Source organism: Pseudomonas sp. ML2-2023-6, from assembly GCF_037055265.1.
Taxonomy (GTDB): Bacteria; Pseudomonadota; Gammaproteobacteria; order Pseudomonadales; family Pseudomonadaceae; genus Aquipseudomonas; species Aquipseudomonas kulmbachensis.
The window spans coordinates 3,392,078-3,448,034 of the sequence record NZ_CP146347.1 but is presented as its reverse complement, the minus strand read 5'-3'; the positions used below and the strand labels follow the sequence as shown (position 1 = coordinate 3,448,034).

Genomic DNA, 55,957 nt, shown 5'->3' with positions numbered 1-55,957 from the left:
CCTCAACGCGTCCCGATCGCTGCGTATACTTTGGTTGCTTGAAGAAATTGGCGAGCCTTACACCCTGATCCGCTATCAGCGCGATCCGGTCACTCGTCTCGCACCGGCCTCGCTGAAAAACATTCATCCGCTGGGCAAGTCACCGGTGATTGAATTTGACGGGCAGGTGCTCGTTGAGTCAGGCGCCATTGTCGAATACCTGATCCGCCGGTTCGCGCCCCAGCTGGAGCCCGCGTTCAATTCACCGGATTATCTTCAGTACCTGCAATGGATTCACTTTGCGGAAAGTTCGGCGATGGTGCCGGTGCTACTCAAGCTATTTACCCAGTTTGAGATCAACGCCGGGACTCAATTGAAATTCCTCGACGGCTACACCCAGACCGAGTTTGAGAAGGTCCTGGGGTTTCTGGACAGTACGCTTGCGAACAGATCCTTTATCGTGGGGGATACATTGTCAGGGGCTGATTTCATGCTGGCTTTTGTCGCCATCACGGTGATCGAGCAGATGAGGGCAGGGGTGCAATATCCTCATGTGCAGGCTTACCTGCAACGTCTGGCTGGACTGGACAGCTGGAAGCGAGCATTAAAGCTGGAGAACTCGCCGCAAGCATAGTTGAGCCATACGCACCCCGGTGAGATGAGCTCCATAGCCTGGGTAGAATTGCCGCTAACAACGCGGCAATTTCCCGGTCAACTTATCTGTAGCGTTCAAGCCAGTGAGCGTAGGGCGCAGGGAGCGTCCAGGAAGCCTTTTCAACCCCCAACTCTTTGGCTGCAAAGTACGGCCAGTGCGGATCAGCCAAGTGAGCCCGGCCCACTGACACCAGGTCCAGCTGGCGAGATTCGATAGCGGCTTGTGCCAGTTGCGGAGTACCAAAGCCCCATGCAGAAGTCACCGGCAGGCCCGACTCGCGACGCACGCGCTCGGCGATAGGGCCCAGAAAGGCGGGACCCCAAGGAATATTGGTCTGCGCGATAGTGAAGCCTACACTGACGCTCAACAGGTCAAGCCCGCCGTCCTTGAAGCGCCGCGCCAATTCAATCGATTCAACCAGCGTTTGCTCATCACGCCCGTCATACTCGATCACCCCGAAACGAGCCGTCAGTGGCAGGTTCTCTGGCCAAACTTCACGCACGGCTGCCAACGTCTCAAGCAGGAACCGACTACGGTTTTCAAAGCTGCCGCCATACTCGTCGGTGCGCTGATTGGAGTGTTCCGAGAAGAAGCTTTGACCCAGATACCCGTGTGCGAAGTGCAGCTCGATCCATTCAAAACCGGCGTCACGGGCCCGGCGTGCAGCATCGACGAAGTCCTGGCGCACCCGGGCAATGTCTTCCAGGGTCATTTCCTGGGGGACTTTCGGCAGATTGCCGCCGAACGCGATGGGAGAGGGGGCGATGGTCTTCCAGCCATTTGGATTGCCATCCGCGATGTGATCATCGCCTTCCCAAGGACGGTTAGCGCTGGCCTTGCGTCCGGCATGGGCTATCTGAATGCCAGGCACAGAACCGGCAGCCTTGATCGCTTTTACCATGGGCACGAACGCCTGGGCATGGGCATCGCTCCAGATGCCGGCGCAGCCTGGCGTGATACGCCCTTCGGGAGATACGGCTGTTGCCTCGACTACAACCAGACCGGCGCCGCCCCTTGCCAAACTGGCCAGGTGGACCAAGTGCCAATCGTTGACCATGCCGTCATCGGCCATGTACTGACACATCGGCGGAATGGCGATACGGTTTCTTAAGGTGACGTCCTTCAACGTGTACGGTTCGAATAGTGCAGACATGTCATGGCTCCTGGAAAGTTTGTTTCGCTTGTTCGATAGTATTCGAAATATGGCATTCATTGAAAGCGTTCGTTATCATCGCCACATGCGCACCTTCAAACATCCAGTTCCATCCGATTTCATCCTCGAGCGTTTGCTTTACGCCCTGAGCGACCCTGTTCGTTTCGAGATTGTCCGGTATCTTGCGGGCGTCGCTGAAGCATCGTGCGGCGAGCTGGACGGCGGTCGCCCCAAGTCCAGCATGTCCCATCACTTTCGAGTCTTGCGCGACGCCGGGCTTGTTCACACGCGAAATATCGGTACTACGCACATGAACTCGCTGCGGTCGGAGGAGCTCAATCTGCGTTTCCCGGGCTTGCTGGATTGCATTCTTTCCCAGGCCTGAGTTACTGACGACGCATCATCAGCAGTGCAACGATGACAGCGAGTGCGGCGATCAGGGTGGCGATAATGCCGATCGAGCCCAGACCATAGTGACCGATGCCGACCCCACCAAGGATTGCGCCCAGGCCGATGCCGGCGTTGGCTGCCGATATATTCAGGGTCGCAGCCAAGGCCTGAGATTGCTCACCGGCCTGCATCACTCGCACCTGACACACCACGAATAGCGCGGTGTAACCGATACCCCACGCCACCAACGCAACGGTCAACCAAAGGTGATGAGGTGCAAGCGGTACGGCCGCCAGCATCCCGGCACCGGCCAGCACCAGAAACACCACCATGGCAGCCAGCGGTTTGCGGTCTACCATACTGCCGCCCAAGTGGTTACCAACCATGCCGATCGCGCCGAAGCCCATCAGCCACCAGCCCACCTGGCCAGCAGGAATGCCGCCGAGTCGTTCAAGGATGTCTGCAAGGTAGGTATAGGCGGTGAACAGAGCGGTAAAGCTCAGGACCGACAGCAGCAAGTGAGCCAGAAAACGTGGTTGGCGCAAGATTGCCGTCTGTTTCTGGTCAGGGTGCGATTTTTCGGTGACCGGCAGCTTTGGCATCACCAGATGCATCAGGATGCCAATCAGCAGGGAGACGGCTGCCAGGATCCAGAAGCTGCCGCGCCAGCCCACCGTGTCAGCTGCCAAGGTACCCAGCGGCACACCAAACACCAGTGCGGCGGTAATGCCCAAGTAAACGCGGCCTACAGCTTTACCCGACTGCCCAGGCCCTGCGAGTTGGCCTGCAGTCTCGCTGGCCGTGCCCCAGAAAACCGGTAACGCCAGGGCAGGGATAAATCGAGCCACAGCCAGCACCCAGATATTGCTGGACACCGCTGCCAGAACGTTGGATGCCGCGAACACCATGAGAATGATGGTGAACAGCTTTTTGCGCTCGACATGCGCCAGCCTGGCCGTGAGTACGGGCCCGAATAACATTACGGTAAAGGCAAACAGCGTAACGACCTGACCAGCCAGGGCGATAGAGATATTCAGGTCTCGTGACAGGGCTGGTAGCAGGCCGACGATCAGGAACTCGGTGGTCACGATAATAAAGGCTGCGACCGCCATAATCAGAATCTGAAGTCCTGAACGTGATGTTTCGGCAGGGGCCAATGTGGCACTTGCCGCAGATGAGGACTGCATGTCGCTTAACTCCAGAATAGGTTTTGATATAGCCTATTGGAGAAACTGAGCTTGATCTTTGCTGAATTCTACTGAGTGAGTGGAATTTAATTCATTAATTGGAGTGGTGATGTTTTCGTCTGAACGCCTTAAGGGTATTGATGTTTTTGTTATCGTTGCCGATCTGGGCAGCTTTACGGCGGCCGCTGGCCGCCTGAACCTGACCAACTCTGCCGTCAGCAAGAGCATTGCCCGACTCGAAGGGCGGCTCGGCACCCGTTTGTTTCAGCGCACCACGCGTCGCTTGTCACTGACCGACGCGGGAGAAACCTTCTACCGTACGTGTACGGCGGTGCTTTCGGATCTGGAAGAGGTTGAAATAGCGCTGACTTCGACCCAGACCGAACCTCAGGGCAAGGTGCGTATTGACCTGCCAGCTTCTTATGGAAGGCTTCATGTCCTGCCGCTAATTCTGGATTTCATGAAGCTGCACCCACGGCTGTCACCGCATGTGTCGTTCTCGGATCGGTACGTCGACCCGGTCCACGAAGGTATTGATATTGTTGTCAGGATCGGCGGCTCGGATGCGTGGCCTGCCTCTATAGGGCACCGGTTTTTCGGCACGCCGAAGCTGGTTTTTTGCGCATCACCCGATTATCTGCTCCGTTACGGGCAACCCCAGTCGGAGTCGGACCTGGATGCACACCTGTGCGTGGGTTATGGGCAGAACGACGGGATGGCGATCCCCTGGTATTTCAAAGGCCGTCAGCAGGGTGATAAGGAGCGCAGGATCATGCACCCCCATATTGCCGTGGGGGACGGTGAAGGAGAGGTGATGGCAGTATTGGCCGGGCTTGGCATCGCCCAACTGCCTACCTGGCTGGTGCAAGCGCATTTGAACACGGGAGCGCTGGTGGAGGTTTTGCCTCATCTGGCCACGGAAGGCCTTCCGATGAATTTGGTATGGCTAAAGAGCCGCGAAGCGCTGCCAAAAGTCAGTGCTTTAATCGAATATCTGGGGGCTAATCTGACTCCAGCAGGGCGTCGCTGAGAGAAAGAGCGGGTTTAAGGTTAAAGTGCTCGCTGATGTCTGTTCATAAGGACCTTGCACTCGATTCGCGTAGTCGCACCAAGCGGTTCCAGCAAACGAACAGGGCAAAAAAACGCAAAACAATCGATATTTGAAGAATGAATCGTCCGCTGTTTGTTTCTCTAGATGGGCCCAAAGGAACCGGCAAAACCACACTGTTGGAGGCCGTTACGAAAGCACTGAGGGCCGATAACAAAAAAGTGATCCGGCTTTGCGAGAAAAAAAGCGACCCCGGCAGGGCTGAAACGATGACCCTCGTTAACGCATTCGCCAGAAATCCCACCCGGGATTTAGAGTTAAGGGTGTGTGAACGCTTTGCTGATAGCCGTGCCTGGATTTCCCGGCACGTGCTTACTAAACAACCCCCCGATAGCATCATCCTGATCGATCGCTGGTATCCGTCTGATGCCGCTTTTCGCCGGATACTCCCGTTCGCAGAAATTCTGCAATTGAACATTGAACGAAATGTGCGAGTGCCCGACCTGCATGTCGGGGTTGTCACCGCACCTGAACTTTCATGGGCGAGGGCGGCAGCGCGGCGACGGGGGCTAAGCAGTACGGTGATCCATAAGCTGGAAGAACATGTCGCCTGTACCCAGGCGTTCGAGCAAGCGAGTGCAGATCACGGCTGGGTTGTATGCCGTAATGAAGGGACCATCGAAGACGCGACGATGCAGGTTGTTTCCGAGATTTACAGGGCCCTGCGTTGAGCCCCGGGAGTTGGCTTCCACGCGAGGTGTTTATCACGAGATTGGTCACGCGACACTAGCCTGGTTGCCTCAGCTGTTCTGTCTTCGCCCCCTCGCGGCACTTATATAAAGCTCTCCCGGAGTGACAATTTCAGGCTGTATCCGGATGGTTGAGCGTGCCCCGCTAAACTTTAAATAAACAGTTGTTTGATTTTCTAACCCCTCTGGCACGGTCCTCTCAGGATAGTCCTGAGGGTTTATTCTAGCTTGCATAGAGATCATACCATCATCACAGTATACAATTGGAAAGGGTCGTGTTAGAAATTTGCCTAAGCCATCGCTTGATCACGAGCCAGGCCTAAGGTCGGATCGCTGCTTTATAGCGACCATAATAAGAAATCACCTCATCACACCAGTCGTGACGCACTTCATGACCGTAGATGAGTCGGAGAAACGACATGTCCATTGTCTGCGCATCACTTAGCGCCGAAAAATCGGCCATCCGCAAAATATCGCTGCGCCTGGTGCCTTTTGTGGGCCTCATGTTCTTCATCAACTTTCTTGATCGCACGGCGATTTCTTTCGCCGGTCCTAATGGCATGACACAGGACTTGGGCCTGACCATTGCGCAGTTCGGGCTGGCATCCGGGATTTTCTTTATCGGTTATATCCTGCTGGAAATTCCGAGCAATCTCGCTTTGCACCGCTTCGGAGCCCGCAAGTGGCTGGCGCGGATCATGGTGTCCTGGGGAGTGGTGTCCTTGCTCTTCACCTGGGTTAGCAGTGTCGAAGGGTTGTACGGGCTGCGCTTGTTGCTCGGGATCGCCGAAGCTGGCTTCTTTCCCGGAGCCATCCTGTTCCTCAGCCTGTGGGTTCCTTCGCGCTACCGCAGCAAGATCCTCGCGCTGTTTTATCTGGCTCAGCCGTTGACAGTGGTCATTGGTGCGCCGCTGGCAGCCTGGTTGATCGGACATGACGGCCTGTTCGGACTGGCTGGCTGGCGCGTGATGTTTCTCGGCGTGTCACTGCCGGCGATTCTTGTCGGATTCATTGCCTGGTATTACCTGGTCGATCGTCCATCGGAAGCCAAATGGCTGAACGCTGAAGAGAAAGCCTGGTTGGTCGGTGAGCTTGAACGCGAGCATGGCGAGACTCAATCCAGTGCGGGCCATCCGGGTGTCGGACGCGCCATGCTTAATGGCCGGGTGTGGATGCTGTGCCTGATCTACTTCGGCTTCATCTACGGCCTCTACGCTTTGTCATTCTTTCTGCCGACTATCATTGGCGGCTTCCAGGCCCAGTTCGGCACCACTTTCACGGTGTTCGAAAAAGGCCTGATCACCGCGATTCCTTATTTGCCTGCCGCGGTCGCGCTGTATCTATGGTCGCGAGATGCCACCCGCAGAGGCTGTCGCACTTGGCACATTGCGCTACCGGCGCTGACCGGTGCCGTGAGTATCCCGCTCGCCCTGGCTATGGCTTCGCCGGCGGCCACGGTGGCGGTGGTAACGATTACCGCTTGTTCGATATTCGCTGCACTGCCGAACTTCTGGACCTTGCCAACTCGATTCCTCACCGGCGCTTCAGCGGCTGCCGCGGTGGCGTTGATCAATACAGTGGGCAACGTGGCAGGTTTTTCTGCTGGCTTCGTCACCGGAATGCTCAAGGAAAGTACTGGCGATTACACCGTGCCGATGTTCGTTGTCGGCGGGCTGATGCTGATGTCGGCCGTGCTTATGGTTGCTTTGGGCAGCGAGCGCCGGGCAGTTTCCGTGACGCCGCCCACCCCCACCCGTCAAGCGCTACAGGGAGAGTAAGTAATGACTCGTTTGTTTAATAAACCTTCGGCGTTTGCCAGCGAGCTGGTGCAAGGTTTCGTCGCGGTGCATGGCGATAAAGTTCGTCAGGTTCCCGGTGGCGTCGTACGTAGTACCCGCAGTGAGCCGGGCTCCGTGGCGGTGGTAATCGGCGGCGGTTCCGGTCATTACCCGGCCTTCGCCGGCCTGGTCGGCCAAGGCTTGGCTCATGCGGCGGTCATGGGCAATTTGTTTGCTTCACCGTCCGCGCAGCAGATCTACAACGTTGCGCGTGTTGCCCATAAGGGCGGCGGCGTGTTGCTGGGCTACGGCAACTACGCAGGTGACGTGCTGCACTTCGGTCTGGCCAGGGACCGTCTGCTGGCCGAGGGCATTCAGTGTGAAGTGATAGCCGTGACGGATGACATTTCCAGCGTCGGCAGCGACGAACTGCACAAGCGACGCGGTATCGCTGGCGATCTGGTGGTGTTCAAGGCCGCCTCGGCCGCGGCCGAAAGCGGATATGAGTTTTCTGAGGTGGTGCGCGTAGCGCGGCATGCGAATGCCCGAACCCGCTCACTGGGCGTGGCATTTGCGGGCTGTACGTTGCCGGGGGCGCAACACCCTTTGTTCGATGTGCCACCGGGAAAGATGGCTCTGGGCATGGGCATCCATGGCGAGCCAGGCATTGATGAGCGTCCGGTTCCCAGCGCTGATGAGCTGGCCGAATTGATGGTGGCGGCGTTGCTCAAGGACTTGCCCGAGGATATTGGCTCGGTAAATGGCCAGCGCGTGGCGGTGATCCTCAACGGTTTGGGCAGTGTGAAATACGAAGAGCTGTTCGTGGTGTACCGGTGCGTCTCTCAATTGTTGAGTGAGGCCGGCCTGCGTGTGGTCGAGCCAGAAGTCGGTGAGCTGGTGACCAGCTTTGACATGGCCGGTGTCTCACTGACGCTGTGCTGGCTGGACGAGGAACTCGAGCGATTCTGGTGCGCTCCGGTATCGACCCCGGCGTATCGAAAAGGCGCAGTGGTGTTGGCTGAAACCTTGGGCGAGTTGGCGTTTCAAGTGATCGAACCGGTGGTCATTCCGGCAGCCAGCGTCAAGTCCAGACGCTCCGCGCAGTGCGTGTTGCAGGCGCTGGAAATGGCCGAGCGCACCGTGCTGCAGCATGCCGATGAACTGGGACGGATCGATGCCATTGCGGGTGACGGTGACCACGGGATTGGCATGCAGCGCGGGGTGATGGCCGCCGTTGCCAGGGCGCGCGAGGTACAGGCACTCAAGTGTGGAGCAGGCACCTTGCTGCGTTTAGCCGCCGATGCCTGGGCTGACCAGGCGGGGGGCACATCCGGTGCCCTCTGGGGGGTGGCATTGACGGCATTGGGCACCACTCTTGGGGATCACCTGGATCCCGATACCGCGCTGGTTGCCGAAGGGGTTCGTCGGGCTAGCCAAGGGATAATGCATTTTGGCAAGGCACAGGTGGGCGACAAGACCATGGTCGATGTGCTGGTTCCATTCAGCCAGTCGCTGTGCGAATCAGCGCAGTCTGCACTGGAGCTCGGAGAGGCCTGGGGCATCGCCGCCAAAGTCGCGCAAAGAGCCGCTGCCGACACCGCTCAATTACGGCCGCGCATTGGCCGTGCACGGCCGCTCGCCGAGAAAAGCCTCGGCACACCCGACGCAGGTGCGGTTTCCCTTTCCCTGATTATCAATGCGATCGAGCCGTTGCTACGCGTCGGCCTTCGAGCTCCAAACCTTGCCGAGGAGACAGTCCATGGGTGAAAAATTACGCATTGTAATTGGTTGCGATGACGCCGGTTACGAATACAAGGAAGCCCTCAAGCGCGATCTGATGGCGAACCCGGCCGTAGCGTCGGTCGACGATATTGGCGTAGACAGCCAGAGCCATACGGCTTATCCGCTGATAGCAATAGAGGCAGCCGAAAAAGTCGCGGCAGGGCAGGCCGACCGAGCATTGCTGATTTGTGGTACTGGTCTGGGGGTGGCGATCGCCGCCAACAAAGTCCCAGGCATTCGTGCGGTAACCGCTCACGACAGTTTCTCGGTGGAGCGCGCGATCCTCAGCAACAACGCTCAGGTCCTGACATTCGGTCAACGGGTGATAGGCCTGGAACTGGCACGTCGCCTGCTCAAGGAGTGGCTGACCTATCGCTTTGACGAAAGCTCGGCATCCGCGCTCAAGGTCCAGACCCTGAATGACTATGAACGGGTCAGTGCGCGATGAATCGCCCGGCGGTAACACTCGGGGTCAGCCTGAAGATGTATTTCGGCTACCAGCGAACGCTGCAATGGTGTGCGGCGGTGGCCGAGCAGATCAAACAGCATCCTCAGGTGCGCAGTGGCGCGATTGAAGTGTTGGTGATCCCCAGTTTTCCGATGCTGGCGCCGGCGCTGGAGATTTTCCACGGCATCGCCAAGGTCGGCGCACAAGACGTATTTTGGGAGGACGAGGGGGCCTATACCGGCGAAGTCAGCCCGGCAGTGCTCAAGGAAATGGGTTGTAGCCTGGTGGAAATCGGGCATGCCGAGCGCCGGCGCTATTTCGCTGAAACATCCCGGAGCATTGCCGACAAGACGGCCGCAGCCTGGCGTAACGGTTTGACTCCGATGTTGTGTCTTGGGGAGGAGCACCACGGACGCGTCGAAGAGGCCGTTGAAGTGTGCCTGGAGCAGCTCGAGGCTTCATTGGCCAGTGCGGTGGATGCCGGGCTGCAAGGGGATTTGATTCTGGCGTATGAACCACAGTGGGCCATCGGTGCCAGCCAGCCAGCTTCTTTGGCCTACATCGGCGAGGTTTGCGCAGCTCTCGGCAAGCGGGTCGCCGAGAACGGGCTTGCCGGAACCCGGGTTATCTATGGCGGCAGCGCCGGGCCCGGCTTGCTGACCGCACTTGGCGGTAAGGTTGATGGGTTGTTCCTTGGCCGCTTTGCCCATGACCCGCTGAACTTCGCATCGATTCTCGAAGAAGCGGCGCGACAGTGCGCTGACACAGTCATCGCCAAGGAGGAGGGCAACGTATGGCAATCGGCTTGAGTACCTACTCGTTTTTCTGGCGTGCATCCGAGCGTGTGCCACGCCCCCTGGATCTGCCGATGATGCTGCAGCAGACCGCAGAGCTGGGCGCGGGGGTGTTCCAGATCTGTGATTACAAAGGTCTCGAAGCGCTCTCGCCGCGGGCCTTGCTTGAGCTCAAACACCAAGCAGATGACCTGGGCCTTATTCTCGAACTGGGTACGCGCGGGCTGGAAACCGCGCACTTACGGAAATATCTGGATATCGCCCGAACTCTTGATGTGCGCCTCCTGCGAAGCATGTTCAACAGCAACACGCACCAACCCACCCTTGACGAGGCCGTCTGGCTGTTGGAAACGGTGATGCCGAGCTTTGTCGAGCAGGACGTCAAGCTGGCATTGGAGACTTATGAGCAGGTGCCGACCAGCAGGATTATGCAGGCGATCGAACGTATCGACAGCCCTTGGTTAGGCATCTGTCTGGACCCTGGCAACTGTGTTGCAGCGCTCGAGCATCCCAAGGATGTGATCGACATGACCGCCAGCCGTGTGCTGAACCTGCACGTCAAGGACTTCAGCTTTTCCCGACGCGACGGTTGGGTGGGGTTCACCTTTGCTGGCTGCCCGATGGGGAAAGGCCTGCTGGATTACGACTACATGCGCGGCAAGGTCCAGCCCGACCACAAGCACATCAACCAGATCATCGAACACTGGCTTCCCTGGCAACTCGACGCGGCGTCTACCTGCGCCATGGAAGACCAATGGACGCGACACAACCTGAACTACCTGAATGCCAAGCAAAGCGAGGAATAACCCATGACATACGAACTGAAAAAAATTGCCATTGTGGGCGCCGGCGGGAAGATGGGCATGCGCATTTCCAACAACCTGCAGCACAGCCGTTACAACGTGGCGTACTGCGAAAACTCGCCCCGGGCGCGTGAACAAATCATCGCCGCCGGTCGTGAGCTGGCGGTCACCGATGAGGTGGTGGCTCACGCCGATGTGGTGATTCTTGCGGTGCCCGACGTGGCACTGGAAACTGTCTCCGGGTTTGTAGTGCCGCAGATGAAAAACGGTGCGATTCTGCTGACCCTCGACCCTGCTGCCTCTTACGCCGGGCTGCTGGCGCAGCGTGACGGCATTCACCAGGCAGTCGCTCACCCCTGTCACCCGTCTGTGTTTCTTGAGCGAACCACCAAGGAAGAGTACGCCGATGCTTTCGGTGGCAACGCAGCTATTCAAGATGTTTGCGCAGCTTTTGAGAGCGGTAACGACAAGCAGCGTTCAGAACTGGCCGAGATCATTGGCGTGATGTACGGCCCGGTGGGGGAGGTGCACTGGGTCACTGTCAAACAACTGGCCTATCTGGAACCGACGTTGGTGGAAACCGTGGCCTGCATGGTCGGCAGCTTCATGAAAGAAGCGCTGGATGAAACCATCAACCGCATCGGTGTGCCTGAAGCGGCAGCCAAGGCGATGCTTTACGGTCATATCCAGATTGCCCTGGCAGTGGCATTCCGCAGTACCAACCCGTTCTCCGATGCTTGCCTGATTGCTATCGACTATGGTCGTGAGCAAATCATCAAACCGGATTGGAAGAAAATTTTCGATGAGAAGGAGCTGGACCTGATCATTGCCCGCATGCTCAAGATCGATGCGGTGCGTAAAGCCGACGCTGCCTGATTCAAGCGCATACTCAGCGACGTTCAGCGCTCGGCGGTTAATACCCCGGGCGTTTTTTTTGACCGGACCGATATCAACAGAGGTATCTATGCAGGACTGCACACCATTGCGCGGGGCTTTGATTGGCTGTGGTTTTTTTGCCCTCAATCAACTGCGTGCCTGGCAGGCGCAGCAGGGCGTTGCGATCGTCGCGCTGTGTGACAGCGATCCCCGGCGGCTGACCGCTTTTGCCGAGTATCAGCCAGATGCAGCGCTGTTCACTGACGCGCAAATAATGCTCGATGAACTGCAACTTGATTTCGTTGACATTGCCACGCCCACTGTAGCCCATAAACCGCTGGTGTTGATGGCGGCGCAGGCCGGGCTTCAGGTGATCTGTCAGAAGCCCTTTGCGGCGACTCTGGAGGACGCCCGACTAATGATTGATGCCTGTGCAGAGCGTGGGGTGAGTTTGACCGTGCATGAAAATTTTCGCTGGCAAGCCGCCATCCGGGCGACCATCGAACAGCTGCGCACGGGCAGCATCGGCACGCCCTTTTTCGGACGTGTAAGTTTTCGCAGCGGCTTCGATGTGTATCGTTTACAGCCCTACCTGGCCAAGACCCCGCGTTTTATCATCGATGACTTGGGCGTGCACGTGCTCGATGTGGCCCGGGCATTATTTGGCGATGTCAGTCGCTTGACGTGTGAAACCCGGCGGGTGAACCCGGCAATCCTTGGCGAAGATGTCGCCACGGTGATGCTGGCCCATGATTCGGGGGTTACCAGCGTGGTGGATTTCAGCTACGCCACCCGGTTGCACAAGGACCCGTTTCCACAAACCTTGCTGGAGATCGATGGGGATGCTGGATCGTTACGGTTGCTGGCCGATTTTCGATTGCAGGTGCATGACATGCAGGGGGGGCTGAGGGAGGTTGATGTGTCCCCGCAGGTACCGGCCTGGAGCGAGGCGCCATGGTCGGCTATTCAGCAGAGTGTATTGAGTCTGCAGAACCAATGGCTGGACCATCAACGCGCAGGCACGGCATGCGAGACCAGCGGTACGGACAATTACAATACTCAGGCGCTGGTCGAGGCGGCTTACCAATCAGCTGAAACCGGCACCACCGTCAAACCCCGACGCTGGAAATGACGCCGTGAGCGCCGTGGGCGGGTAAACCTCACGGCGTATTCACATCGGCGACAGACGTTACTGCATACCGAAACCACCCTCGCGTACCTGATGGCTGTTGTCCTTGGACACCAGCACACAATCTACGGATTGTTTTTCCGGTTTGTCGGTTTTACCGGTCCGTAGATATTGGTCGGCCTGCTCCATGGCCATTGCTGCCATTTTTGTTGCTTGCTGCAAGCCGGTGGCGGCGATCGGACCTGCGCCAGCAATCTGCCGCACCACGTCGGGGTTGCCGTCGATACCGACCACAATCACCTTGTCGTTGCCCGCGTTTTTCAAGGCCGCGGCTGCGCCAAGGGCCATGGTGTCGTTGCCAGCAAGTACTCCCACAATGTTCGGGTTGGCCTGAATGATCGACTGCATCACGTTATAGCCCTGGGTCTGGTCCCAGTTGGCCGATTGTTGCGCGACCATCTTCATATCGGGAATCTGGTCCAGCACCCGATGAAAACCTTCGGAGCGCACGTGGGCGTTGACGTCGGAAGTGCGCCCGGTCAATTCGACGTACTCGCCTTTAAAACCGACCTGCTCGGCGAAAAACTCAGCCACGGAGGTTGCACACTGAGAGTTGTTGGAGACGATTTGTGCCGTTGCGATGCCATTGGCGTTGACTTCGCGGTCGATCAGAAAGGTAGGTATTCCTGCTTCTTTAGCCCGTTTCACCGCAGCGATGGACGAATCCGAGCCGGCATTGTCGAGGATGATGGCGCTGGCGTAATCACCGATCGCGGTCTGTACCAGGCGTAATTGAATGTCTGGGTCGTCCTGATGCACCAGTGCGTTGGTGCGGTAACCGAGCTTCTTGGCTGCGGCTTGTGCGGTGTCGGACTCGGCCTTGTAAAAGGCGTTGCTGTGCGACGGCGTGATAATCACGATCAAATGATCGGAAGGTTTGAATTCAACCGCCAGGGCACTGGTTGCATAAAGGGCCGTCGACAGTGCGGCCAGCGAGAACAGATGCTCAGAGAAGCTCTTTTTCATTGTTGTTGCCATCCCTTGAAAATCAAGCATTAGAGACTGTCGAACCCTGTGTTTCCTGGGCCTTGGCCTCGCGTTCGGCGCTGGATTTCTCGACGCGCCGCTGCAATTGGTCAACCACTACCGCCAGCACGATGACCGCACCTGTGATCACCGTTTGCCAGAAATCGGAAATACCCACCAGCACCATGCCGTTGCTCAGAACCCCAAGCACAAAGGCGCCAATAATGGTGCCGCCGATGGTGCCCACACCACCGAACAACGACGCTCCGCCAAGCACCACCACGGCGATAGCATTCAGTTCGTAAGACGTCGCAATTGCCGGGTTGGCGGCTCCCAGGCGTGAGGCGATGATCAGCCCGGCCAAGGCAGCACAGAATCCGGAAATAGCGTAGGTACCCAGCTTCACCCGATTGACACGAACGCCCGACAGTTCGGCTGCGCGCTCATTGCCGCCAATGGCGTACACCTGACGGCCGAACACTGTCTTGCGGCAGATATAGACTGCCACCAGCGTCAGGATGATCATCAGCCAGATGGACACCGGGACCGAGAGTATGCGTGCGGTTCCCAGCAGCAGAAAACCTGTGTTGTTGAGTTCGGCTTGCCCGCCCAGATCACCATAAGTTGCGCCTCCGGATACCAGTTGAGCTGCGCCGCGAGCCATGTACAGCATGCCCAGCGTCATGATGAACGGGGTAACCTTGAGGCGCGTGATAAACCAGCCGTTAATGGCTCCGACCAAAGTCCCCACGGCCAATGTCACCATGCAGATTACCGGGATGCTGCCAAACACCGAGACTCCCAGCCAGGGCAACTGCAGGCCTTCGGCAATCAGGTAGCCGGCAATCATGGCGGCGAGGCCTGCGATGGCACCCACTGACAGGTCTATCCCCGCAGCCAGAATCACGAAGGTCATGCCGATTCCGAGAATCGCGAACACCGCGACTTGTTCCGCGACAATGACGAGGTTGCGTGCCGAGAGAAATGAAGGCGCGATGCTGGAAAAGAGAATGACCAGCAGCATCAGGGCGAGATAGGCCCGCATTTTCAACAGCAATAGCGGCAAGCTGCGTGCGTTTATGGACGGGGTCTTGCGGGTGGGCAATGACATTGATTCAGCCATCATGCGTGTTCCTTGTGAAGGTGCGTGGCCCCGTGCGGGTCTTTGCGAATGACTTGCGAGCAAGCCACCAGGCTGGCCTCGGACAGTTGCTGGCGCGGCAGATTGGCGGTAATCCGGCCCTGACACATCACCAGCACCCGATCGGCACCGCCGAGAATTTCCTTGAGATCACTGGAGGCGTACAAAATGGTCAGTCCATTGCGGGCCAGGCGATCGAGCACCTCGAATAATTCGCGTCGGGCCTTGATGTCGATGCCGCGAGTCGGCTCATCCAGGAGCAATATGTGCGGATCCGTCAGCAGGTTTTTGCCCACCACGACTTTTTGCTGGTTACCGCCGGACAGTGACGAGATGGCGACGCCTGCATGTTCAGTCTTGATATGCAGCTCGCGGATGATTCGTGATACGTCGGCGTCCATGGCGGGTGTCGCGAGGCCATACAGACGCTGGTAACGGTTGAGGTTAGGCAGCAGCAAGTTGTCGCGAACCGACGCCCCGGTAACTAGCCCAAGCTTTTGCCGGTCTTCGGGCACCAGGGCGATCCCAGCCTGGATACGTGCGGCGATGTCCTGACGCAAGGGTACGTGCTGTCCGTTGATGTGTATTTCGCCGCCAATGGCTTTACGTAGGCCAATGAGTGTCTCGAACAACTCGGTTCGGCCGGCACCCATCAGCCCATAGAAAGCCACTATTTCTCCGCGCTTGACGCTAAAAGAGACTTTGTTCAGCAACAGCGAACCGCGCTCGCTGGCCACGTCGAGGTCGACGACCCTGAGCGCCTGCGGTGCGTTTTCGTGCACAGAGGGTTCGGCACCGGCGCGCAGCTCAGTGGTCATCTGCTGGCCAATCATCTGTTCCACCAGCCAGCCCACTGTCACGGTGCCTTTAAGGCCGGTGCCGACCAGGTTGCCGTCACGCAGAACGGTGAAGTAGTCGCCAATTTCGATCAGCTCTTCAAGCCGATGCGAGATGTATATGATCGACACCCCTTGCTGCTTCAATTCAGCGATCAGCAAAAAGAGGATTTCCACTTCCGCTTCGCTCAATGAAGAGGTGGGCTCATCAAGGATCAGCACGCGTACGTCACTGACCAGCACTTTGGCGATTTCGACAATTTGCCGTTTACCGATACTCAGGTCCTGTACCAGTGTGTCGACATCGATCTCCTGGCCCATTCGCAACAGCGTGGTGCGGGCCAGTTCGCGCTGTTGGTGGTGGCGTACGTTGCCGAAGCGGCCGCGCAGTTCCTTGCCGATGAACATATTCTCGGCAACGCTGAGGTTTGGGCACAGGTTCAGCTCCTGATGGACGATGCCAATGCCCAAGGCCATGGCTTGCCGGGGGGTGCTTAGGGTCAGCTCGTCGTCGCCGCTGAACAGCTGGCCGGAGGTGGGCTGCTCGATACCCGCAAGAATCTTCATCAGCGTCGATTTGCCTGCGCCGTTTTCGCCGATCAGGACATTGACGCTGGCGTGCACCACATCGAAGTCCACGCCCTTGAGGGCCGTAGTGCCCTGGTACACCTTGCTGATATTGCGCGCCCGCATTGACAACGGTGCGCGGGCAGGGGGGAGTGGCCCAGCCGCTTGCAGATCGTTGGTCATGCCTTACTCCTCCACCGTCAGGCTGATTGGCAGAATTCGGATGGTGGCGGGTGATTGCAGGTTAAACACCCCAGTGAACTCGATGGTCTTGCCTTTCAGTTCCGCTGCCGGCGCAGCGGCGTAAGCCTGAGCCAACGCTTTTCGGTTCAAGGCGGCGGCCACATCGGCGTACTGGGTCTGATTGGTGAAGTTGTTCAGAGACATGTTGGTTGCCACATCGCGTAGCGTGGTGCTGATGACCAGAGGTCCTGCGAGTAGCTGGATTTTTACGGATGCAGGCACCGACCCGGCGGGCAGTTCCAGCTCCAGAAGTCCCATGGGAGACTTGACGTTGACTTCACTGACCTTGGCGCGGGCGCTGACGATAAAGTTCTTTGCCTGACCGTCGTGGGGCACCGAGTAGTCCAAGGCTGCCTGGGCGGGGTTCTGGTTGATGGCGGTAAGCAATTGGGTGAGGTCAACGGTACGTTCAGCCACGACCGTTTCGACATCTCCCACCCATTGTTGAGTGACAAACTGGTTGGCGTCGAAGTTGGAGAGGGCGAATGTCTGGTTCTGTCCCTCGGCGTTGGCCGCGCGAACGTTGTTCAGAGCGACCTTGCCCGTCACCGGGTCGAGTTTGCGGATGCTTATTAACGGACCGTTGAGCGCCGATAACCCAAGTAGGACGGCACAGATTCCTCCTGTAAGAAAGAGGGCTGGCTGGCCGCGCGAAGAAAGGGGCTGACTTTTTCCAGACGACACTAAGCTCATGCAGATCTCCTCGCCTCGGGGCGATTTTTTTGTACTTGTCAGGAGGTTCTATGGTCACTATATATCATCATCATACCAATGGTGATAGCCTCTTTTCATCACCCAAGGTCATTCGGTAAAGCTCGCCGTTTACCAGGTGCCCATCCAATAAAAACACCGGAGCGCGTGTTTATGACGGCAGAAATCTCCCTTCCCCAGCGCCTTTATGGGACCGATCAGGCTGTTACTGCTGCGTTATCGGTGACCGTCGGGTCACTGGCGTTTCGCGTGGAAGGGCAGCAGCTACGCACGCTTCGGGTCAGTGGCTTCGAGGTCTTGCGCAGTGTTGGACTGGTAATCCGCGATGAATTTTGGGGGACTTACTCACTGCAGCAGCACTCGTGTGAGATCCAGGCAGATGACCGGCTCTGGCGACAAGTGAGCGAGGGGGTGGTGACTCCTGAAGGCCAAGAGCCTGTGCTGGACTGGTCGCTGGACATGCGCGTGGCCGAACGAGAAGTGTCAGTCAGTGTGCGGTTGCAGGCCCGCAGCGCGTTCACCACTTGCAGGGCGGGTTTGATGGTATTGCATCCGCTCAAGGGCGTGGTGGCGATGCCGGTCCATGTGACCCACAGTGACGGGCAGACCCAGCAGGGCGCGTTTCCCGATCTGATAGCCCCGATCCAACCTTTCTTCGACATCAGGCGTCTGGTTCACTCGCCAATGCCGGGCTTGAGCCTTGAATGGAGCTTTAGTGGTGATGTGTTCGAAATGGAAGATCAGCGCAACTGGTCCGATGCTTCATTCAAAACCTACAACCGCCCGCTGGCATGGCCTTGCCCTTATATCCTGGACGCGGGGGAAACGGTGGAGCAGTGCATCAGCGTGAAGTTGATCGGGCAAGCGCAGGTGCATTCATGAACACAGTAAGCATCCAATACGCCGGGCCAGCGTTGCTTGGGTTTCCAGCTTTGGGCCAAGGGCTTTGGGTGGATCGTTTAAATGACGGCGCCGAAGCTTTGGAAATCATTGATTGGTTGCAGAGCGCACACCTGGAGTTGCTGGTGGACCTGCGCAACGACGGTGCGTTCGATCGACTGGAGCAGGCGCTGCGCGTGTGTGCAAGCAGCGAAACCGACATTTGGCTTCTGGTGGTGGTTGATGACGCGCAACCTCACGCTCAGCTTCGACAATTGGCGGGGCTAATCAATGAGCGGTTTGTTATACGCGGTGTATTGGTTACACCCGCCGCGTATTTGGAAAGCTATCAGCCCGACGGCATATGGCCTTGCGGTATGACGCCTGTAGAGGTCGCACAACTGGCTCGCGAATATGTGCCGCAGGTGATGATCGGTGCAGGAGTGCCCACGTTTTTCACCGAACTCAATCGATGCCGACCCACCCCGGGCAGCTTCGATTACTTGACACACGCCACGTCGCCGATTGTGCATGCGGCAGACGACGCGTCTATCGTCGAGTCGCTGCAAGCCTTGCCAGATGTGTTTCGTTCTGGAAGAGCACTGGCTGACGGCAAACCTTATCGCCTCACCACTAGCGCTGTCGGCGCATGGCGCAACCCCTATGGTGGGCAACTCACGCCGAACCCCCAGCGCGAGAGACTGACCCTCAGTGATCAGGACCCGCGTCAACGGGGGTTGCTTGCAGCCGTCTGGACACTGGCGCACTACCACGCGGCCCAATGCAGCGGCGTTGACGCGATCGCTTTGTGGGCGGTAAATGAACCCTTCAGCGTGGCGTCGGCGCAACACTATTGGCCGGTTTTTCATGTGATCAAAGGCTTGTCGCTGGCGCGCGGGAGATCGGCATTGGTATTCGAAACGTCATCGCCGGACATCGTTGCGCTAGGATGGTCCGAGGATGGCGGTGAAAGCGTCAGACTGTGGTTGGGCAATCTCAGTTGCGAATTGCAAACCTTCGAGATAATCGGTGCAGAGGTGACAGGTTGCACGGTGCTGGATCAGGATAGTTATGTTACGGCGTTGTCAGACCCGCAGTTCATGCAACCCGCGCGGGAATCGCCGGTGCCTACGCTCAAGGCTTGGGCGGTGGCGGTCATCGACTGCCGCTTGACTGTTGAGCCGGCATTATAATCGCGCTACCTTTGCCGACTTTTTAAGCATCCTACGGAGACATATTCGTTAATGTCAGAGATCAAGAAACGCCTGATTCAACGTAAGAAGCTTTCTGACATTGTCTTTGAGCAACTGATCGACCTCATTGAGGAAGAGGGCCTTCAACCCGGCGACCAGATGCCTGCCGAGCGCGAATTAATGGAAACCTTTGGTGTGGGGCGGCCCGTTGTTCGCGAAGCTATGCAGCGTCTGGCGGGCATGGGCATGATCACTATCCAGCACGGTGAGCGGGCCAAGGTCGGACAGGTGGACATGAATTCCATGATCGGCCAGATCGATCTGGCTGCACGTCATCTGCTGTCCAGTTCTGCGAAGAATGTCGACCACCTGCGCCAGGCTCGCACGTTCTTCGAGACCGGCCTGGTCAAGATTGCCGCACAGAAGGCCACAACCGCAGACGTGGCAAGGCTGGAAGTGGTGCTGGAGAAAATGCGCAAAGGTCTCAAAACCGATGAGTTCATCCCGGCCGACATGGAGTTCCACAGCGAGATTGCGCGCATTTCCGGTAATCCAATCTATGTTGCCATCTCACGCGCCATCCTCGAGTGGATGGCCGATTACCGGGAAGACATGCTGCGCTTCAAGGGTCGGGAGATGACCGTCAAGGAACACGAAGTGATTCTGGGCTTTATTAAGGCCAACGATCCTTCAGGCGCGGAGAAGGCGATGCACGATCATTTGGTCGAGCGGGGCGAGGAGTGAGGCTTCTTTGATCGGGCTTCGCCTTTTAGTCATTGAACTGCAGTGCTCTGATGATTCCGGACAGTCGCTCAGGTTTATTGGCCGGAGTAATTGACTCGGCGGCACTGCGACGCCGCTGATCTCCCGCGGCTCATACACCTTGTGATTCAAGCCGGTAGGCGGAATTGCTTGCGTAAGGTCTTGTCGAAGATCCCTGCGGGGGCAAAGCGGCGCAAAAGACTGATTTGTTGAGCTGTCTTTCCGGCAGTGTAGCGATGGCGAGGGCGGACATCAGTCGCCGCTTTCACGACTACCGCGGCCACCACTTCCGGAGGGTCGGCTTTAGGCATTACCTCGGCTAGCAGGGCCCTGAACCCGAGTCGAGCCTGATCGTATTGCTTCAACTGCGAGTCCGGTTCAATGCCGTTTTGATCGAAGACAGTACGCACGAATGCGGGCTCGATGACCGAGACGCGAATACCGAAGGCACGCACCTCATGATCAAGAGATTCTGAATAGCCTTCTATCGCGTGCTTGACCGCCGAATAATGGGCGGAGTAGGGCGCAGGTACCAACCCTAGAATCGATCCCATATTGATGATGCGTCCCTGACCACGTTGCCGCATCTGATACAACGGATGGGGCGACATTGATTGTGATCATAATCTAAGTTGCGTTCCTCATGCTGCGTCAGCGATGAGCGGTATTGGGAGGGGTAGTGTTACAAACAAAATGAGCAGAACCGCGACAGCCAGGACGTTGTCGCGGTCGGTCTGCGTTTTAGCGAATTGCGTCGGCCAGGCCAGCCTCAATGAAGCGCACGGAGCTCTCCATTGCCTGCTGACCTTCTGGGAGCATGGCGGCGTAAAAGTGCCAGGCGTGGAACATCGCAGGCCATACTTCCAGGTTTACGCGAACGCGGTTATCAGCCAGGTGAGTTGCAAGGCGCATTGCATCACTCAACATCAGTTCGTTCTCGCCGATCTGCACCAGGATTGGTGGAAGACCAGTGACGTCCGCGAACACAGGTGAGGCCAGAGGATGATTGGCCAATGTGTCGCCCAGGAACGCTCTAGCCAGGATATCCAGCACTTCAGAGGGTCCAGCCCCTCACGGTTGCTCATGGAAGCACCGGTATGTTCAAGGTTCGCCCATGGTGAGATGGAGGAGCCAACCGCAGGCAATGGAAGCCCTTTCGATTTAGCCGCAACCATGACGCTGACAACCATTGCGCCGCCAGCCGACTCGCCAGAGAACGCAATCTTGTTAGCCGGGATTTTCTGCTCAAGCAACCACTCGTAGGCGCGCAATGTGTCGTCAATAGAGGCAGGGAACTTGTACTCAGGGGCAAGACGGTAGTCCGGCATATACACCCGAGCGCCGAGCATTTTAGCGTAGTTGCCGCTGATGCCGTGGTACCCGTCTGGACGGCCAACAATGTACGCCCCGCCGTGGATGTACATCACTACCGCGTCGGTTTTGATTTCGTCTGGAGTGACCAGTGTGCCTGGTACGCCGCCCATGTCTACTGCTTCAAATTTGACGCCGGCAGGCTCTGGGTTTTGCGCGAGCATTTTTGCGTAAGCGTCGCGGATGTCGCTCATTTTTGTGGTGGTATCGGTTCCCTTAAGAACGGGTACCAGATCGCTAAGGCTGTTGGCCCAAGTTTGGACGGCTGCTTGTACTTTAGTGTTCATATGATCTCAATTGATCGTTGGGCATTGGAGTTTCTAATTGAGATGTTATGCTTGTTATTGGGGAATAGGGTTCCCCATAGCAGGTGCCAAGTCGCCCGAACGTTGAGACTCCAGAGGCCCCATGGAACTCCATAACCTGAACGATATCGCAGCGTTTGTAAGCTCGGTAAACGCTGGAAGCTTCACTGCGGCGGCAAAGCAACTTGGCCTTACACGCTCGGCGGTGGGTAAGTCGATAGTCAGACTAGAGGCCCGTTTACAGGTACGCCTCCTCAATCGCACCACTCGTAGTTTGAGCATGACGGATGACGGCCAGGTTCTTTATGAGCGCTGTGTGGGCATTCTTCAGGATCTGGACGATGTTGAGGACGCCCTTGCGTTTCGTCGTTCGACACCCAGTGGACGACTGCGGATGAGCTTACCGGTTGCGTTAGGCCGACTTTATGTTCTCCAGCACATCGAGTGCTGCCTGAAGGATTGGCCATCCTTGAGCGTGGATATCACCTTCTCCGACAGACTGGTCGACCTGATTGATGAGGGATTTGACTTGGCTATACGTATCGGGCCTCCCAAGGAGGACTCTCGGTTGCTCACGCGCACTGTGGCCTACCAGCAAATGATTACCTGCGCTTCACCCAACTATCTGGCTGAGCATGCCCAGCCCAAAACGCCCGAGGATTTGTCCGAGCACCAGTGTCTGCATTTCGTGAGCGGCGGGAGACTGCTTCCTTGGAATTTTCGAGTTAATGGCAGCTCGTTGTCCGTTACTCATGGTGGAAGGCTACAGATGGACAGCGCTGAGTCATTGCACCAGTCAGCTGTCGCTGGCTTGGGTATCGCGACTCTGCCTTCCTACGTGGTTAACGACGATTTGCGGAACGGCAAGCTCGTTCAATTGCTCGCAGAGTATGCAGAGGCCGCAGAGCCTATTCGAGTGATCTACCCTAGCAAGCGTCACCTCTCTCCAAAAATTCGACTCTTCATCGATAAGCTTGTGGAGGCGTGGTCACCTTGCGCACCATGGGAACAGCATTCGGCGCAAGGCATTCGTTCCGTTTGACCCATGAGCGAGGCGCCTGCCTGGGTACCGAGCGATCAACGAGCGACATTCCCCGACAGGCTTCATTTCAACTGCCGTTCATGAGCTTTATGCGATTTCGGCCATGGTCGGATAATCCGTATAGCCAGCCCAAACAGCATCCGGCTGGAAGAAAAAACGCCACTATTGGCTGACGATGCGGCGGATGTCAGCACTACAAAGTTGACGATCCCGGCTGCTGCTGGAAACCCTGCAACCAGGAACAGTTCGACAAAAGGGCTTTTGACCGGTGAAACCTGATGCCAGGAAGTCACGGCAATAATGCAGGTCAGCGCTAGTACGTAGAACAGGATAATTCGCAGAGGAATGGAGTTGATGGCTTTAGGCAGAGTCTTCTCTGGGGAGCGGGTTTCCGCCGCCGCTGTGCCGATTAATTCGGTGCCGGCGAACGAGAAGATCGCCATCTGAAAACCGGCGAAGAAGCCGAACAAGCCATTAGGGAATGCCGCCTGTTTATCCACCAAATTATTAAATGATGCAGTGACACCGCTAGGGGAGACGAAGGATGTCGCAATCAGCACCATGCTGACGCCTATTAGGGTCACAACAGCAATGATCTTGATGATCGCGAACCAGAACTCCACCTCACCGAAAATCCTGACAGTCAGTACGTTTAACGCGAACAGTGTTGCGAGCATCCCGATGGCGGGAATCCACGCGGGCACATTCGCAAACCAATACTGAAAGAATCCGCCGACCACGACTGCATCGCCTATCACAGCAACGCTCCAGCTCAGCCAGTATGACCAGCCGAGAAAAAAAGCCGCCCTTGGGCCCAAATAGGCGCCTGCAAAATCCGCAAAGGTTTTGAAATTCAGATTGGAAAGCAGCATTTCGCCCATGGCACGCATGACGAAAAAAACGAACAGTCCGATGATCATATAGATGAGGATGATCGATGTGCCGGACAGGGCGATGATTTTCCCGGAGCCCATGAAAAGGCCGGTGCCGATGGCGCCACCCATGGCCATTAATTGGATGTGACGATTGCTGAGCGTGCGCTGCAGCGCGGGCTGTTCTGCCCGTTCGGAGGGAGTCGATTTCATTACAAAACCTCTTGATTTTATGTTTTTGAGTTTTGGCAGAAAAGTGGCTGTCTATCTTTCTTGTTGGGGATGCAACGGCTAGGGACGGTAGGTGGCAAGGTTTCGCGTTGCGTGGGGCGGTAAGGGGCCCCAGGCACATTGCTCAGGGGCAACGCCGATAGCCATCAGCTGACCGTGCGCAGACGTGAGGGGACAGCTGGCTGCTGATCAAGCAATTGGTAAAGGTTTTTTATGTTGGTCGGAGTAGGCACCAGGTGGATGCGTTCGCCGATCCGGTGGTTGCGCGCAAGGTCGTGCAAGTAGCGCAGCGAAGAAAAGTCTTCCAGCGCAAAGCCCACCGAATCGAACACAGTGACTTGCGCATCGCTCTCGCGGCCGGGCACTTCGCCCAGCACAATTCGGAAAAACTCGACTACAGGAAAGTCGGCTTCCAGTTGTTGGATGTCGCCTTCAATTCGTGTTTGTGGTTCGAACTCCACGATGACCCGGGCGTTGCGCAGGATGTCGGCGTGCAGCTCGGTTTTACCCGGGCAATCACCACCGACGGCGTTGATATGCATACCCGGCTCGATCATTTCTGGCGTCAATATCGTTGCATACGTTTTGTCTGCGGTGACCGTGGTAACAATGTCCGCGCCCTTAACCGCTTCATGTACGGAGCTGGCAAGAATCACTTTGATATTCGGGAAGGACGCCAGGTTCTGCTTCAACTTGAGTGACGCGTTGAGATCAATATCGAAAATACGGATTTCGTTGATGCCCAGCATTTCATGGAAAGCGAGTGCCTGAAACTCACTCTGTGAACCATTGCCGATGATTGCCATCGAGCTAGCGCCTGGTCGTGCGAGAGATTGCGCGACCAATGCGGAGGTTGCAGCAGTACGCACTGCGGTTGTTAATGTGAGTTCGCTAAGCAGGGTTGGATAGCCGCTGTGGACATCAGCCAGGAGACCGAAGGCCATGACTGTCAGCAACTTTCTCTGACCATTGTCAGGGTGGCCATTCACATACTTGAACGAATATTGCTTTCCATCGTCGGTGGGCATCAACTCAATCACTCCGTCTGCTGAGTGATTGGCTGTGCGCGGCGATTTATCAAACTGCGCCCAGCGTGAATAGTCGGCCTCGATGTATGCCGCCATTTCGCGGATTGCCCGGCGAATTCCTATCGTGGTGAATAGGCGTGCGGCATCGTCGACATCAATGAAAAGAGTCATGTTTTTATTCTCCGGTTGTCTAACTGAAATTAGGTAGCGCAAGGGGATGGGTCAGGCGCGCTTGCTCTCGAAACCATGCAGCACGTTGACCGCATTGATCCCGATTTCATCGACCATGTAGCCTCCCTCCATCACGAACAGGGTAGGGCAGCTGACGCTTGCGATCAGCTCACCGATACCAATGAAGTCTTCACTCTCCAGTAGGAAGTGGCTGATGGGGTCGTCCTTGAATGTGTCGACGCCGAGTGAAATAACCAGCACCTCAGGGGCGAATTGCTGCAGTTTTTTGCACGCGTGAAGTAGGGCGTTGCGATAACTTTCCCAGGTGGTGTTTTTAGGCAGGGGGTAATTGAGGTTGTAACCTTCACCCTGGCCAGCGCCGATTTCGTGGCTGAAACCTGAGTAGTACGGATAGGACACCGCCGGTTCGCCGTGCAGCGAGACAAACATGACGTCATTACGCCCGTAGAAAATGTTCTGGGTGCCATTCCCGTGATGAAAGTCGACGTCCAGTACGGCGACACGTTTGGCACCTTGGGTAATGGCCTGCTGTGCAGCAATGGCGGCGTTGTTGAGATAGCAATAGCCGCCCATGTATTCACGCGCTGCGTGATGGCCGGGCGGGCGGCACAGGGCAAAAGCACTGTCATGGCCTTCATCGATCAGTGCCAGGCCAGTGAGGGCAATGTCTGCACTGGTTTTTACCGCTTGCCAAGTGGTAGCGGTAATCGGGGAGCCGGCGTCCATGGCAAAGAAGCCGAGCTTGCCGTCGATGAAAGCCGGGACTTGCTCGTTGGACAGGTCACGAACTGGCCATACCAGCGGTAGGGCATCGTGCGTACGTCCGGTCGCGCACCATTCTGACCAAGCGCTTTCTAGAAAGCTGACGTAGCGCTCGCTGTGCGCGTTGACGTAGCACGAGCGGTCAAATGCCCGCGGCTCGATGATCTGACCAAGGCCAACCTGCTTGACGCGGTTATGGACGGTATCGGCCCGACTGGGTTGTTCGAACGACGGCTTGAGCACGCCGTCTTTCAATTCGGTGCCGTGGTGCAAACGGTGGGAATCACTGAAAACTGTAAACATTCTGCGCATCCGTTATTGTGAGCCAGTGCAAATATTCTGTTCCGGCTTGGATGCGCTTTCTTTGCTTTGTTTTCGTTATTATCTAGATTATTCGGGCTTTTTTACTCTGGGTTGGCTCAATGAAGAAAAAATTATCCAAACGCATTAGTCTCGACGAGACTGACCTGGCGATACTCACGCTGCTGCAAGAAGATGCGAGCATTTCCAACGCCGAGCTCAGTGAACGTCTGTCGTTAAGCCTGACGCCTTGCTGGCGACGGCGAAAGAGAATGGAGGAGGCGGGTGTGATCAAGGGCTATCAAGCGAACCTTGATCGACGAATGCTGGGGTTGGATATCATGGCGTTCGTGCACATCCGTTTTTCAACCCACGCCGATCATGCTCCCGACGCCTTCGAGGCGGTGATTGCTCAATTGCCTGAAGTGTTGTCGTGTCACAAGATCACCGGGGATGCCGATTACGTGCTGCAAGTGTTGGCAGAGGATCTTGATAGCTACAGCGACTTTATCGAGCAGGTGCTCAGACGTCAGGTGGGTATTGCCTCCATTCAGTCCAGTCTAGCTTTACGCGAGGTCAAGACCAGTACCCGTATTGCGATACCCAAATCGAGCAAGGAGTAAATGGGCAGAGGTTAGAACATCTGCCAGCGTTTCTGGCGTTACCGCATGCACCAGAGCATGAGCCGACGGGGTAATTGCTACGACAAATTCAATTTCGATGGCCGCTCGCTTCCCTTATGCTACTCGACTCACATAAGGATGACTGAACAGGTGTCGCGGTATGGCAGCAGATAAATCTTGCCCTGTGGTTCTGCGAACCCGCGAAACGTTGGAAATCCTGGCGTTTGAGCATCCATTGGCAGGCCTGCAATTAGTGAAAGGCAGTGTCGACCCAGGTGAGTCAACCGACTTGGCTGCTGTGCGAGAGTTGATAGAAGAAGCTGGGATTCAATCCACTGCAAGGCGAGATTTGGGTGAGTGGCATTCCATTGTAACGGGGCACACATGGGCATTTCATGAGTGTCATGTTGCCCAAGACCTTCCTGATACTTGGGTGCATTTTGCGGAAGATGATGGAGGTCATGAATTCAGATTTTTCTGGCATCCTCTGATGAGTGAGCCTTCTGAAAGATGGCATCAGGTTTTCAGGGATGCTTTAAGTTTTCTCCGGACGGCCCTCGCTGAAGCCTAAGTGTGCGTTCAGCTCTTCTTGAGCCAGTCAGCCCGCACCCGCTGGGTCGGCAGAAGTTCTTGAAGGCGGATAACATGGGACGACCTCGAACCCAACCTTTATGCGGCAGTGTCACCTCATTACTCGGTAAGCTAGGCCTATAGCTTGCTGAGAAGCCTCTCGTAACCACACCTGATGATCAATATGCTCGACTGGGATAGCCTCCGTTTTTTCTTTGCCTTTGTTCATGAGGGCTCCTTAGCCGCAGCGGCACGTTCGCTGGGGGTGGAGCACGCGACTGTGGTTCGCCGAATCGCTGCGCTCGAAGCTTCTTTGAACATGAAGCTTGTAGATCGTAGGGGCCGTGTTTACCAACTGACCGAGGATGGTGTAAGGGTAGGTGAATATGCAGCGCAGATGGAGTCTGCGTCACTTGCGCTCAGGCGATTTGCTGACAGGGAAGAAAGTCGCATTGAGGGCGAGGTAATCTTGTCCGCACCTCCTGCGTACCTCGGAACTTTGGTAGCTCGGCGGCTCGGAGTATTGCGCGAGCGTTATCCCCGGTTACAGCTCAGGCTCGTTGGAGCCAAGTCCACCGCTTCGTTAGCGAGGAAAGAAACGGATATTGCCATTACCTTCAGCAGGCCGGAAGAACAGAGCGTTGTCGCCAAAAGCCTCGGCTCCTTGCGTTTTTACCCTCATGCTAGCAAGGACTACATCGATCAACGTGAACCTGAACAGTTCGAGTTCATAGGCTACGACCGTAGCATGGGCGATTCGATACAGCAGCAATGGCTCCTGGATCGGCTGGGTGGACGGCCGATCTCCGTCACCAGCAATGACCTGCGCATCCAGGCATTAGCTGCCGTAGGTAATGCTGGCATAGTTTTCCTTCCGGATTTTTTAGGCACGGAATATGGGCTGACGAGGGTTGCCGTTGATGTGGATCACACACCGCTGGAACTGCCCATCTGGCTCGCGTTTCATGAAGATCTCCGCGGCTCTCTAAAAATCCGAGCAGTCTTGGATTTCCTCATGGATGGGCTAATGCTGGCGCGAGATCCGTGAATTTTTTCACATCCCGTTTGTGTTTTTAGCGAATAGGCCGTCACCTGGCATATCTCTACCCTAGTCAGAATTTGAATTTCTGACTGAAGATAGAGGCTATTCACCAATGAGCAGTACCTACCCCAAACAAAGCTCAATGGCTGTGTACCGGACAGCGTGGATCGTGACCGCGATCTTTATACTGTCGAATGCTGCTACGCCGCTCTACAGTTCCTGGCAGCAATCCCTTGGCTTCACGTCCGGGGTGCTGACCGTTATATTTGCCTGCTACATCATAGGCCTCCTTCTTACTCTCACCGTAGCGGGGCAGTTGTCCGACCACTACGGGCGCAAAGCACTCCTACTGCCCTGTGTGGGGCTTGCTATCGTTGCAGCCATTCTTTTCGACCAGGCCAACAGCATTGGCGTCTTGATGCTCGCACGCTTTCTCACAGGCGTTTCGGTTGGCCTCGCTGTGTCTGGGGGGATGGCGAATGTTGTTGAGCATGCTCAGCCGCATCACAAACACTTTGCTTCGCTAATGGCGTCTGTCGCAATGGTGGCCGGAGCAGGCACCGGGCCGCTATTGGCGGGGGTCGTGGCGCAATATTTTCCAAACCCGATCCACACCGTCTTCCGAATAGAGATTGCGATTTTGTGCGTGGCGCTCGTGGCGCTGCTTAATCAGAGGAACCTGAAGCTTGGGATCGGTTCGTTTAAACCGCGTTTGCCTACCGTTGCCAAGCAAAATCTCGGCATCGTGCTGTTAGGGATAGCCTTCTTCGGCCCTGGAATCACATCGACTTCATTCATCCTGTCGCTCGGCCCCAAGCTGATAGCCACATTTCTGGGCGTGAACAGCCCCCTTGTAACAGGTTGTATGGCCTTTTCAATGTTCCTCGTGGCCGTAACCGTACAGTTCGCAGCCAAGGAATTCAGCAGCCGTACCGTATTTTCGCTAAGCGGGATCGCTACTATTTCATCAATGATCTTCGTATGGATCTCGCTTAAAACCGGCTCCGCTCCATGGCTGATCACTTCTGCGCTACTGGCAGGCGCCGGTCAAGGCTTGGGCCAGTTAGGCGGACTGAGCCTTATTGCTGACAATGTGCCAGCGCAGCGAAGAGCCGAAGCCAACGCCGTGTTCAACATGGGGGGATATGTGCCTGCCGGTGCGATTCCGGTGTTAACTGGTTACTTGATCGACTTCTGGGGGGTGAGCATTGGAATCAGTTCACTTGCGCTCAGTATCGCTAGTCTTGCTTCATTGGCGCTTATGCAGCTTTGGAGGCGCGTCCCGAATCAAAGTCAAGTTCGTACAGATGGCGAGGGTTAAATAGCCCACTTATGCGGCAACAGATCGATAATCTGTGAATCGCCCCGGCACCGTAGACATCTCCAGTCCATCTTGCTGACCGCGTTGCGCATTTCAGAATTTGCAGATGTAGCTCATCAACACCTGCACAAATCTTCTAAACGATCTTTTCAAAGCGTTGTAATTTAGCCATTCCCCACAGTTTCACGTTAAATCATTACCTCTGGAGCGCTCCGTGAATAAACGCAACTGGATTGAACTGTCCCAGGATGCTGATACAGGGATTGAGTCGATTCGCGCCCATTTTCAGGGGCATGCCTACGATCCGCATTGGCATGACAGTTTTCTGGTAGGTGTCACCGAGCAGGGTGTGCAACAGTTCAATTGCCGTCGCGTTCGCCACTTCAGTACTCCGGGCAAGGTATTCATGCTGGAACCTGGAGAAATCCACGATGGACATGCCCCGACCGAGGAGGGTTTTACCTATTCCATGCTCTACCTCGATCCGCACTGGCTGGAACGGGAGTTGCTCGCATTGTTCGAGCAAGCGCCTGTCAACAGTCAGCCGGGCTTTGCCGACACATTGAGTCAGGATCCGGGCTTGGCGACTGCCATTTATAGCGCTTTCCAGGCACTCCATGAAGGTGACTTGCGCATTGTGCGTCAGAACGCCATCGACACTTTGCTGGGGGCGCTTACTTGCCACCTTGATTGGCGCAAGCACAAGGTATTTGACCCCCGAATGCCATTGGTGGCCCAAGTCGCACGTGACTATCTGCATGCCCATGTCTACGAGGACATCGGGCTGGACGATTTGGCCCAAGCCTGTGGTGTTGATCGTTTTCGCCTGACGCGAGCCTTCAAGGCAGCATTTGGGCTGGCGCCCCATGCTTATTTGATTCAGCTTCGGTTGGCCAAAGCTCGGCAATTGCTGGCGCGGGGCGAGTCGCCTGCGCAGGTGGCCAGTACCCTCAGGTTCTCCGATCAAAGCCATATGGGGCGCTGGTTCCGTCGCGCCTACCAGCTCACACCGGCCGATTACCGCAAGCGCTGCTCAAACCTTCCAGACTGAATCCCGTTGACCCGCGACCATAGGCCTCCTATCTGATCAAGGAGTCCATGCCATGTTGTTTTCGTTGTTCTTTTCTGCCCCTTCGATACGCCTTCAGGGAGACTGACTTATGGAGTCCTTGCTGCCTTTCCTGCTGTTTGCGTTCGTTGCTTCGATCACCCCAGGGCCGACCAATATTCTGGTGCTGAGCCATAGTTCGCGCTGGGGACTGGGCGCCACACTGCCCATCATTTTTGGCGCATGCCTGGCGGCGACGCTGATTGTGCTTGCAGTCGGGCTCGGCATGGGTGAAACCCTGCTGCAGTTTCCGCGAGTGCAGAAGGTGATCGCTTGGGCCGGGGTGCTCTGGTTGAGTTGGCTGGCATGGCAGATATTTAAAAGCGCGCCGCCCACCCTGGATTCGCCTTCCTCGCGCGAAGATGGTCTCAGCGTGCTCGGTGCCGCCACCTTGCAATTGGTCAACCCTAAGGTCTGGATGATGGCAGTAGCAGTGGTGAGCGTATTTGCCGGTGGCAGCGATAACACCATGCGGCTGATGGTGTTGTCGTTGCTGTTTCTGTTGGTCTCAGTGCTGTGCATGACCCTGTGGGCGTTACTCGGCGCAGGCAGTGCCCGGGCATTTGGTTCACCACAGGCATTCAAGCGCATGAATCATGCTTTGGCTTTCTTGCTGTTAGTGTCGGCCTGGCTGACAGTGCTGGCATAAGTCTTATAGAGCGAGACGGTATTGCAAAATGAGAACGCAGGAAGCCAAAAAGTCAGTCTTGTGTTTACGTCCTTGTTGGAGTGCCGATCGACTGCCGTATCTGTCGTACATCTCGTGCTGGCGGTGTACCGAATTGCCGGAGGTACTCGCGGCTAAACTGTGATGCACTTTCATAGCCTACTGCGTAAGCCACATCAGATGCGCGATGCTCGCCAGCAAGTAAAAGCTGGCGAGCTTCCTGCAGTCTGAGCTGTTTTTGATACTGAACGGGACTAAGGCCTGTCATCGATCGAAAATGGCGATGCAGGCTTGCCCGGCTCATTCCGCTTGCATCGCATAACGCCTCGATCCGAAGTCGGACACTGTAATTATCCCTGATCCAGGCAACTGCCCGCCGAATGCTGCCCAGAGCGCCATCGGGTTGGGCTATTTGGCGCAGTAGCCGGCCCTGTGGGCCCTGCAGTAGACGATAAAGTAATTCCCGCTCGACCATCGGGCCGAGAACCGGAATGTCGGCAGGCGTGTCGAGTAATGACAATAAGCGCAGCAATGTGTCGCGCAGCGAACTGGTCATCGGGTTTATTGTGATCCCCATTCCTTTTTGCTCGCTCTCGCTGACCGCAGGTATGGTCACGGCCAATTGCGCCAGAATAGCCGGATCCAGTACTAGTGATACCGCAACGTAGGGCTGCCCCTCATCAGTATCAAGAATCTGCCCAATCAAGGGTAAATCCAGGGCACTGATGAGGTATTGCTCACTGTCGTAACTCAGAAGATGGTCGTTGATCGCAACCCGTTTCGAGCCTTGCAGGATGAAACAGATCATCGAGCGATACAGGCATGGCGTCTTGTCGGTAGAGCCTTGTCCAACGCAGATGTCTACCCGCGGGATCCGTGTGATAGTCAAGCCTGGTGGCGCATGGCGCAGGGCAATTTCAAGGTGCGCTGCAAGATCGTTATTCATGAAACGATTATGCCAATGCCGCGTCACCACGCAAGGTAATTGAGACAATCAGGCAATAAACTGAGCATATTGGGCGTGGGTTACAAACAGGGTTTTGTCTATCTTGAGCGGGTCAAGAATGCACCGAAAGGCGCAACTAACCTACAGAGATAGCCCATGACCAACCAGATCGCTCTCATCACTGGCGCCAGCCGTGGCCTTGGCCGCAATATGGCTCTTCACCTCGCCAAGCGCGGCGTCCACATCATCGGTACCTATCGCAGTGGCGCGGCAGAAGCCGAATCGCTGATGCGGGAAATCGAAGCGCAGGGCGGCCAGGCCGCCATGCTGGCGCTTGATATCACTGATACCGCTAGCTATCAGGCTTTTTCGAACGCAGTGACCGATATCCTGAAGACCGATTTTTGCCGCGAGCGTTTTGATTTTCTAGTTAACAATGCGGGTAATGGTCTGTTTGCAAACTTTATTGATGCGACCGAAGACCAGTTTGCCTCATTGATCGCCACGCACCTTCGCGGGCCGATTTTCCTGACTCAGAAGCTGCTACCACTCATGGAGGATGGCGGTCGTATTTTGAACGTTTCATCCGGCTTCGTGCGCTTTACTCTGCCGGGATACAGCGTTTACGCAGCGGTGAAGTCAGCAGTCGAGGTGCTGACCCGTTACATGGCCGTGGAACTCGGTTCGCGGAAAATTCGGGTGAATGCGATTGCCCCAGGCGCCATCGCAACCGATTTTGGGGGTGGTGCGGTACGCGACAACAAAGATGTGAATGCCTATGTGGCACAAGGGATCGCTCTGGGGCGTGTCGGTCTTCCGGACGATATAGGCGGTGCAGTTGCGGCCATCCTGTCGGATGACATGGCCTGGGCTAACGGGACGACGTTTGATATTTCGGGCGGCCAGTTGCTCTAGCCACACCTGAATGGGTGTCCGGAATCATTGGACCATTACACTCCAAGTGATTTCGGTTTGGGTACAAAAGGGCCCCTAAGAGACCTTTTTGCTTGGAGGCTGTTATTTAGAAACGGCTATTACCTGATCACTTATAAGCTGAACTAAAATTCGCACAGGCTCCGTAAAACTGTGTCGAGACCGATGTACCAGCCCGATATCCCGGTGAAAGGTGTGTTGTCCCAAATCGATCGCTCGTACACCTGCGGGCCATTCCTGATGAAGTTCTGTCTGTGGCACCAGCGCTATGCCTACACCTTTTTCAACTAGCTTGATGATGGCCTCCAGCTCATCCAGTTCGCAAACCTCCTGCAAGGTGAAATGCATCTGCCGCAGGAAACGATCGACCTGTCTGCCGCCGAAGGATGATCGGTCATAACGAATGAATGGCTGGCTGGACAGCAGTTCCGACCAGTCTTCTCCCTCTAGGTCACTTGGCACAATCAGTCGGTAGGGCTCTAGTGCCAACGTCGTCCAGCGCAGGTCACTTTGAAGGGAGAAGGGCGGGCGAATGATCACGGCCATGTCGATCTCACCGGCGTCGACGAGGTTCACCAGCTCCATTGAAAGGCCCGGGATGACACGTGTGCGGCACTGCGGACACTGTTGGTGAAACTTTGCTAGCGCATCGGGCAAATAGGAGCGCTGCACGGACGCAATCGCACCGATGTTGACCAGCACGCTGGGAGGCTTGCCCAGCGTTGTAGAGCCCAAATTGTCATAAAGCCTCAGCAGCTCTTGCGCCTGCAGAAGTATCTGGTGGCCCATTTTGTTGAGATGCGCTGAGCGTCCTTTCCTGTCGAAAATTTCAAAACCGAGCTCGGTTTCCAGGCGCTGGATTTGCGCGCTTACGGCGGCCTGAGTCAGGCCGATCTTGCTGCCGGCAGCGGCGAATGTGCCTTCCCGCGCCACAGCAATGAGTGTCTTCAGTTCTTTGATCATTCACAAATATTAATTGTGTTTCTAAGAAATATATATTGATTTTTATGTTTTGTTTTCCGTCTTACGATGTTTTCCACCCCCGGCAACGGCTGAATCCAGAGAGCCAATGACGGTGGAAATACTCGCCAACCAACAAAAAATATTTGGAGTTCTGATGAGCCTCTCGCCATTCCACCTTGCAATCCCCGTTTACGACCTGGCTGCAGCTCGCACCTTTTACGGTGAGGTTTTTGGTCTTGAAGAAGGGCGCTCCAGCACGCAGTGGGTAGATTTCGATTTTTATGGTCACCAACTGGTGATTCACGAACATCCAAAAACCGCTTCGCAGGAAAGCGTTCATAGCAACCCGGTCGACGGGCACGATGTTCCAGTTCCGCACTTCGGCATCATTTTAGGTTGGGAACAGTGGGAGGCACTGGCCGAACGTCTGAGGTCGTTTGGTACCGAATTCGTGATCGAACCGTACATACGTTTCAAAGGCCAAGTGGGTGAGCAAGCCACCATGTTTTTGTTTGATCCGTGCGGCAACGCTCTTGAGTTCAAGGCTTTCAAGGATATGAGCCAGCTCTTCGCCAAGTAACAACACCCATGGCACAACTGCGTTGTGCCATTTGATCTCAAATGAGCTGGAAGCTCATGACTCTAGCAACTGCGAATAGACGCAGACCTTTCATTCCAACAAGAAGGCTAGACATGAAACGTATTCCCTTGGTGTGGCAAATCGTTGCCGGGCTGTTGCTTGGCGTGCTTGTCGGTTGGTACTTCAATACGCATCCGTATTATCAGACATGGGTGAGTGCGGAGATCCTCAAACCACTCGGCGATATCTTCATCAAGATGATGAAGATGGTGGTTGTACCGATTGTGTTCTGTTGCATGATCCTGGGCATCGCAGGCGGTGGCGATAACAAGTCGTTTGGTCGCATGGGGATAAAGTCGCTGGGCTACTTTTTTGCCATTACCGCCTTGGCCATTGTCATTGGCTTGTGTTTCGCCAACGTTTTCGAGCCGGGTACGGGCACCGACATTTCCGGTATTTCGCACGGTACTGCAGCGATCACTCTGGAGCCGTCCAAAGGCGCATTGGTCATCTTGCAAAACATCGTCCCTGACAATGTGCTGGTTGCTATGTCAGAAGCGAAGTTGCTGTCCGTGCTGTTTTTCGCTGTGCTGTTAGGCATGGCATTGAACGCTCTGCCGAAGGACAAAAGCGCACCTTTCATCGCGGTGGTTCAGAGCCTTTCCGATGCGATGTTCAAGGTCGTCTCAATCGTCATGGCTTACGCACCGATCGGTGTGTTCGGGATGATCGGCGCGACCGTGGCAACGTTTGGGTTCGCCTCATTGTTGCCGTTGCTCAAGTTAATCGGGGTGGTTTACCTGGCGCTGATTGTTTTCGCATTGGTGATACTCGGCGGTATTTGCTACTTGATTGGCGAAAACATTTTCAAGTTGATCCGCTACTTTCGCAATGAGTTGATTCTGGCGTTTTCGAGTGCCGCGTCTGCCGCCGTTATGCCGCAGTTGATGACGCGATTGGAGAACTACGGTGTACCGCGTCGGATCGTCAGTTTTGTGGTGCCGGTGGGTTATGCGTTCAACCTGGATGGCGCATCGATTTTTCTCGGTGTGGCGACAATTTTCGTGGCGCAGCTCTATGGCATCGACCTGTCGCTGTCGCAGCAGATCCTGCTGGTGGTGACGATGGTGCTGACTTCGAAGGGCGCAGCAGGGGTGCCGGGTTTTGCCATCATCATCTTGTCAGCGACATTGGCGTCTGCCGGGTTGCCGTTGGAGGGGGTGGCGTTGATTGCCGGCATTTTCAGGATTATCGACAGCGGTACCACCACCTTGAACGTATTGGGCAACGCCATCGCACCTTTGGTGATCGCCAAGTGGGAAAGGGTCGAACTGGAACCCGAGCGGGCTCATCCAGCCGCTAGCGTCTAGTCGTTCGTCAGATACTCAATAGTGGCTCTAGACGACCGGTCTAGTTTTGTTTAGGCTTTGCCCACTATGAAAAAACCTATTCAAGACATGCGACAACACATCATCGATGTAGCGAAGGCATTGATGACCCACAAGGGCTACACCGCTGTCGGTCTTATGGAAGTGCTGAAGGCGGCGGGTGTACCCAAAGGGTCGTTTTATCACTACTTCCGCTCCAAGGAGGAATTCGGCCAGGCACTATTGGAAGAATACTTTCAGGAGTACATCGGGCGGGTAGACGTTGTTATGGCGGCGCAAGGGACGGGTGCCGAGCGGCTCCTTGGCTATTTGCGCTATTGGGCGAAGACGCAGGCGTTCGATCATCCCGAGGAGAAATGCCTGGTGGTGAAACTCGGCGCCGAAGTGTGCGACCTGTCGGAAGATATGCGCGGCGTATTGGAGGAGGGCACCGCGCTGATCATCCAGAGAATCAAGCGATGTGTTCAGCAAGGAATGGCTGATGGCTCAATCACTTCGACTCAAGACGCAGAAACACTGGCTGAGTCGCTGTATCAATTGTGGTTGGGGGCATCACTGCTGGTGAAAGTCCGCAATACAACAGCTGCTTTTGACACGGCACTAATGACGAGTGAGCGCCTGCTGGCATAGGGGCGTTTTTTTAAGACTTTTACAAGACGACCGGTCTATTTATTTGGAGTTTTATGACTGATATTGCTGTAGACACCGACCTCTTTTCGCCCATAAATATGGGCGCGCTGCAACTGGCTAACCGAATTGTAATGGCGCCCGTGACGCGCAGCCGAATGGCCGACGACGGCGTGCCGAATGAAATGCACGCGACTTACTACGCCCAGCGTGCCAGCGCAGGCCTGATCATCGCCGAGGCCACGAACATTTCAGCTCAGGGGCGTGGCTATGCCATGACGCCGGGTATCTGGTCGGAAGAGCAGGTGGCAGGCTGGAAAAAAGTCACCGACGCAGTACACGCGGCAGGCGGCAAGATCGTCAGTCAACTGTGGCACGTAGGTCGCTTCTCCAGCGTCGAGTTGCAGCCGAACGGCGAAGCGCCGGTCGCGCCCTCGGCAATCAAGGCCGAAGGTACCACCTATACCAACAATGGCATGGTCGAAGTGTCCATGCCTCGGGAGCTTGAGACTTCAGAGATCCCGGGGATCATCGAGCAGTACAGGCATGCGGCAGGAAATGCCAAGCGAGCCGGTTTCGACGGTGTGGAAGTCCATTCTGCCAACAGCTATCTGCTCGACCAGTTCCTGCGTGATTCCACCAACCAGCGGACTGACCAGTACGGCGGCTCCATCGAGAATCGGACACGACTGACACTTGAAGTCACCGAAGCCGTGGTGGCGATTTGGGGTAGTGACCGGGTCGGCATCCGCCTTTCACCAGTAACTCCTGATGCCGGTAACACGCCTCCAGACAGCAACGTCATGGCGACCTACGGTCACCTCATTCAGCAGTTGAACAGATTCAACTTGGCCTATCTGCATTTCGTTGAAGGCGCCACCGCCACCTCTCGTATCGTTCCCGAGGGAGTGGATCTGGATGCGCTGAGTGCGCAGTTCGAAGGGTCGTACATTGGCAACAACAACTATGACCTGGAAATGGCGCTGGAGCGCAGGGCGCAAGGGCGGATTGATGCCGTGGCATTTGGTCGATTGTTCATTGCCAACCCCGACCTGGTAGAGCGCCTGCGTCGCGGCGTCGAGCTGACCATAGCCCCGCGCGAGAGTTACTACGGCGGAGGCGCCAAGGGCTACATCGATTGGCCTACGGCCAACTCCAACTAATTAGAGATTTCCTCGGCGTCAGTTCTGCGCGGGGAGGCTCGGTCGCGAAAGCATTTTGCCGCACAAGAGGCACTTAAATATGAATTATCTGCAAAACAAGGTCGCCATCGTCACTGGCGCATCTTCCGGCATTGGTGCGGCCACCACCCGCGCATTGGCCGCACAGGGCGCTCGCGTCGTGGCAGCAGCAGTCGATCAGCACGGGTTGGAAGCGTTTGTTGCCGAGCTGCGTGAGGCCGGGAGCGAGGTGGTCGCTTTCACCACAGACGTTACCCATCTGGATCAAACCAAAGCGCTCGCGAAGTTTGCACAAGACACCTATGGCGCAGTGGACATCCTGGTCAACAACGCCGGCCTGATGCTCTTTTCCAACTGGGTCGATCTGGCCGTGCAGGATTGGGAAAAGATGATCGATGTGAACATCAAGGGCTACCTCAACACTATTGCTGCTGTGTTGCCATTTATGCTTGAACAGAAGTCCGGGCAGATTCTCAACATGGACTCTGTTGCAGGTCATCAGGTCGGCCCGGCGGCGGGTGTTTACAGTGCAACCAAGTTTTTCGTCCAGGCCATGACTGAATCCATGCGAAAGGAGTTGGGCGTGCAGCATGGCATTCGCGTCAACACCGTCAGCCCGGGGGTGATCAATACCGGCTGGGCAGACAAGGTCAGTGATCCTGAAGGGCGTAAGGCTGCCCAAGCGCTGAACAGGATTGCCATTTCGCCTGATGATATTGCCCGCGCAGTGATCTACGCCCTCGACCAACCGGAAAATGTCACCGTCAACGATTTGATCATCTCGCCGACTCGCCAGGATTGGTAATTGTCGTTTGAGTTTTCCGTGTCCGATTGACCAAAAGGGTCACCGGCACATGCAACCAGGAGTACATCATGAGCAATCCAACTTACGTCCAGGAATACAACGCGATCGTTGCTGTTCTGAGTCAGTACAACGAGGGTGGCGCCAAGGCTGATAGCACTTTGATGAAGCCCGCGTTCAACGAGCAAGCGACCATGTTTGGCGTCGACGGCAACAAGCTCGTCGGCGGGGCGATCCAGAATCTGTACGACGTCATCGACAACTCTTTCCGCCCATCTCCCGAAGCCAAAGCTGCGATCGTTCGCATCGACATCGTGGGTACTGCCGCCAGTGCGCGTGTTGATACCGACAATGTTTCGGGGTTTCGATTCACCGACTTCTTCAACCTGCTGAAGGTAGAAGGCAAGTGGACGATCGTCAGCAAGATTTACCACACCCATCCGAGCATTTGAGCGCTTCTGGCGAGGTGTGTTTTACGTCGCCCTAATGAAAGGAGAGAACCATGCCGAAGAACATCAAAGCAGTACCAACTTCCGAGTACAACGCTGTCATCGCTACTGCCAATCAATATGTTGAAGGTCTGCGTGTGGGCAGTGCAGAAGGCGTTGCTCAGGTGTTCCATAAAGACGCCGTGATGTACGGTTTCACAAATGGTGAGCTGCTTGGCGGCCCGATCAAAAATCTGTTTGATTTCGTTCAGAAGAACGGCAGCGCCCCAAAAATTACAACTCGGCTCGACATACTGGCAATCACACCCACGACAGCCGTGGTGCGTGTCGATATGGAAAATGATGCGATCGGTGCCGACTACAACGACTACCTGACCCTGATCAAAATCGACGGCGCCTGGAAGGTAATCGCCAAGGTTTATCACCAGTTCGAAGGTTGAGCATTCACCGATCCCGGTTGAGTCAATGCCGGGATCGGGGCTTATTCATCGTCAAATGGAGAAGCGATCATGAGTAAAGTTTTCATCATTGGCGCCGCTGGCAAAGTAGGGCGGCGATTGGTTAAACAACTCGTCGGACGAGGTCACGAAGCGATCGCACTGCATCGGAACCCGGAGCCGGAGCGATCTTGATCTGCTCTAACATAATACGAGATTTAACATAATATACATTATGCGTAATTACGCATGCGCCTATTAGGGCCAGTGTCTCTCACATTTCAAGGCTGGCAATCCCACTCTGGAGCGATCCCCGTATTTCGGTGCCTACAACAATGCCCTGACACGATCTGCTACGAACATTCTGCGCGCTCTGTTCGGTTTTTTGCATGCCCATCGCTTTTCTGCATAATTGCAGGCTTTGCATTGAGCTTGTCTGCCAACACCACAATGGAATGACACATGATTAGACAATTCGAACATGACGACATGGAACGCGTTCTGGATATCTGGCTGAGCGCATCGATCAAGGCACATGGATTTATTGACGCTTCGTTCTGGCAATCCCATGTTGCGACGATGCGTGACGTTTACATCCCGGCATCAGAAACGTTTGTCATCCAAGACAAGTCCAGGGTTCTGGGTTTTTGTAGCTTGCTGGGTGATCAACTGGCTGCAGTGTTTGTAGACCCTGACGTTCAAGGCACTGGCCTGGGCAAACAGTTGCTCGGACATGCGAAAACATTGCGCAATGAGTTGAACCTGACGGTTTATAAGGAGAATGCGCCCAGTATTGCCTTTTATCAGTCGCAAGGCTTTGTGCTGATCAAGGAACAGATTGACTCGCAAACCGGCCATGCCGAATACCTGATGCAGTGGTTGTCGAGCAGAACTTTTTGAGGGATGGCCAACATCTTGTGCTCCGGTAGATGTTGGCCGCAATCAGTGGCGCTGATTGCTGTGCATGGTCAAAGTCGATCCGTTACTGCACCGGGGCTCGCGATCATTTTTGAAGTGTCGCCCCCCAAATACAGGCTTCATAGATGATGCCATTCCATGACGAGCAATCATTTTTACAGGTATGTTGGCCCATGCTAACGCAGGCATTGGCTGTCTGTGAAAAGGCCAGAGTAAGTACAAATACAATGATTAATTGTACGGCTGGTTTCATATAAAAAGCTCTTGAGCTGAAATTGATGGTGGTTGCCAGCCTACCTTTCAGGCCCTTGTTGGATTGGACTCGGCAACTGTCGATCGCAGTATTGCGTGATTACACCAGGATAAAAGTCGGCAAAAACCGACGAGACGCGGAATACCTTTCCCGCGTTCTCGAGTGAAATTACAGCTAAATACTAGGTATAAATCCTACTGCGCTCGAGTGACTTTCATCCCAACCAATAGCTGGTTTATATGCGAAAAAACGATAACTAAACTAAAGAACTATTTAGTATAGTTATAACTAGGGGTGAATCTTAACTCTTTCGCCGTGAAGCCAGTTCGAGTTTTGCGCGGCTCAATGATGTTTAAATTCTTGACGCCCTCCCCGATGTAATTAACGCCTGACTGTTAGTGGCAGGGTTGAAATTACGAGTTAATACCAGCATCGACACAACCGCTACAACCAGTACCCACCAAGCACTGACGAAGCTACCCGTGAGCTCTCGAAGCCAGCCGGTCATCCATGGCGACACAGCATTGATGAGGAACCCCACCCCTTGCACAAAGCCGGCAAGGCGCCCTACTTCGGACGATTTGCGCGAATGGTCGAGAATCAGAATCATGCTCAGGGCAAAACAGGCACCCAGGCCGAAGCCGATCAATGCCACCCACAGGTGTGGCGAATCAAGCGGCCACATCACCAGGCCGACAAAACCCAGCGCCTGCGCGCTAAGGCTGATCGACAATAGCGGACGTCTGTCTGTACTGCGATGTGCCAGCGCAGGCATCACAAGTGCGCCTATTACCTGGAATACAGTCATAAAAGCCAGAAGCGAGCCGCTTTGTGTTGCGCTCCAGTCCATTTGCAAATAATAAGCGGGTAGCCAGGCAACCATGCTCATGTAGCCACAATTGACCAGGCCAAAATACACCGCCAACAACCACGCCCGACGGTTAAACCACGGGAGCTTGGACGGCCCGCCCATACTCAGGGCAGTACCGGCAAGGGGCAGCAACCACCACGCCACCAGTGCCACAGCCGCCGGGACCAGCCAGATCCCCAGCCCAGCCTGCCAGTGGCTGAAGTGCCCGGCAATGAACGGGCTAAGCAGTGCCGCCAGACCGCCGCCTGCCATAAGCGATGCGCTATACACGCCCAAAGCCAGCGCTACACGATGCTGGAACTGGCGTTTGATCAGCGCCGGAACCAGAGCCTGAATCAGCGCAACACCAGCGCCGCCCAACAAGGCTGTGGCCATCAGGGCTTCGGCTTGCAATACATACAAACGCCAGAGGCATGCGCCCAGTATCATCGTAAGGCCCAAAGCTACTCCACGGCGCTCTCCCAAACGGGCTTGCAGGCCAATCCCGTACAAGGCCACCAAGCCCATGCAAATGACTGGCAAGCTGGTCAACCAAGCACTGCTTTGAAAGCTCATGCGAGTGTCGGCGCGAATCTCCAGTAACAGCGGGCTAATGGAGCTGAGAATCGGGCGCATATTGAGCCCGATGACAATCAGCAGCGCCCAATTGGCAAAAGTGCGTGCAGAGGCTCTATTCAGGCACATTCAAAGCTTTCCAATCGCGGTAGATTTCGACCATGACCGGTTGTGCAAGATACTGTACCGGCAACTGCTGGTCACACAATGGTAGAGCCATTTGCTGGTAGATCGCGGCGGTAGACAGCCCGAAAGGCTCGCCCTGCTGGTTCGTGGTGGCATACATCACCCTTGAAACACCACACAGGTACATAGCGCCTAAGCACATCGGACACGGCTGACCACTGGCGTAGATAACACATCCATCCAGACGTGCACCCAGCTGCTCACAGGCCGCACGTATCGCTAGCATTTCTGCATGAGCGGTAGGGTCCTGGCTGATATGGATTGTGTTTACCGCTTCCACAATCACCCGACCGTCTTTGACCAGTACTGCACCAAAAGGTCGACCGCCGGAGGCAACGTTGTCGGCGGCCAATTCCACTGCACGTTGCAGGTAATGCTCATCTTTATGCATAGAAACTCCAGAACGAAAATCAGTGCGCGCCGGCATTGCGCAGCAATTGTGCAATAGTGTTCTGACCGCGTTTTTGCGCTTGCTGCAGCGGGCTCAGACCATTGCTATCGGGCAAGTTCAGATCTGCGCCCGCCTCGATCAGTTGGGTCACAATTTGTTGATGTGCCAGGCCTCCATCGGAAAGCACGATGGCTTCCATCAAACAAGTCCAGCCCAGACGGTTTTTGTAATCAAGATCAACGCCCGCCGCGATCAACAGGCGCACTGTTTCAACATGGCCGCGCTCGCACGCTGGGATCAAGGCGGTGCCACCATAGCGGTTGGTACTCTTTAGATCAGCGCCATGGGACAGGACAAGTTGCAGGATTTCATTGCGTCCGCTTGCGCCTGCCAACAGATAAGGGCTGTCCTGGATCAGATTTTTCTGATTAACGTTGGCGCCGGCTTCGATTAATGCCTTGGCGATTTCTGTCTGGTTTGATCTCGTTGCAAGCAGTAACGCACTGCTGCCATCAATCGTCTTGACGTTGAGGTTTGTACCTTCCGCTATAAGTTGCTGCACCCTCCCCAGCTCACCGTCCTTCACGGCAGCGAGCAGTGTCTTGTCGCTGGCCATGACCACTCCGATCATAAGCAGCCCGGCCGTCAATAGGCCGTATTTGAGTGTCAAGGAACCCATGTCATGCCCTCTTATAAGTTTTATGAAAAGCCAGTATGGTCAGCGCCCAAGGTATTCTGAAATTAAATATAAGCATGCCTTTCAGTGGCTTTCTGCATGGAGGTGCAGATGTTCGATCCCGTACTGTTACGCAGCTTTATCGCTGTAGTGGACTGCGCCAATTTCACTCGGGCAGCCCAACGCCTGCATCTCACTCAGTCCACGGTCAGCCAGCAGATACGGCGCCTGGAAGACAGTCTTGGCTGCAAGCTGCTTAACCGCGAACAGCGCCGGGTAATTGCCACACCAGAAGGCGAACGCCTACTCGCTTATGCTCGACGCATTCTGGTGCTTCAGGAAGAAGCCCTGGAGGTGCTGTTTAATTTGAAAAGTGAGGGTGTATTGCGTCTAGGCGTACCCGAAGACTTTGCTGCCGAACGCTTGATGCCGATTCTGTCGCGGTTTGGCCAAGAGCATCCCGGAGTACGCCTGGAAGTCACCAGCGGTTTGGGCCCGGAGCTGCTGGGGCTGTATCGCCAAGGCGAGTTCGACCTTCTACTGGTCAAACAGATGGGACAAGGTGTCGATTGCCTGGCTTCCTGGCCTGAACCCATGTGTTGGGTGGATAGCCGCTCACTACCGGCCTTGGGACGCGACCCATTGCCTCTCGTTGCCTTTCCTGTAGGCGGTTTGTACCGCAATGAAATGCTTCATCACCTGGAGATGGCAGGATGGCGCTGGCGCATCAATTACTCGAGTGCAAGCCTGGCCAGTGTCTGCGCTGCAGTGGCTGCTGGCTTGGGAATCAGCTTGCTGCCAGAGCGGGTGATCCGCCCGGATCACAAGGTGCTGAAAGCTGGCAGTGGCCTGCCTGACATTCAAGGGGTATTTCTGGCTCTTTACGGTCAAAGCGGACTCAGCCACGCGTGCAAGCTGTTGCAATGCCAACTGACAGAACTATGCGAGGCACTCTGAAAAAATTAGCTTTGGGTTTTGGGCTGGATTTAAACGTGCTAGTGTCGATGCATGACTGATTATTGCAACACCTCGACGACCACCACCACGACCGCACAATGCGGTGCGTGCGAAGTGTCGTGAAGCAATAGCAAACGAACTTCAAAGGCCCGCCAGCGATGGATAGGGCCTTTTTTTGTGCCCTTGTGTCGCTGGTTTAAACGCAAGGAGATGCACCCATGTACGCCCTGTTGATTCTTGATATGCAGATTGGACTTGTTCACGGCCCGGACAAACCTTGGCGCAGCCCAGAGTTACTGGAAACCGTGAACGCCCTGATGGATAAGGCTCGCAGCGCCGGTGCCGCGATTTTTCTTGCACGCCATATCGGCCCTGTTGGCTCCCCTATCGAACCCGGCAGCCCGTTGACGATGTTGGCCCCTGAATTGAGGTTGCAAGGCGGCGAAGTAGTGTTTGAAAAACGCCGGCCCAATGCCTTTAGCCTGACAGGGTTGGCGGATCAGTTACGCGCTTGCGGCGCTACCGGTGTGGTGGTTGCCGGGATGAAAACCCAATACTGCGTCGACAGCACTTGCCGGGCTGCTCGTGACCTTGGCTTCGATGCCGTGCTGATCGCTGACGGCCACACCTGCTCAGATACCCCCGAGTTAAAGGCTGAGCAGATTGTTGCTCATCACAACGCAACCCTTGCCGGACCGTTCTGTCAATTAGTTCAGGCACAGGACTGGACCTTCTAAGCCCGCCCCCCTCTCCAATCGCCCGGCACTGACAATTTGTCGCAGGGCCGGGTTTTTGTTAAAGTCTCAAAACTAACTATTTAGTACAAAGATGTTTCGGACATTTCCCGGTCTGTCGATCTGACCTGCTCGGGGTCTTGACGCTCTGCAGAAACTCCGGTCACGCCTGCGCCTGCTTTTCAAGCAGCTACAGTTAAAGGCAATGCCCTCCCCCAACCGTTCATGCATCAATAGGGTCATGCACCATGATTAAATCTCAACCTACGGCAGCTGTAAGCCGTTGGCCCATCTGGGTCGCCGCTCTCGGTGTGCTGGTCTTCGGACTGCTGTTTATAGCCGGTGGCGGTTATCTAGCCACGCTCGGAGGCAGCCTTTATTTCCTGCTTGCGGGCCTTGGCATGCTCGTCTCCTCCGTGTTGCTGTTTAAACAGCGCCTGTCAGGTGCCTGGCTGTTCGCCGCAGTGATGGTAGCCAGTATTATCTGGGCGCTGATGGATGCCGGGCTGGTGTTCTGGCCACTGGTTTCACGCCTGTTTGCCCTGGCCGTGCTGAGCCTGGTGGTCGCGCTGGTTTACCCGACACTGCTCAAAGCCAATGGCCTGAGCGGTAACGGGGGTTACGGGCTGAGTGCTGTACTGGCCGTGGCCATCGTTGCCGGTGCCTGGGGAATGTTTCAGCCTCACGCTTCGGTATCGCCTACCGGTGACGGCCCTGGCCTGACCAAGGTCGATCCGGCCAAGGCCCAGAAAGACTGGGCACATTACGGTAACGATGAAGGTGGCAGCCGCTTTGCAGCGTTGGACCAGATCAACCGCAGCAACGTGTCCAAACTGGTTCCGGCCTGGACCTACCAGACCGGTGATGTAGCCATCAGTAATGGTAACGGCGCGGAAGACCAGATGACCCCGCTGCAAGTGGGCGACAAGGTATTTATCTGTACCCCGCACAACAACCTCATCGCTCTGGATGCCGACACGGGTAAAGAGTTGTGGAAAAACAACATCAATGCCAAGTCGGCTGTCTGGCAGCGTTGCCGTGGCCTGGCCTATTTTGACGCCACTGCCGCAGTCACCCAGCCAACCGATGGCAGCACTCCGGCCGCCGCTGTGACAGTTGCTCCCGGCGCTGCGTGCCAGCGTCGCCTGCTGACCAACACCATTGATGCGCGCCTGATTGCTGTGGACGCAGACACAGGCAAGTTCTGCCAGGACTTCGGCACCAATGGCCAGGTTGATCTCAAGGCCGGGCTTGGCAATGTGCCAGACTCCTACTACCAGTTGTCGTCGGCGCCATTGATGGCGGGCACCACAGTAGTGGTTGGCGGCCGTGTTGCCGATAACGTGCAGACCGATATGCCTGGCGGCGTCATCCGTGGTTTCGACGTGGTCACAGGCGCCATGCGCTGGGCTTTTGACCCGGGCAACCCGCAAGACAAACAAGCGCCGTCTGACGGCAAGACCTATGTTCGCAGCACGCCTAACAGCTGGGCGCCGATGTCTTATGACCCGCTGATGAACACTGTGTTTTTGCCGATGGGCAGTTCGTCCACCGATATCTACGGTGTGGAACGTACGGCGCTGAATCACAAGTACGGCGCATCCGTGTTGGCGCTTAACGCCACCACCGGCGATGAAAAGTGGGTTTATCAGACCGTCCACAATGATCTGTGGGACTTCGACCTGCCGATGCAACCAAGCTTGATCGACTTCGCCAAGCCTGACGGCAGCAAGGTGCCCGCGCTGGTGATTGGCACCAAGGCTGGCCAGATCTTTGTGCTTGATCGCCACACCGGCCAGCCGCTGACCAAAGTTGAAGAAGTACCGGTAAAAGCATCGAACATCCCGAATGAACCTTACTCGCTGACTCAGCCAAAATCCGTGGGCATGCCGCAGATTGGCGCGCAGACCCTGACTGAGTCGGACATGTGGGGCGCAACCCCATTCGACCAGATGCTGTGCCGTATTTCGTTCAAGAAAATGCGTTACGAAGGTTTGTACACCGCACCGGGCACCGATGTTTCGCTCAGCTTCCCCGGTTCACTGGGCGGCATGAACTGGGGCAGTCTGTCGACTGATCCGGTACACGGCTTTATCTTCGTCAACGATATGCGTCTGGGCTTGTGGATACAGATGGTGCCGCAGCAAAAAGAGGCTGTTGCCAACTCCGGTGGCGAAGCGCTGAACACTGGTATGGGCGCAGTACCGCTCAAAGGCACGCCATATGCCGTAAACAAGAACCGCTTCCTGTCGGTGGCAGGTATTCCGTGCCAGGCGCCGCCTTTCGGGACGCTGACGGCCATCGACATGAAAACTCAGAAGATCGCTTGGCAAGTACCGGTAGGTACTGTGCAGGATACCGGTCCTCTGGGTATCAAGATGGGCCTGAAACTACCAATCGGTATGCCGACTCTCGGCGGTACGCTGTCCACTCAAGGTGGTCTGGTGTTTATCGCAGGGACGCAGGACTACTACTTGCGCGCCTTTAACTCGGCCAATGGTGAAGAAGCCTGGAAAGCCCGTCTGCCGGTCGGCAGCCAGGGCGGCCCGATGACATTTGTCTCGCCTAAAACCGGCAAGCAATACATCGTCATCACGGCTGGTGGAGCCCGCCAGTCGAATGATCGCGGTGACTACGTAATCGCTTACGCGCTGCCTGACAGCCAGTAAGCGTTAGTTCCAATGGGAGCTGGTCTGCCAGCGATGCAGACGGCGGAGTGTTTCAGACACTCCGCCGTGATGCCATCACCGGCAGGCAGGCTCACACACTAGCTGATTCCAGCTGCCTTGCTCAGCAACACCCGCGTCACACGCCGCTCTTCAACTTCGACTACGGTCATGTTCCAGCCTTCCCATGTCAGCTTGTCGCCAACCATTGGCAGGCGATCCAGCAAACTCATGACCATCCCGGCCAGCGTCTGGTAGTCATCCGTTGCCTTGGCCGCAAAGCCGATGTGCTGACGGATCTGGCTCAAGTTCAAGCCGCCACTGACCAGATAACCGTCCTCTTGGGCAACGATATTCGGCCCTTCTATTTCGCTGGCATCCGGCAGCTCACCGGCGATGGACTCCAGGATGTCGGTCATGGTCAACAGGCCGATAAAATCACCAAACTCGTTGATGACGAACGCGATATGCGTCGACTCTTTGCGCATCTGCTCCAGCGCATTGAGGATCGTAAAACTGTCCAGCAGGTTGACGGCCTTGCGCGCCATTGCTTCCAGGTCAGGTTGATGACCTGCCAGCAGCTCTTTGAGCAGCTCCTTTTTATGGACAAAACCCAGCGGTTCATCAACCCGTCCGTCCCGGATCAAGGGCAGTCGGGAGTACGACGAGTGCATCAGAGTCGTGCGGATGGTCTCTGCCGAATCGGCCAGGTCGATATGGTCGATCTCGGCCCGTGGCGTCATCACCGTGCGAATCGGGCGTTCTGCCAGTTGCAGTACACCACTGATCATCACCCGCTCGCGCCGATGGAAGACTTCCTGGTCATTGCCGCCCTCTAGCATGTCGGCAATCTCCTCCCCCACTTCATCCGCGCTCAGGGTGCGACCGCCGAGCAAACGCATGACCGCATGGGCCGTACGCTCGCGCATTGGGCGCAGGCCCTGCACGCTTTTCTTGCGCCGTGCGCGGGCGATCTGGTTCAGCACTTCGATCAGGATCGAGAAACCAATGGCTGCGTACAGATAGCCTTTAGGGATATGGAAGCCCAAGCCCTCGGCGGTCAGGCTGAAGCCGATCATCATCAGGAAGCCAAGGCACAGCATGATCACTGTCGGGCGACTGTTGACGAAGTGGGTCAGCGGCTTGCTGGCAATAATCATCAGGCCAATCGAGAACACCACGGCAATCATCATCACCGACAGATGTTCAACCATGCCCACCGCGGTAATCACCGCATCCAGGGAAAACACTGCGTCGAGCACCACAATCTGCGCCACGATCGGCCAGAACATGGCATAGCCCATCCCCGACGAACGCTCGGCCACATGCCCTTCGAGCCGCTCATGCAACTCCATGGTGGCCTTGAACAACAGGAACAAACCACCGAACAGCATGATCAGGTCACGGCCAGAGAACGCTTTGTCGAAGACCTCAAACAGAGGCTGCGTCAGCGTCACCATCCACGAGATGCTGGCCAGCAGGCCCAAGCGCATCACCAGCGCCAGCGTAAGACCAATGACGCGCGCACGGTCACGCTGCTCCGGTGGCAGCTTGTCAGCCAGGATGGCAATAAACACCAGGTTATCAATGCCCAGTACCAGTTCCAGCACAATCAGGGTCAACAGGCCGAGCCAGGCCGTGGGATCTGCAATCCATTCCATAGGTATCAGTCAATCTCACGAAGGTTCAGGGTTAACGAAAAACGCGCACAGACAAACGCAGCAACAGATGTGCTGTCGAAGAACGGAGGGCTGGAGAAAGGTGGCGCGTGCTCGATAGCGATGATCAAGCGAAGAAGGGACGCAGGCTCAGAGCTGCGACTGGGTGGTTCCTTAAGGGTGTTCATACAAACCTGTAGTGAATTGGGGATGTAATCCTACAGTGATTAACCCCAATTCCTGTGAGCAGACTTATTACAAAATTTAACAAGTCCACCCGCCCCGGTGTTACTCGACTTGCTGGGCGAACCATTGCAGCACCTGCGCGCACGCCGGATGTGAGGCCGCTGCAGGTTGCAGGCACAACGAATAATTGCCCCCGGTTTTCAACGCTTCACCGAACGGAATCACCAGTACCCCGCGCTGAATCGACTCTGCCGCCAGCGTCATATCCGTTACCGCAACGCCCAGGCCACGCGCCGCTGCATCCAGCGCCAGCTCGTCCAGGTTGAAAGGGATATGCCTGTAGGCATCCAGTGGCTTGCCGTCATTCGCCGCCAGCCAGTCAATCCAGGCTTGCTGGTCGGCAGAGCGATGCAGCAGCGCAAAGCGCACCAGCTCGTCCATCGACGTCAGCGGCCCCAGGCCCGGCGCGCACACCGGCACCAATGCCTCGTCAAACAGTGCCAGGCAAGCTGGATCACTCGAAGGTTCGGGCAGATAGAGAATATAGGCGTCGCTATCGCTGGCCGGTTCGACAATTTCGGTGGCCACCGTCTCGATCGACAAGGCGATGTCCGGGTGCTGCAAGTAAAAATCGCTCAGCTTTGGCAATAACCAACGTACGGCCAGGGACACATGCATGCGAATGCGAAAGGGCCGTTTCTGCGGTGACAGCCGGTCCTCAAGGGTCTTCAGTTGCTCAAGAATGGCGCGGGCGCTGACCAGCACCTGCTCGCCTTCGGCAGTCATGCGCACGTTACGGCTGGTTCTGGCGAATAGAGCAACACCGAAGTGCGCTTCAAGTTGCTGGATCTTTCGGCTGACTGCGCTTTGGGTCAGACACAAGGTTTGCGCCGCTTGGGTGAAGCTGCCCGAGTCAGCAACCTCAACCAACGCTTGCAAGCCCTGGAGTGACGGTACGTGGCGAATCTTATCCATGCGTTTTTAGAATCAATCAATGAATTTATAACGTTGGTTATATCACCAGCCCCGGCATAAATTCCAGCTATAGAGAGCGCCAACTGACAGCAGTCATGCATAACGAGCATGTATTAGCCTCGCAGCAAAGGCGTAACAACAGGCAAACGAGGTGAAACGTGAAAAATGAATGTGGCTGGATTGCTCTTGCAGGAACCTCCCCCGGCCGTGATCACCTCAAAGGCTCGGAGAAAGCCGACTGGCTGATTATTGGCGCAGGTATCACCGGATTGAGTGCGGCCCATTCACTGGCTGAGCTGCATCCTGAAGCACGCATCGTAGTTGTCGACCGCCAGCGCGCGGCGCAAGGCGCTTCTGCGCGCAATTCCGGGTATGCCGTGGCCCACGAAAATCCGGGCGATGATGAGTTGATAGGCAAGAGCGGCTTTGCCGGGTTTGCGGTGGACTCTTCGATTGGTCAGGCGGCTGGCGATGAAGTACGCATGCGTATTGCTCGTCATCGCATCGACTGCGAGTACCGGAATTGCGGTTACTACTTCGCGGTCAACGATCCGCGCAAGTTGAGCCATGTCGACGCCAAGCTCAAAACCCTCAACGCGGTGGGCGCGTCTGCACAGTTTCTGCAAGGCGAGCAACTGGCACAAAAGCTCGGCACTCGGCATTACCAGGCCGCAATCTGGTGCGGCAATGGCAACGCGTTGTTGCAGCCCGCCAAGTATGTCAAAGGTTTGCTGGATGCATTGCCGGCCAATGTCACCGTCTTTGAGAACACCGAAATTACCGGACTGGAACGCTTGAGTGGCGGACGTATTCGAGCCAATGGCACCCAGGGCAGCATCGAGGCCAGCCAGGTGTTGGTGTGCCTGAATGCCTTTATTCCCCGCGCCGGGATCGATAGCAGCGCGACCTTTGCGATGGAGCTCAGCGCCAGCCTGACCCGTCCTTTGACCGACAAGGAATACCAGGCTATCGGCGGTGTGGAGCCGTGGGGCGCGCTATCGACCCGCCCATTGGGCGCTACGGTACGGCTAACCCCGGATCGTCGGGTGATGATCCGCAACACGGCGGAATACCGCACCAGGGATCTATCCAACAGTGATCTGTTGCAGCGTCGAAAACATCACGTACTGGGTTTGCAGCGTCGCTTCCCCGGTCTTGGCGAGCAAGATATTCACTACACCTGGACCGGGCATCTGAGTGCTACCCGCAGTGGGCAGCCTTACTTTGCCAAAGTGGAAGAAGGCATTTATGCCGTAGCTGGCTGCAATGGCTCCGGCGTAGCCCGCGGCACCCTGTGGGGGCGTCTGCTTGCCGAAGTGGCATCCGGTGTCAGTTCCCCCCTGTTGCAATCGGTCATGGACAGAGCCCAACCAGGCTGGCTCCCGCCGCGCCCGTTCTTCGATATCGGTGCGGTGTTACGAATGCGCATGGAAGCCGTCAGGGCCAAGACAGAAATCTAAAAACTCTCACACCACAAAAGAATAAAAGCTCCTTGAAAAGGTGATTGAACATGCACATCAACACGATTTCCCTGGCGGTAATGCTTGCGGCGTTCTCGACAGTCAGCCATGCGGACGAAAGCGTCAACATTTCCAACTGGAACGGCTATATCGCCGACGACACCCTGACCACCTTTACCAAGGAAACAGGGATCAAGGCCACATACGACATCCATGACAGTAACGAAGTGCTGGAGTCCAAGTTAATGACCGGCAATACAGGTTATGACGTGGTCAGCCCGTCCAACCACTTTCTGTCCCGGCTGATCAAGGCCGGTGCCATCCAGAAGCTTGACCGGAGCCAACTGCCCAACTGGAAAAACCTTGACCCGGTGTTGATGAAAAAACTGGAAGTGAACGACCCCGGCAACCAGTACGGCTACCCCTACATGTGGGGTACGGCGGGGATTGGTTACAACGTAGAGAAGATCAAGGCGATCTTTGGCACGACTGATGTGACCCGCTCCTGGAGCCTGTTTTTTGATGAAAACAACATCAAGAAACTCAGCCAGTGTGGCGTAGCGATTATCGACAACCCGACCCAGGTGTTGCCGATCACCCTTAACTACCTGGGCTTGCCACCGCATAGCCACGAGCCTGATGACTACAAGAAAGCCGAGCAGGCGCTGTTAAAAATTCGGCCATATGTTCAGTACTTTCACGCTTCCAAGTACATCAGCGATCTGGCCAACGGCAATATCTGCGCGGTGATCGGTTTTAACGGTGACGTGGTGCAGGCAGCAGCCAGCGCCAAGGAAGCCAAAAACGGGATCGATATCGCTTATTCAATCCCCAAGGAAGGCTCAACCTTGTGGCTGGATATGGTGGTCATGCCCAAAAGCGCGCCCCATGAGAAGAATGCCTACACCTACATGAACTACCTGCTGACCCCGCAAGTGATTGCCAATATCAGCAACCATATCCACTACGCCAACCCTAACCAGGCGGCGGATGTCTATCTATCGCCAGAGGTCAAGCAAGACCCTGCGATCTACCCTTCCAAGGAGGTGATAGACACGCTGTTCACCGTGGAAGACTTGCCGGCCAAAATCGCGCGCCTGAGCACACGTTTGTGGACCAAGCTTAAAACCAATACTTGAGGCATTGATTGTGTGGGAGCGAACCTGCTCGCGATGGCTTCCCCCCTCGGGGCATTGCCTGCATCGCGAGCAGGCTTGCTCCCACCCGTATCAAGATTGTGCTCTTACAGCAAAAACCGGTCTGTCACATTGCGCCGCTCGTTGTCATCACGCACGTCATAGCTGACGGTGGTGGCAATGTTGGCGTGGTGGGCCAGTTTTTGCGCGATCGATACATCGTATTCTTCGATAACCCGGGTGATAAACGAGCGGCGAAAGTCGTGGGGCATGATGTCCACCCCAACCTGCTTGCCCCGCTGTTTGGCGATGTAGTAAATCGCATGTTTGGTTATGCGTTCGCGGGTGATGTGATTGCCACGGCGGATGCGATTAAACAGAAACTCGTCATCACTGACCCCCTCCGGCAAATTCGCCCGCCGAAACGCCAGCCAGGCTTCAAGCTTTTCAAAGGCCCAGGCCGGGGCGAACTTGATCAACTCCTTGTTGCCCTTGCCCAACACCTGCAGGCTGCGCTGCGCTACATCGACCTGCCATAGATCCATGTTCACCGACTCGGACTTGCGCATCCCCGAGCCATACAAAATCGCAATGATCGCTGCGTCCCTCAGCCCTTGCGGGCGCGGGTCTGCGGCACACACATCCATCAGTTCACGAATCAGGTTGCGCCGCAGGTTACGGCCCTTGACCAGGCGCGAGCCACCGCCCGCCTTTACTGCGCGAACCTTGAGCAAATGGTCCTGGGTAATCAGATTTTGCTGCCATGCCTGATTCATCACGCCGCGAATGGCATTCACATACAGTGATGAGGTGTTGGGGGCGTAACCGTCCTCCCGCAACGCTGCTACCAGAGCGGTGATGTGCCCCGGTTGCAATTGGTGCCAAGGGAAATCATCGATCGCCACATCTTCAACGCCCAGGCGATCCGCCGCGTCCTGCAATACATAGCGCATGGTCTGGCGGCTGGACGGTGCAAGGCGCTGAAGATAAAGCGCAACAGGGGCTTGAACCTGATTTAACTCAATGGCTGAAACCAGCGTTACGGCAGGGTCAATAGTCGACAAAAGCACTCTCGATACGGGTTGAAACACGACCTAATATAACCCATACCCATGATAATTCAGCGCAGTTATAGCGTTTTGATCAGCGTTCAAATCCCCGCGCCAGCATCAGGGCTACGCCCAACAACATCAGCGCCGTTGCCCTTTGCAGCAACACCTGGCGCGACGGGCTTTGCAGGACTCGCCGAATACGCTGACCGAAGTAGCAATACAGGCAGCCGCTGGCGAACTGCAACAGTAAAAAAGCCAGCCCCAGCACCACCAGATCCTGCGCCCTGGTAGCACTGTCCTGCCCTGCAAACTGCGGAAATACCGCACTGAACATGACGATGGTTTTCGGATTGGAAAAGCCAGTGAGCAAACCCTTGCCAAAACGCCCCTTGAAACCGCTGTCCAGGGTTGCCGTACGTTCCAGCGCCAGCCCGTTACTGGTCCATTGCCGCCAGGCCAGATACAGCAGATAGGCAACGCCTATGTACTGCAACAGCTGACTGATCAGTGGGTTGCCCTTGATCAGTTCTGCAAAGCCGACGGCGAAAATCAGGATCGACACCAGATACGCCGCACTGGCGCCCAGTTGCACCGGCATCGAACGCTTCAAGCCTTCCTGCATGCCAAAACCCATCAATAGCAGGGTCATGGGCCCGGGGCTAAAGGTCATGGTGGCGCAGAAAATCAGAAAATAAGAAAACGAAACAAGTGTCAGTTGGGTGGCCATTTCGATTGTTACATCCCGCAATCAACGCTCGAACCTATGCGAGCGACACCGCAGTCTAGGCAGGGCGCAACAGAATGGGCAGATGAACCACCGGCAAACTTTACCGACCTTTACTGGTAACATGACCGGCAAAGTATGAGGCCCTGCATGCACCTACCTACCGTTTCGTTCCAGCCTGGAATTCCCAAGGTCCAGCAGATCGTTGATGCCCTGAGCGAGGCCATCGACAGCGGCCTGCTCAGCGCCGGCAGCAAGCTGCCCTCTGCGCGAGTGATGACCGAGCACTGGGGCGTGAGCAAATTCACCCTGATTGAAGCCCTTGATCGCCTGCGTGGGCACAACCGCATCACCTCCAGTCAGGGCCTTGGTTACTTTGTCGCGGCAAAACCTGTACCGCCACGGGTGGCCGGGCTTGATTTGTTGCCACAGGATTTGACCAGTGTGTTGCGCCGCTCCCTGATCAACGCCAGCAGCGCCTTGCGTCCGGGCGGCGGGCACTTGCCGGAAAGCTGGCTGCAAACCAGCTCCATGGGCGCCAGCGTGCGTCAGATCAGTCGCTCGCCCGCCCTGCAACTGGCCAGCTATGGCGACCCTGCAGGCTATTTGCCGTTGCGTCTGGCCTTGCAGCAAAAACTCTCGGGGCAAGGTATCGAGGTGCCTGTCGAGCAGATCATCACCACCGCCAAT

The 55,957-nt window shown here is 56.0% G+C and carries 54 protein-coding genes and 3 pseudogenes (2 of these 57 cut by a window edge); 37 read left to right on the top strand and 20 right to left on the bottom strand.

Translation table 11 applies throughout. The features are described 5' to 3' along the window. On the top strand, positions 1 to 613 hold the 3' portion of the coding sequence (locus V6L79_RS15735; protein ID WP_338579141.1) for a glutathione S-transferase. Its footprint begins 17 nt before the window's first position; the window shows 613 of its 630 coding nt (coding positions 18–630); the start codon falls outside the window, past its left edge; the stop codon is at positions 611 to 613. A gap of 82 nt (positions 614 to 695) precedes the next feature. Here V6L79_RS15735 and V6L79_RS15730 read toward each other — a convergent pair whose 3' ends face one another. After that, a complete protein-coding gene (locus tag V6L79_RS15730) occupies positions 696 to 1,787 on the bottom strand; it encodes an NADH:flavin oxidoreductase/NADH oxidase (protein ID WP_338579140.1) in 1,092 nt (363 codons plus the stop codon). A gap of 49 nt (positions 1,788 to 1,836) precedes the next feature. Between V6L79_RS15730 and V6L79_RS15725 the strand changes: the two genes are divergently transcribed. Beyond that, positions 1,837 to 2,172 carry a helix-turn-helix transcriptional regulator gene (locus tag V6L79_RS15725; RefSeq protein WP_261738310.1) on the top strand — a complete coding sequence of 112 codons (336 nt, stop codon included), beginning with the start codon at positions 1,837 to 1,839 and terminating at the stop codon, positions 2,170 to 2,172. A gap of 1 nt (position 2,173) precedes the next feature. On the opposite strand, the gene V6L79_RS15720 is transcribed toward V6L79_RS15725, so the two are convergent. Then, entirely contained in the window at positions 2,174 to 3,364 is a 1,191-nt protein-coding gene (locus V6L79_RS15720) for an MFS transporter (RefSeq protein ID WP_261738309.1), read from the bottom strand. A gap of 109 nt (positions 3,365 to 3,473) precedes the next feature. On the opposite strand from V6L79_RS15720, the gene V6L79_RS15715 reads away from it, so the two are divergent. The 9 genes from V6L79_RS15715 (at position 3,474) to V6L79_RS15675 (ending at position 12,774) form a co-directional block, all read left to right on the top strand. Further along, complete coding sequence (locus V6L79_RS15715; protein ID WP_261742431.1) at positions 3,474 to 4,394, top strand: LysR family transcriptional regulator; 921 nt, start codon at positions 3,474 to 3,476, stop codon at positions 4,392 to 4,394. 137 nt (positions 4,395 to 4,531) lie between these two features. Further along, the gene (locus V6L79_RS15710; protein WP_261738308.1) at positions 4,532 to 5,143 is read left to right on the top strand and encodes a dTMP kinase; all 612 of its coding nucleotides are present in this window, start codon (positions 4,532 to 4,534) and stop codon (positions 5,141 to 5,143) included. A 437-nt stretch (positions 5,144 to 5,580) separates the two neighbouring features. Next, positions 5,581 to 6,939, top strand: a complete 1,359-nt coding sequence (locus V6L79_RS15705) for an MFS transporter (RefSeq protein WP_261738307.1) — start codon at positions 5,581 to 5,583, stop codon at positions 6,937 to 6,939. Positions 6,940 to 6,942: 3 nt separating this feature from the next. Next, a complete protein-coding gene (locus V6L79_RS15700) occupies positions 6,943 to 8,706 on the top strand; it encodes a dihydroxyacetone kinase family protein (protein ID WP_338579139.1) in 1,764 nt (587 codons plus the stop codon). Next, positions 8,699 to 9,169 (top strand): ribose-5-phosphate isomerase, encoded by a 471-nt coding sequence (locus tag V6L79_RS15695; RefSeq protein WP_338579138.1) that lies wholly within the window; start codon positions 8,699 to 8,701, stop codon positions 9,167 to 9,169. Before V6L79_RS15700 ends, V6L79_RS15695 begins: the two co-directional genes overlap by 8 nt. Further along, a complete protein-coding gene (locus tag V6L79_RS15690) occupies positions 9,166 to 9,978 on the top strand; it encodes a triose-phosphate isomerase family protein (RefSeq protein WP_338579137.1) in 813 nt (270 codons plus the stop codon). The genes V6L79_RS15695 and V6L79_RS15690 overlap by 4 nt, the downstream gene beginning before the upstream one ends. Then, positions 9,963 to 10,769: a TIM barrel protein gene (locus V6L79_RS15685; RefSeq protein ID WP_338579136.1), complete on the top strand. Its 807-nt coding sequence runs from the start codon at positions 9,963 to 9,965 to the stop codon at positions 10,767 to 10,769. Before V6L79_RS15690 ends, V6L79_RS15685 begins: the two co-directional genes overlap by 16 nt. A 3-nt stretch (positions 10,770 to 10,772) precedes the next feature. Then, on the top strand, positions 10,773 to 11,642 hold the full coding sequence (locus tag V6L79_RS15680) for a phosphogluconate dehydrogenase C-terminal domain-containing protein (RefSeq protein WP_338579135.1): 870 nt from the start codon (positions 10,773 to 10,775) through the stop codon (positions 11,640 to 11,642). Between the two features lie 88 nt (positions 11,643 to 11,730). Beyond that, positions 11,731 to 12,774, top strand: a complete 1,044-nt coding sequence (locus V6L79_RS15675; protein WP_261738301.1) for a Gfo/Idh/MocA family protein — start codon at positions 11,731 to 11,733, stop codon at positions 12,772 to 12,774. Between the two features lie 57 nt (positions 12,775 to 12,831). Here V6L79_RS15675 and V6L79_RS15670 read toward each other — a convergent pair whose 3' ends face one another. Genes V6L79_RS15670 through V6L79_RS15655 form a run of 4 tightly spaced genes read right to left on the bottom strand, consistent with a single transcriptional unit; the run spans position 12,832 to position 17,277 of the window. Continuing rightward, on the bottom strand, positions 12,832 to 13,797 hold the full coding sequence (locus V6L79_RS15670; RefSeq protein WP_338579134.1) for a D-ribose ABC transporter substrate-binding protein: 966 nt from the start codon (positions 13,795 to 13,797) through the stop codon (positions 12,832 to 12,834). Between the two features lie 22 nt (positions 13,798 to 13,819). Beyond that, positions 13,820 to 14,923, bottom strand: a complete 1,104-nt coding sequence (locus V6L79_RS15665; protein ID WP_338579133.1) for an ABC transporter permease — start codon at positions 14,921 to 14,923, stop codon at positions 13,820 to 13,822. Next, positions 14,920 to 16,524, bottom strand: a complete 1,605-nt coding sequence (locus V6L79_RS15660) for a sugar ABC transporter ATP-binding protein (protein WP_321833154.1) — start codon at positions 16,522 to 16,524, stop codon at positions 14,920 to 14,922. Before V6L79_RS15660 ends, V6L79_RS15665 begins: the two co-directional genes overlap by 4 nt. A gap of 3 nt (positions 16,525 to 16,527) precedes the next feature. Continuing rightward, positions 16,528 to 17,277, bottom strand: a complete 750-nt coding sequence (locus tag V6L79_RS15655) for a DUF2291 family protein (protein ID WP_338579132.1) — start codon at positions 17,275 to 17,277, stop codon at positions 16,528 to 16,530. 171 nt (positions 17,278 to 17,448) lie between these two features. Between V6L79_RS15655 and V6L79_RS15650 the strand changes: the two genes are divergently transcribed. Genes V6L79_RS15650 through nanR form a run of 3 tightly spaced genes read left to right on the top strand, consistent with a single transcriptional unit; the run spans position 17,449 to position 20,111 of the window. Next, positions 17,449 to 18,177: a hypothetical protein gene (locus tag V6L79_RS15650; protein WP_338579131.1), complete on the top strand. Its 729-nt coding sequence runs from the start codon at positions 17,449 to 17,451 to the stop codon at positions 18,175 to 18,177. Then, the gene (locus V6L79_RS15645) at positions 18,174 to 19,367 is read left to right on the top strand and encodes a hypothetical protein (RefSeq protein WP_338579130.1); all 1,194 of its coding nucleotides are present in this window, start codon (positions 18,174 to 18,176) and stop codon (positions 19,365 to 19,367) included. The genes V6L79_RS15650 and V6L79_RS15645 overlap by 4 nt, the downstream gene beginning before the upstream one ends. A gap of 51 nt (positions 19,368 to 19,418) precedes the next feature. Next, positions 19,419 to 20,111 carry a transcriptional regulator NanR gene (nanR, locus tag V6L79_RS15640; RefSeq protein ID WP_261738294.1) on the top strand — a complete coding sequence of 231 codons (693 nt, stop codon included), beginning with the start codon at positions 19,419 to 19,421 and terminating at the stop codon, positions 20,109 to 20,111. Between the two features lie 146 nt (positions 20,112 to 20,257). Here the strand turns inward: nanR and V6L79_RS15635 are convergent. Together V6L79_RS15635 and V6L79_RS15630 are read right to left on the bottom strand one after the other, a co-directional pair. After that, a pseudogene (locus V6L79_RS15635) lies at positions 20,258 to 20,725 on the bottom strand (SDR family NAD(P)-dependent oxidoreductase); the annotation flags it as partial. Between the two features lie 145 nt (positions 20,726 to 20,870). Continuing rightward, positions 20,871 to 21,787, bottom strand: a pseudogene (locus tag V6L79_RS15630) (alpha/beta hydrolase). 121 nt (positions 21,788 to 21,908) lie between these two features. Between V6L79_RS15630 and V6L79_RS15625 the strand changes: the two are divergent. Then, a complete protein-coding gene (locus V6L79_RS15625) occupies positions 21,909 to 22,847 on the top strand; it encodes a LysR family transcriptional regulator (protein ID WP_321833147.1) in 939 nt (312 codons plus the stop codon). A 62-nt stretch (positions 22,848 to 22,909) separates the two neighbouring features. Here the strand turns inward: V6L79_RS15625 and V6L79_RS15620 are convergent, their stop codons facing one another. The 3 genes from V6L79_RS15620 to V6L79_RS15610 form a co-directional block, all read right to left on the bottom strand. Further along, positions 22,910 to 23,932, bottom strand: a complete 1,023-nt coding sequence (locus tag V6L79_RS15620) for an amino acid permease (RefSeq protein ID WP_338579129.1) — start codon at positions 23,930 to 23,932, stop codon at positions 22,910 to 22,912. A gap of 164 nt (positions 23,933 to 24,096) precedes the next feature. Beyond that, complete coding sequence (locus tag V6L79_RS15615) at positions 24,097 to 25,149, bottom strand: ornithine cyclodeaminase (RefSeq protein ID WP_338579128.1); 1,053 nt, start codon at positions 25,147 to 25,149, stop codon at positions 24,097 to 24,099. A 51-nt stretch (positions 25,150 to 25,200) separates the two neighbouring features. Further along, positions 25,201 to 26,235, bottom strand: a complete 1,035-nt coding sequence (locus V6L79_RS15610; RefSeq protein ID WP_338579127.1) for a histone deacetylase family protein — start codon at positions 26,233 to 26,235, stop codon at positions 25,201 to 25,203. A gap of 119 nt (positions 26,236 to 26,354) precedes the next feature. On the opposite strand from V6L79_RS15610, the gene V6L79_RS15605 reads away from it, so the two are divergent. The 6 genes from V6L79_RS15605 (at position 26,355) to V6L79_RS15580 (ending at position 31,545) form a co-directional block, all read left to right on the top strand. Continuing rightward, positions 26,355 to 26,855 carry an Lrp/AsnC family transcriptional regulator gene (locus tag V6L79_RS15605; protein ID WP_261738273.1) on the top strand — a complete coding sequence of 167 codons (501 nt, stop codon included), beginning with the start codon at positions 26,355 to 26,357 and terminating at the stop codon, positions 26,853 to 26,855. A gap of 160 nt (positions 26,856 to 27,015) precedes the next feature. Beyond that, positions 27,016 to 27,426, top strand: coding sequence for an NUDIX domain-containing protein (locus tag V6L79_RS15600; protein WP_261738272.1), 411 nt, complete (start codon positions 27,016 to 27,018; stop codon positions 27,424 to 27,426). 183 nt (positions 27,427 to 27,609) lie between these two features. Continuing rightward, positions 27,610 to 28,473, top strand: coding sequence for a LysR family transcriptional regulator (locus V6L79_RS15595; RefSeq protein WP_321833108.1), 864 nt, complete (start codon positions 27,610 to 27,612; stop codon positions 28,471 to 28,473). A 106-nt stretch (positions 28,474 to 28,579) separates the two neighbouring features. Then, positions 28,580 to 29,788 (top strand): MFS transporter, encoded by a 1,209-nt coding sequence (locus V6L79_RS15590; protein ID WP_338579126.1) that lies wholly within the window; start codon positions 28,580 to 28,582, stop codon positions 29,786 to 29,788. 214 nt (positions 29,789 to 30,002) lie between these two features. Next, positions 30,003 to 30,839 (top strand): AraC family transcriptional regulator, encoded by an 837-nt coding sequence (locus V6L79_RS15585; protein ID WP_261738269.1) that lies wholly within the window; start codon positions 30,003 to 30,005, stop codon positions 30,837 to 30,839. Between the two features lie 109 nt (positions 30,840 to 30,948). Then, a complete protein-coding gene (locus V6L79_RS15580) occupies positions 30,949 to 31,545 on the top strand; it encodes a LysE family translocator (protein ID WP_338579125.1) in 597 nt (198 codons plus the stop codon). Between the two features lie 64 nt (positions 31,546 to 31,609). Here the strand turns inward: V6L79_RS15580 and V6L79_RS15575 are convergent, their stop codons facing one another. Then, complete coding sequence (locus V6L79_RS15575; protein ID WP_338579124.1) at positions 31,610 to 32,509, bottom strand: AraC family transcriptional regulator; 900 nt, start codon at positions 32,507 to 32,509, stop codon at positions 31,610 to 31,612. Between the two features lie 156 nt (positions 32,510 to 32,665). On the opposite strand from V6L79_RS15575, the gene V6L79_RS15570 reads away from it, so the two are divergent. Then, positions 32,666 to 33,424 carry an SDR family oxidoreductase gene (locus V6L79_RS15570; RefSeq protein ID WP_338579123.1) on the top strand — a complete coding sequence of 253 codons (759 nt, stop codon included), beginning with the start codon at positions 32,666 to 32,668 and terminating at the stop codon, positions 33,422 to 33,424. A gap of 102 nt (positions 33,425 to 33,526) precedes the next feature. Here the strand turns inward: V6L79_RS15570 and V6L79_RS15565 are convergent, their stop codons facing one another. Continuing rightward, a complete protein-coding gene (locus V6L79_RS15565) occupies positions 33,527 to 34,405 on the bottom strand; it encodes a LysR substrate-binding domain-containing protein (RefSeq protein ID WP_338579122.1) in 879 nt (292 codons plus the stop codon). A 154-nt stretch (positions 34,406 to 34,559) separates the two neighbouring features. Here V6L79_RS15565 and V6L79_RS15560 point away from each other — a divergent pair, with 154 nt between their 5' ends. The 9 genes and pseudogenes from V6L79_RS15560 (at position 34,560) to V6L79_RS15520 (ending at position 40,769) form a co-directional block, all read left to right on the top strand. After that, on the top strand, positions 34,560 to 34,985 hold the full coding sequence (locus V6L79_RS15560) for a VOC family protein (protein WP_321836507.1): 426 nt from the start codon (positions 34,560 to 34,562) through the stop codon (positions 34,983 to 34,985). 113 nt (positions 34,986 to 35,098) lie between these two features. Further along, a complete protein-coding gene (locus V6L79_RS15555) occupies positions 35,099 to 36,355 on the top strand; it encodes a cation:dicarboxylate symporter family transporter (RefSeq protein WP_261738264.1) in 1,257 nt (418 codons plus the stop codon). Positions 36,356 to 36,421: 66 nt separating this feature from the next. Next, the gene (locus tag V6L79_RS15550) at positions 36,422 to 37,003 is read left to right on the top strand and encodes a TetR/AcrR family transcriptional regulator (RefSeq protein WP_338579121.1); all 582 of its coding nucleotides are present in this window, start codon (positions 36,422 to 36,424) and stop codon (positions 37,001 to 37,003) included. 53 nt (positions 37,004 to 37,056) lie between these two features. Next, positions 37,057 to 38,163, top strand: a complete 1,107-nt coding sequence (locus tag V6L79_RS15545) for an alkene reductase (protein ID WP_338579120.1) — start codon at positions 37,057 to 37,059, stop codon at positions 38,161 to 38,163. Between the two features lie 79 nt (positions 38,164 to 38,242). Further along, the gene (locus V6L79_RS15540; RefSeq protein WP_338579119.1) at positions 38,243 to 38,986 is read left to right on the top strand and encodes an SDR family oxidoreductase; all 744 of its coding nucleotides are present in this window, start codon (positions 38,243 to 38,245) and stop codon (positions 38,984 to 38,986) included. Positions 38,987 to 39,054: 68 nt separating this feature from the next. After that, complete coding sequence (locus tag V6L79_RS15535; protein ID WP_338579118.1) at positions 39,055 to 39,435, top strand: nuclear transport factor 2 family protein; 381 nt, start codon at positions 39,055 to 39,057, stop codon at positions 39,433 to 39,435. Between the two features lie 50 nt (positions 39,436 to 39,485). Beyond that, positions 39,486 to 39,872, top strand: coding sequence for a nuclear transport factor 2 family protein (locus tag V6L79_RS15530; RefSeq protein ID WP_338579117.1), 387 nt, complete (start codon positions 39,486 to 39,488; stop codon positions 39,870 to 39,872). Positions 39,873 to 39,941: 69 nt separating this feature from the next. Then, positions 39,942 to 40,049 (top strand): annotated as a pseudogene (locus V6L79_RS15525) (NAD(P)H-binding protein); the annotation flags it as partial. 282 nt (positions 40,050 to 40,331) lie between these two features. Continuing rightward, positions 40,332 to 40,769 carry an N-acetyltransferase gene (locus tag V6L79_RS15520; RefSeq protein WP_261738222.1) on the top strand — a complete coding sequence of 146 codons (438 nt, stop codon included), beginning with the start codon at positions 40,332 to 40,334 and terminating at the stop codon, positions 40,767 to 40,769. Positions 40,770 to 41,392: 623 nt separating this feature from the next. Here the strand turns inward: V6L79_RS15520 and V6L79_RS15515 are convergent. From V6L79_RS15515 to V6L79_RS15505, 3 genes are read right to left on the bottom strand one after another with little or no spacing between them, the layout of a single operon-like run. Further along, on the bottom strand, positions 41,393 to 42,595 hold the full coding sequence (locus V6L79_RS15515; protein WP_338579116.1) for a CynX/NimT family MFS transporter: 1,203 nt from the start codon (positions 42,593 to 42,595) through the stop codon (positions 41,393 to 41,395). Continuing rightward, positions 42,582 to 43,043 carry a nucleoside deaminase gene (locus tag V6L79_RS15510; RefSeq protein WP_338579115.1) on the bottom strand — a complete coding sequence of 154 codons (462 nt, stop codon included), beginning with the start codon at positions 43,041 to 43,043 and terminating at the stop codon, positions 42,582 to 42,584. The genes V6L79_RS15515 and V6L79_RS15510 overlap by 14 nt, the downstream gene beginning before the upstream one ends. A gap of 19 nt (positions 43,044 to 43,062) precedes the next feature. After that, positions 43,063 to 43,674: an ankyrin repeat domain-containing protein gene (locus V6L79_RS15505; RefSeq protein WP_395246429.1), complete on the bottom strand. Its 612-nt coding sequence runs from the start codon at positions 43,672 to 43,674 to the stop codon at positions 43,063 to 43,065. A gap of 156 nt (positions 43,675 to 43,830) precedes the next feature. Between V6L79_RS15505 and V6L79_RS15500 the strand changes: the two genes are divergently transcribed. The 3 genes from V6L79_RS15500 to V6L79_RS15490 all read left to right on the top strand — a co-directional run bounded on the left by V6L79_RS15500 (position 43,831) and on the right by V6L79_RS15490 (position 48,079). Then, positions 43,831 to 44,676, top strand: a complete 846-nt coding sequence (locus V6L79_RS15500; protein WP_338579114.1) for a LysR family transcriptional regulator — start codon at positions 43,831 to 43,833, stop codon at positions 44,674 to 44,676. Positions 44,677 to 44,894: 218 nt separating this feature from the next. Further along, the gene (locus V6L79_RS15495; protein WP_261742356.1) at positions 44,895 to 45,413 is read left to right on the top strand and encodes a cysteine hydrolase family protein; all 519 of its coding nucleotides are present in this window, start codon (positions 44,895 to 44,897) and stop codon (positions 45,411 to 45,413) included. Between the two features lie 245 nt (positions 45,414 to 45,658). Further along, positions 45,659 to 48,079, top strand: coding sequence for a glucose/quinate/shikimate family membrane-bound PQQ-dependent dehydrogenase (locus V6L79_RS15490; RefSeq protein ID WP_261742355.1), 2,421 nt, complete (start codon positions 45,659 to 45,661; stop codon positions 48,077 to 48,079). Positions 48,080 to 48,177: 98 nt separating this feature from the next. On the opposite strand, the gene V6L79_RS15485 is transcribed toward V6L79_RS15490, so the two are convergent. Together V6L79_RS15485 and V6L79_RS15480 are read right to left on the bottom strand one after the other, a co-directional pair. After that, positions 48,178 to 49,737, bottom strand: a complete 1,560-nt coding sequence (locus tag V6L79_RS15485) for a TerC family protein (RefSeq protein ID WP_261742354.1) — start codon at positions 49,735 to 49,737, stop codon at positions 48,178 to 48,180. Positions 49,738 to 50,022: 285 nt separating this feature from the next. Then, positions 50,023 to 50,895 (bottom strand): LysR substrate-binding domain-containing protein, encoded by an 873-nt coding sequence (locus V6L79_RS15480; RefSeq protein WP_321837053.1) that lies wholly within the window; start codon positions 50,893 to 50,895, stop codon positions 50,023 to 50,025. Positions 50,896 to 51,053: 158 nt separating this feature from the next. Between V6L79_RS15480 and V6L79_RS15475 the strand changes: the two genes are divergently transcribed. Together V6L79_RS15475 and V6L79_RS15470 are read left to right on the top strand one after the other, a co-directional pair. After that, complete coding sequence (locus V6L79_RS15475; RefSeq protein ID WP_338579113.1) at positions 51,054 to 52,355, top strand: FAD-binding oxidoreductase; 1,302 nt, start codon at positions 51,054 to 51,056, stop codon at positions 52,353 to 52,355. A 50-nt stretch (positions 52,356 to 52,405) separates the two neighbouring features. Continuing rightward, positions 52,406 to 53,494 (top strand): polyamine ABC transporter substrate-binding protein, encoded by a 1,089-nt coding sequence (locus tag V6L79_RS15470; RefSeq protein WP_321833085.1) that lies wholly within the window; start codon positions 52,406 to 52,408, stop codon positions 53,492 to 53,494. A gap of 104 nt (positions 53,495 to 53,598) precedes the next feature. Here the strand turns inward: V6L79_RS15470 and xerC are convergent, their stop codons facing one another. Both xerC and V6L79_RS15460 read right to left on the bottom strand, forming a co-directional pair. Beyond that, positions 53,599 to 54,546, bottom strand: coding sequence for a tyrosine recombinase XerC (xerC, locus tag V6L79_RS15465; protein ID WP_261742429.1), 948 nt, complete (start codon positions 54,544 to 54,546; stop codon positions 53,599 to 53,601). An 88-nt stretch (positions 54,547 to 54,634) separates the two neighbouring features. Beyond that, positions 54,635 to 55,270, bottom strand: a complete 636-nt coding sequence (locus V6L79_RS15460; RefSeq protein ID WP_261742350.1) for a LysE family translocator — start codon at positions 55,268 to 55,270, stop codon at positions 54,635 to 54,637. 147 nt (positions 55,271 to 55,417) lie between these two features. Here V6L79_RS15460 and V6L79_RS15455 point away from each other — a divergent pair, with 147 nt between their 5' ends. After that, positions 55,418 to 55,957: the start of a PLP-dependent aminotransferase family protein gene (locus V6L79_RS15455; protein ID WP_338579112.1), read on the top strand. It continues 861 nt past the right edge of the window; 540 of the gene's 1,401 nt are visible here — the first part of the coding sequence; it begins with the start codon at positions 55,418 to 55,420; its stop codon lies beyond the right edge, outside the window.

Bases quoted from the DNA above. Each gene is read 5' to 3' on its own strand.
- V6L79_RS15730 (WP_338579140.1), bottom strand. From the start codon at position 1,787: ATGTCTGCACTATTCGAACCGTACACGTTGAAGGACGTCACCTTAAGA.
- V6L79_RS15725 (WP_261738310.1), top strand. From the start codon at position 1,837: ATGGCATTCATTGAAAGCGTTCGTTATCATCGCCACATGCGCACCTTC.
- V6L79_RS15720 (WP_261738309.1), bottom strand. From the start codon at position 3,364: ATGCAGTCCTCATCTGCGGCAAGTGCCACATTGGCCCCTGCCGAAACA.
- V6L79_RS15715 (WP_261742431.1), top strand. From the start codon at position 3,474: ATGTTTTCGTCTGAACGCCTTAAGGGTATTGATGTTTTTGTTATCGTT.
- V6L79_RS15710 (WP_261738308.1), top strand. From the start codon at position 4,532: ATGAATCGTCCGCTGTTTGTTTCTCTAGATGGGCCCAAAGGAACCGGC.
- V6L79_RS15705 (WP_261738307.1), top strand. From the start codon at position 5,581: ATGTCCATTGTCTGCGCATCACTTAGCGCCGAAAAATCGGCCATCCGC.
- V6L79_RS15700 (WP_338579139.1), top strand. From the start codon at position 6,943: ATGACTCGTTTGTTTAATAAACCTTCGGCGTTTGCCAGCGAGCTGGTG.
- V6L79_RS15695 (WP_338579138.1), top strand. From the start codon at position 8,699: ATGGGTGAAAAATTACGCATTGTAATTGGTTGCGATGACGCCGGTTAC.
- V6L79_RS15690 (WP_338579137.1), top strand. From the start codon at position 9,166: ATGAATCGCCCGGCGGTAACACTCGGGGTCAGCCTGAAGATGTATTTC.
- V6L79_RS15685 (WP_338579136.1), top strand. From the start codon at position 9,963: ATGGCAATCGGCTTGAGTACCTACTCGTTTTTCTGGCGTGCATCCGAG.
- V6L79_RS15680 (WP_338579135.1), top strand. From the start codon at position 10,773: ATGACATACGAACTGAAAAAAATTGCCATTGTGGGCGCCGGCGGGAAG.
- V6L79_RS15675 (WP_261738301.1), top strand. From the start codon at position 11,731: ATGCAGGACTGCACACCATTGCGCGGGGCTTTGATTGGCTGTGGTTTT.
- V6L79_RS15670 (WP_338579134.1), bottom strand. From the start codon at position 13,797: ATGAAAAAGAGCTTCTCTGAGCATCTGTTCTCGCTGGCCGCACTGTCG.
- V6L79_RS15665 (WP_338579133.1), bottom strand. From the start codon at position 14,923: ATGATGGCTGAATCAATGTCATTGCCCACCCGCAAGACCCCGTCCATA.
- V6L79_RS15660 (WP_321833154.1), bottom strand. From the start codon at position 16,524: ATGACCAACGATCTGCAAGCGGCTGGGCCACTCCCCCCTGCCCGCGCA.
- V6L79_RS15655 (WP_338579132.1), bottom strand. From the start codon at position 17,277: ATGAGCTTAGTGTCGTCTGGAAAAAGTCAGCCCCTTTCTTCGCGCGGC.
- V6L79_RS15650 (WP_338579131.1), top strand. From the start codon at position 17,449: ATGACGGCAGAAATCTCCCTTCCCCAGCGCCTTTATGGGACCGATCAG.
- V6L79_RS15645 (WP_338579130.1), top strand. From the start codon at position 18,174: ATGAACACAGTAAGCATCCAATACGCCGGGCCAGCGTTGCTTGGGTTT.
- nanR (WP_261738294.1), top strand. From the start codon at position 19,419: ATGTCAGAGATCAAGAAACGCCTGATTCAACGTAAGAAGCTTTCTGAC.
- V6L79_RS15625 (WP_321833147.1), top strand. From the start codon at position 21,909: ATGGAACTCCATAACCTGAACGATATCGCAGCGTTTGTAAGCTCGGTA.
- V6L79_RS15620 (WP_338579129.1), bottom strand. From the start codon at position 23,932: ATGAAATCGACTCCCTCCGAACGGGCAGAACAGCCCGCGCTGCAGCGC.
- V6L79_RS15615 (WP_338579128.1), bottom strand. From the start codon at position 25,149: ATGACTCTTTTCATTGATGTCGACGATGCCGCACGCCTATTCACCACG.
- V6L79_RS15610 (WP_338579127.1), bottom strand. From the start codon at position 26,235: ATGTTTACAGTTTTCAGTGATTCCCACCGTTTGCACCACGGCACCGAA.
- V6L79_RS15605 (WP_261738273.1), top strand. From the start codon at position 26,355: ATGAAGAAAAAATTATCCAAACGCATTAGTCTCGACGAGACTGACCTG.
- V6L79_RS15600 (WP_261738272.1), top strand. From the start codon at position 27,016: ATGGCAGCAGATAAATCTTGCCCTGTGGTTCTGCGAACCCGCGAAACG.
- V6L79_RS15595 (WP_321833108.1), top strand. From the start codon at position 27,610: ATGCTCGACTGGGATAGCCTCCGTTTTTTCTTTGCCTTTGTTCATGAG.
- V6L79_RS15590 (WP_338579126.1), top strand. From the start codon at position 28,580: ATGAGCAGTACCTACCCCAAACAAAGCTCAATGGCTGTGTACCGGACA.
- V6L79_RS15580 (WP_338579125.1), top strand. From the start codon at position 30,949: ATGGAGTCCTTGCTGCCTTTCCTGCTGTTTGCGTTCGTTGCTTCGATC.
- V6L79_RS15575 (WP_338579124.1), bottom strand. From the start codon at position 32,509: ATGAATAACGATCTTGCAGCGCACCTTGAAATTGCCCTGCGCCATGCG.
- V6L79_RS15570 (WP_338579123.1), top strand. From the start codon at position 32,666: ATGACCAACCAGATCGCTCTCATCACTGGCGCCAGCCGTGGCCTTGGC.
- V6L79_RS15565 (WP_338579122.1), bottom strand. From the start codon at position 34,405: ATGATCAAAGAACTGAAGACACTCATTGCTGTGGCGCGGGAAGGCACA.
- V6L79_RS15560 (WP_321836507.1), top strand. From the start codon at position 34,560: ATGAGCCTCTCGCCATTCCACCTTGCAATCCCCGTTTACGACCTGGCT.
- V6L79_RS15555 (WP_261738264.1), top strand. From the start codon at position 35,099: ATGAAACGTATTCCCTTGGTGTGGCAAATCGTTGCCGGGCTGTTGCTT.
- V6L79_RS15550 (WP_338579121.1), top strand. From the start codon at position 36,422: ATGAAAAAACCTATTCAAGACATGCGACAACACATCATCGATGTAGCG.
- V6L79_RS15545 (WP_338579120.1), top strand. From the start codon at position 37,057: ATGACTGATATTGCTGTAGACACCGACCTCTTTTCGCCCATAAATATG.
- V6L79_RS15540 (WP_338579119.1), top strand. From the start codon at position 38,243: ATGAATTATCTGCAAAACAAGGTCGCCATCGTCACTGGCGCATCTTCC.
- V6L79_RS15535 (WP_338579118.1), top strand. From the start codon at position 39,055: ATGAGCAATCCAACTTACGTCCAGGAATACAACGCGATCGTTGCTGTT.
- V6L79_RS15530 (WP_338579117.1), top strand. From the start codon at position 39,486: ATGCCGAAGAACATCAAAGCAGTACCAACTTCCGAGTACAACGCTGTC.
- V6L79_RS15520 (WP_261738222.1), top strand. From the start codon at position 40,332: ATGATTAGACAATTCGAACATGACGACATGGAACGCGTTCTGGATATC.
- V6L79_RS15515 (WP_338579116.1), bottom strand. From the start codon at position 42,595: ATGTGCCTGAATAGAGCCTCTGCACGCACTTTTGCCAATTGGGCGCTG.
- V6L79_RS15510 (WP_338579115.1), bottom strand. From the start codon at position 43,043: ATGCATAAAGATGAGCATTACCTGCAACGTGCAGTGGAATTGGCCGCC.
- V6L79_RS15505 (WP_395246429.1), bottom strand. From the start codon at position 43,674: ATGATCGGAGTGGTCATGGCCAGCGACAAGACACTGCTCGCTGCCGTG.
- V6L79_RS15500 (WP_338579114.1), top strand. From the start codon at position 43,831: ATGTTCGATCCCGTACTGTTACGCAGCTTTATCGCTGTAGTGGACTGC.
- V6L79_RS15495 (WP_261742356.1), top strand. From the start codon at position 44,895: ATGTACGCCCTGTTGATTCTTGATATGCAGATTGGACTTGTTCACGGC.
- V6L79_RS15490 (WP_261742355.1), top strand. From the start codon at position 45,659: ATGATTAAATCTCAACCTACGGCAGCTGTAAGCCGTTGGCCCATCTGG.
- V6L79_RS15485 (WP_261742354.1), bottom strand. From the start codon at position 49,737: ATGGAATGGATTGCAGATCCCACGGCCTGGCTCGGCCTGTTGACCCTG.
- V6L79_RS15480 (WP_321837053.1), bottom strand. From the start codon at position 50,895: ATGGATAAGATTCGCCACGTACCGTCACTCCAGGGCTTGCAAGCGTTG.
- V6L79_RS15470 (WP_321833085.1), top strand. From the start codon at position 52,406: ATGCACATCAACACGATTTCCCTGGCGGTAATGCTTGCGGCGTTCTCG.
- V6L79_RS15460 (WP_261742350.1), bottom strand. From the start codon at position 55,270: ATGGCCACCCAACTGACACTTGTTTCGTTTTCTTATTTTCTGATTTTC.